Consider the following 48,528-nt stretch of genomic DNA (forward strand, 5'->3'; position numbering starts at 1 on the left):
CGAGGAGCCCGCCGCGGCTTGACTCGGTGGTGGAGGAGCGAGCTCTGCGAGACGGACCCGTGGGGCCCTCCTCAACCACCGGTGCTGTGCGGTAGCAAGGCCTTGTGCAGTTCACCCACGACTGGCTCCCGCAGCGGGTCCGGTTCGCGTCCGGCGGGGCGGCGGAGGCGGTCGCCGAGGAGGTACGGCGCCTCGGCGCGGCCCGGGTGATGGCGATCGCAGCCGAGGCGACCCGGGCCGAGCCGGTGCTCACCGGCGTACCGGTCGCCGTGCTCCACACCGACGTCGTGATGCACGTGCCGCTCGAGGTGGCCGAGCGGGCGCGCGCCGTCGCCGCCGACCACGACGCCGACGCCCTCGTCTGCGTGGGCGGTGGCTCCACCACCGGGCTCGCCAAGGCCGTCGCACTCAACACGGGGCTGCCGATCGTCGCCGTCCCCACGACGTACGCCGGCTCCGAGGCCACCGACGTCTGGGGGCTGACCGACGACGGCCGCAAGACGACCGGTGTCGACCGGGTCGTGCTGCCGCGCGCGGTCGTGTACGACGCGAGCCTGATGCTCGGCCTGCCGGTGCCGACCAGCGTCGCGTCCGGACTGAACGCGCTGGCCCACTGCGTCGACTCGATGTGGGGACCGCGCACCGACCCGATCGACCAGTCCCTGGCCCTGGAAGGCATCCGAGCCCTGCGTACCGGCCTCCCAGGCGTCGTCGAGGATCCGATGGAGCTGGCCGGCCGCGAGCAGACCCTGTACGGCGCCTATCTCTCGGCCCTCGCGTTCGCCTCGGCCGGCTCGGGGCTGCACCACAAGATCTGCCACGTGCTCGGCGGGATGTTCAACCTGCCTCACGCCGAGACGCACGCGGTCGTGCTGCCCTACGTGCTCGCCCTCAACGCCCCGGCCGTCCCCGTCCTCGACCAGCGCATGGCCGAGGCGTTCGCTGCCGACTCGGCGCTGGCCGGACTCCTCGCCCTTCGCGACGAGACCGGCGCCCCGCGCAGCCTGCGCGACCTCGGCCTGAGCGAGGACGACGTACCCAAGGCCGTTCAGCCGATCCTCGATGCGTCGCCGGAGAGCAACCCGACGCCGGTCACGGCCGAGAGCATCGCGGCCCTGCTGCGCGCGGCCTGGGAAGGGAAGGAGCCGGGATGAGCGAGATCTCCGCCGAGCAGCGGGAGCGCGAGGCCGCCCTGGTCGAGCGTGTGGTGGCGTCGTTCGCCGGCACGCCCGACCCGCGTACGAGGGAGCTGGTCGAGGCGCTGACGCGGCACCTGCACGCGTTCCTCCGCGAGACGCGACTGACCGAAAATGAGTGGAAGCGCGCGATCGACTTCCTCACCGCCGTCGGCCACATCACCGACGACCGGCGGCAGGAGTTCATCCTGCTGTCCGATGTGCTCGGCGCCTCGATGCAGACGATCACGATCAACAACGAGGCGTACGCGAACGCCACCGAGGCCACGGTCTTCGGGCCTTTCTTCGTCGAGGGCTCGCCGCACGTCGGCCTCGGTGGCGACGTCGCGGGCGGCGCGCCAGGGGAGCCACTCTGGGTCGAGGGCACGGTCACCGACACCGACGGGACTCCGGTCGTGGGAGCCAGGATCGAGGTCTGGGAGGCCGACGCCGACGGGTTGTACGACGTGCAGTACGGCGACGACCGGGTCACCGGTCGCGGCCACCTCCACACCGATGACCAGGGCCGCTACCACTTCTGGGCGGTGACCCCTACGCCGTACCCGATCCCGGACGACGGGCCCGTTGGCGAGCTCCTCCGGGCCACCGCCCGCTCCCCGATGCGTGCCTCACACCTCCACCTCATGGTCGAGGCGGAGGGCTGCCGCACCCTGGTCACCCACGTCTTCCCGAGTGGCGACGCCCATCTCGACTCCGACAGCGTCTTCGGGGTCCGCGACTCGCTGATCGTCGACGTCGACCAGCAGATCCCGACGACGCCGACCCCCGACGGGCGCGTGGTCACCGGCCCCTGGGCCCGGATCGACGTCGACCTGGTGCTCGCCCCCGCTCCCTGACTCACCGGCCGACGCCCCGCCCGAGGACCGCCGACGATGCGAGTATTCAGCCAGCACTCCGGTAGCCTGGCTGCATCAGCCCGTCGAGCTCTCACCGCGGACTGTCCGCACGTTGTAGCAGCTGACGCTGCTCCGTGCGAAGCCGCCCGAAAACCTCGGATCCCGGCTGTCGGCGAGACACCGCACAGATGGCACTCACTTGACTTCCTTCAGCAACCTCGGCGTGCCCGCACGCCTGTCCGACGTCCTGGCCCGCCAGGGCATCGAGACCCCGACCCCGATCCAGGCCGCGACGCTGCCGGACTCCCTCGCCGGGCGCGACGTGCTCGGCCGCGGACGCACCGGCTCCGGCAAGACCTACGCCTTCCTGCTCCCGCTCGTCGCGCGCCTGGCCGACGGTCGGCGCCCACGACGTGGCGCCCCTCGCGCATTGATCCTCGCCCCGACCCGCGAGCTCGTCGGCCAGATCGACGCCGCCCTGGCCCCGCTCGCGCGGGCCGCCGGCCTGACCACCCGGACCGTCTTCGGCGGTGTCGGCCAGGGGCCGCAGGTCGCCGCTCTCAAGCGCGGCGTCGACATCGTCGTCGCCTGCCCCGGCCGACTCGAGGACCTGATCGGTCAGGGTCACTGCACCCTCGACGACATCCAGGTCACCGTCCTCGACGAGGCCGACCACATGGCCGACCTCGGCTTCCTCCCGTCCGTACGCCGGATCCTCGGCCGGACGCCGAAGGGCACGCAGCGCCTGCTGTTCTCCGCCACCCTCGACAAGGCGATCGACACCCTGGTCCGTCAGTTCCTGGACAACCCGGTGACGCACGAGGCCGACTCGGTGCAGTCGCCGATCGCCGAGATGTCCCACCACGTGCTGCACGTCGACCGCGAGCACCGCCTGCCGGTGCTCGTCGACCTCGCCAGCGCCCCGGGCCGCACCCTGTTCTTCACGCGCACCAAGTACGGCGCCAAGGCGCTCGCGCGCCAGCTCAACAAGAGCGGCGTCCCGACCGTGGAGCTGCACGGCAACCTCGGCCAGGGCGCCCGCACGCGCAACCTCGACGCCTTCCACGCCGGCAAGGCCGCCGCTCTCGTGGCCACCGACATCGCCGCCCGCGGCATCCACGTCGACGACGTCACGCTCGTCGTGCACGCCGACCCGCCGGCCGAGCACAAGGCCTACCTCCATCGCTCCGGTCGTACGGCGCGCGCCGGCAACGCCGGCACCGTCGTCACCCTGATGACCACCGAGCAGGTGCGCGACGTCCGTGACCTGACGCGAGCCGCCGGCATCAAGCCGACCACGACTCGCATCCAGGGCTCCACCCACCCGGTCCTGCTCGAGCTCGCCCCGGGCGAGCGCAGGCTGACCGCGGGCCTGGTGACAGCTGCCGCGTCGTCGCCCCAGACACGCTCTGGTGGCGGCGGCGGAGGCGGCGGGCGCAACCGACGCCGACGCTCCGGCGGGGGTGGCCAGCGAAACGGCGCGGCGTCGGGGGGCGCCGCGCGGTCGAAGTCGTCCGGTCGGCGACGCCCGCGTCACGACTCGTCCCGGACCTCCTCGCGCGGCAACCACAGCGCCGCCACCTTCAGCTCCGGCCGTCGCTGACGAGAGCCCGCTAGAGCTCTTCCCGGAGGATGCCCGCGGCACCGGCCATGGCGCGCATCTTGCCCTCGGCGCTGGCGCGCGGCAGGTACTTCATGCCGCAGTCGGTGGCGATGGTGATCCTTTCGGGCGTGGTGTGGTCGAACGCGCGACGTACCCGGTCGGCGACGGTGTCCACAGACTCGACCGCGTGGTCGGACAGGTCGATCACCCCGAGGATGATCGTCTTCTCGCTGAGGTCCTTCAGGACCCCGAGGTCGAGGCCCGACTGCGCGGTCTCGATCGAGATCTGATCGGCCGAGCAGCCGGCCAGCTCGGGGAGGAACGAGTAGCCCTCCGGGCGTTCATGGATGATCGCGGCGTACCCGAAGCAGAGGTGGACCGCGGTGGTGCCGGTGACCCCCTCGAGGGCTCGTTGGACAGCGGCGAGCCCGTAGGCACGGGCGGCGTCGGGCCGTGCCTGCAGGTAGGGCTCGTCGATCTGGACGATGTCGGCGCCGGCGGAATGCAGGTCCTTGATCTCTGCGTTGACCGCCGCGGCGTACGCCATCGCGGCCGACTCCGCGTCGGGGTAGTGGTCGTTCTGGGCCTGCTGCGACATCGTGAACGGCCCGGGCACCGTCATCTTGATCGTGTGGTCGGTGTGCTGCCGGAGGAACGTGAGGTCGCCGACCTCGATCGGCCGCGGCCTCTCGATCGGCCCGACGATGCGCGGCACCGGGTTGGGGTGTCCGCTGCGGTCGAGCGCCGTGCCGGGGTTGTCGATGTCGATGCCGTCGAGGGCGGTCGCGAAGTGGTTGGAGTAGGACTCTCGCCGCATCTCGCCGTCGGTGACGATGTCGAGCCCGGCCTGCTCCTGGGCCCGGATGGCCAGCAGGGTCGCGTCGTCCTGCGCCTGCTCGAGGTACGCCGGGTCGACCCGCCAGAGCTCCTGGGCCCGGACTCGCGGTGGGAACCGGCCGGCCAGCTTGGCCCGGTCGATCAGCCACTCGGGCTGGGCGTAGCTGCCGACCAACGAGGTCGGGAGCAGGGTCGGGCGGGACGACGTCGTGGTCACGTTCGCGACTCTAGGCCCGCGTCACCGGCCCGTGCATCGGTCCAGCCACTCCACCACCAGCCCGCCGAGGAGCGCCGGCTGCTCGTGGGGAAGGGCGTGCCCGGCGGCGTCGAGGATCGCGAGGGTGGCGGCGGAGTAGTGGTCGTGCAGGTCCGCGGTCGCGGCGTACCCGACCGTCGAGTCCAGCCGGCCGGCGACGAGGAGCGTGGGACCGGGGTACGTCGGGAGGTCCGCCGGGGGATCGGTGAGCCGCCAGCGCTCGCCGATGCGCTCCATCGCCTCGTGGTCGGCCATCTCGGCGCCGGGCGCGACGTACTGCTGGTACCGGTCGAGCATCTCCTGGGTCTGCACGACGAAGTAGGAGCGGAAGTCGTCGTCGCCGAGGTCGCCGTTCCCGATGATCACGCGGTGTGGCGGTACGTCGCGCGTCTGAGGCAGGAGCGGGCAGATCAGCGCCAGCCCGGCCACCTGTGCCGGTCGTCGCGCGGCGATGGCCTGGGCGTAGTACGCACCGGCCGAGTGACCCGCGACCAGGCCCGGCCCGTCACCGGCGACGTCGTCGACGAGACCGAGCAGGACACCGAGGACGTCGTCCGCGCCCCGGACCGACTCGGGTGCCCGCGTCTGACCCATCCCCGGTAGGTCCGGGTAGATCCGCCGGAGCCCGCCGTACCGATCGAGGGTGGGCTCGAAGCACGCCTCCGGCTCGCGATGGTCGACACCGGCTCCGTGCAGCACGACCACCGGAGTGCCCGAGCCGTGCTCGACGTAGCGCAGGTCCACGTCCGCGACCCGACAGGACTGCATCGGCCGAACCTACGCTCGGGCCTCGGCGGGGTCCACGACGTGGCGGCCCCGACCGCCGCGGGTGACCTGTGCTCGAGCCGGCGCCAGATCACGATGCCGGTCACGCTGACCTCGCGACTGAAGGCTCGCGACCCGCCCGTCGGCTGGACGGGCGAGGACTCAGAGGTCGGTCGGGTCCGTCAGCGCCTCGGTGAGGATCGCCATCAGGGTCTCGACCTGGACGTCGACCGTCGACGACGACTCCTCGTCGGCTCCGTCGAGGGCCCGCGCCGCGAGCCCGGCCTTGCTGTCGATCAGCTCGGCGATCTTCGCGTCGATGGTCTGGGCGGCGATGATCCGCCACGCGGTCACCGGCTCGGTCTGGCCGATCCGGTGGACGCGGTCGATCGCCTGCGTCTGCTCGGCGTTGGTCCAGGAGAGCTCGGCGAGCACGACGTTGGAAGCGACCTGGAGGTTGATGCCGACACCGGCGGCGGTCAGCGAGCAGACGATGACGTGGACGTCGGGGTCGTTCACGAACGAGTCGATCGCCTCGTCGCGCGCCTTGCGGGTCTGGTCACCGCGGATGGACGTCGCGCCGACGCCGCGGCGGGCGAAGATCTCCTCCGCGGTGTCCATGACGTCGAGGTGCTTGGCGAAGAACACGACCTTGCCCGCGCTCCGCGCCAGCTGTACGGCGTAGTCGGTGGCGAGCTCGGCCTTGGCCTGGCCGATCTTCCGTACCATCGTGAACACGTTGTCGCCGGTCTTCGACTCGGACCCCTCGGCGACCTCGCGCTCGGCCACGCGGCGTACCAGCTCGCGGTCGATGCCGTTCTCGTCCAGGATGGAGGCGCCGGCCCGGCGATGCTCCAGTGCGGCCTCGTAGCGACCGACGAGTCGCTTGGCCAGCTGCTGCTCGGCCTCGCGGATCGACCGGCCCATCGCGCCCTCGAGCTCGACCGGCAGGTCGGCGATCCGACGCGCCGGGATGTCGGCGGCGACGTCGACCTTGCGTCGGCGGACGATGCCCATGTCGACGACGGCCTGCCGCGCGGCCGGGTAGAACGCGTGGTCGGCCGGCGTGAATCCGTTCTGCTCCAGCGCGGCCATCAGGCTGATGCCGGGCTTCTTGTCCTCGATCCAGCCGAGCATCTGCCAGATCGCGCGGAAGTCGTCGATGTCGTTGATCAGCGGCGTACCGGTCAGCGCCATCAGCAGGGGCCTCGCGACCCGCTGCCGGACGCGGTCGGAGACCTCGAGGACGTTCTGCGAGCGCTGCGACTTCTTGTTCTTGATGTAGTGCGCCTCGTCGACGACCAGGCCGCGGAAGCCGTGCTCGCCCATCCACCCGACGTGCCGGTCGAGCACCTCGTAGTTCACGACCACGATGTCGGCGAACCCGTCGACGTCGAGCCCGTCACCGTGCACGACGGTGACCGAGCGGCTCGGCGTCCACATCTGCGCCTCGCGTGCCCAGTTGGTCTTCACCACGTTCGGCACGATCGCCAGCAGCGGGAAGGCGTCGACGGCCTGCGCGGCGAGCAGCGCCTGCGCGGTCTTGCCGAGGCCGGGCTCGTCGGCCAGCAGGAACGTCCGGTGTCCTTCGGCCACCGCGGCCAGCACCCGTGCCTGGTGAGGCATCAGGTCGAGGCCCTCCGGCAGCAGGATCGGCCGCGGCTCGGGCAGCGCCATGCTCGCCGGCGCACCGGGTGCCGCTTGCTCGAAGGAGTTCAGCAGAGGCTCGATCAGCTCCCACCCGGCGAGGTACCCGTGCACCTTCGGGGCGCTCTGGCTGAAGTCGGGCACCAGGAACGGGTTGGCCAGCTGCGCCTGTACGACGGACTGCGGCAGCGCCGTGCGGTCGCGTACGACGTTCGAGAACGTCTGCTCGGGCTCCGGCTCCTCCTCGACCTCGAGCCCGGCCTGCCGCTGCATCTCGCGCTCGAGCCGACGCGTCGCCTCCGAGACCTCGGCGTCCTCCTGCAGCAGCGTGAAGAGCGACGGCTCACGCGTGGCGATCTGAGCGAGGATCGTGGCCAGGCCCTCGAGCCGCTTGAGCTGCGTGTCGCGCTGCGCCGGCGTGAGCGACACGTCGTTGCGGACGTTGGCCCGCTCGGCGCGCGCCAGCAGGGCCGCGGCCTGGAACCTGGCGCGCTGGCCGGAGGTCAGCTGCCGTCCCGCGACGGCGCGCTCGACCTCGCGTACCGCCATCGCGAGCACCGGGATGATGCCCTCGTTGTCGCGGTTCCGGACGCGGTTCCCCGATCGCTGACCCGTCCGGGTGCCCCCGGATCGGCCTCGACGCTGTGTGGCCAACCAGCCGCTCTCTTCCTCAAGCGCGAATCCCTGCCGCTGGCGGGCCGGTGCCCTCCTCGCGGCGTCCCGCCGTCCCAAGGCGGGGTCTGATCTCGACAGCCCCATCCGTTCCCGGATCGAGCCCCCTCGGCCGTGTCGCGCCTGGACGGCGGACACCCGGCTGCTGAGTGGGGGACCGGATCGGTCGGCCACCCGCCGGTGCCGATGGGACCAGTGTACGAGGTCGGACGGCGATTCGCCGCCTCGGGAGGAAACCAGACGATCCGCGGCAGGATGTTGCTCATGCAGCCGCTGGACCTCGCCACTCTGCCCACGCCGGTCGAGCCCGCGCCACGGCTGGCGCGGATGCTCGGGCTCGAGCCCGACGATCTCTGGGTCAAGCACGACGACCTGCTCGGTCTCGGCGGCGGCGGCAACAAGGTCCGCAAGCTTCGGCACACCTGTGCCGAGGCGCTCGATCGCGGGGCACGCGTCCTGGTGACGACCGGGGCTGCGCAGAGCAACCATGCACGGCTCACTGCGGCCGCCGGTGCGCGGCTCGGGTTGGAGGTCGAGCTCGTGCTGGCCGGGAACGACGCGGCGCCGACGACCGGCAACCTCATGCTGGATCGGATGCTCGGCGCCCGCCTGATCTGGGCCGGAGACGTGCCGCACGAGGCCCTCGAGCAGGTCGCGGCGGACCGAGTGGCGGACCTCGAGGACAGCGGCACCCCGGCGTACCAAGTCCCCTACGGCGGGTCGAGTGTGGTCGGTGCACGGGGCTATGTGGAGGCCGGCCTGGAGCTCCTCGAGCAGGTCCCGGGGGTGCGCCACGTGGTGGTTGCGCTCGGCTCGGGCGGTACGGCGGCCGGGTTGGTGGCGGCCCTCGGGACGGAGCGAGTCCTCGCCGTCGACACCGGTGCCACCGCCGACCCGCGGGAGCGCACCGCCCGCCTGATCGACGGTCTGGGTGGCGACCCCAGCGGTCTCCGGATCCGCGAAGACATGGTCGGCGCCGGCTACAGCACGCTGCCGGAGCCGGTGGCCGAGGCGCTGCTGCTGGCTGCCCGGACGGAGGGGATCGTGCTCGACCCGGTCTACACGGGGCGCGCGCTCGCGGGTCTCATCGCCGCGGTTCGCGACGGCGACGTGCGCACGGGTGAGCGGACCGTGTTCCTGCACACCGGCGGGCTGCCTGGCGTCTTCGGATCCGTCCCCCTCGCCGAGCGGTTGGGCTGACTCTGCACACCCACCGAACGGGCCGGGCCCCTTTCGACAACGTCCGCAGTCGATTCCGGTCGTGCTCGCGCGTCATCCGGATAGGAGGCCGGCCCGCCCGGGTGGCCACAGAGCAGGAGGCCCGTCATGGCCCACCCCGTCGTGCATGCAGAGATCCGTTCCAGCGACCCGGACGGCACGCGCTCGTTCTTCGGCGAGCTGTTCGGCTGGACCTACCCCGCCGAGGGCGCCTACCCCGGCTACACGTTCGTCGACACCGGCGTGCCGGATGCGCTCTACACCGCGATCAGCCCGCTCCAGGGCGACGGTGACCTGGTCACGTTCTTCGTCGGCGTCGACGACATGGCGACGAGCATCGCGGACGCGACCCGCCTCGGCGGCCGCCTCGTCCAGGAGCCGGTCACGGTGCCGGGCGTCCAGTTCGCACTGATCGCCGACCCGCAGGGTCACGTGGTCGGGCTCGCACAGCAGCTCTGACGCACTCACGGAGGTTTGCGCGCGGCGTACCGTGGCAGGCGTGACCCGCCCCATGCTGCTGGCGATCGGCGCCGTCCTGGTGATCTTCGGTGTCGTGTTCTTCCTGCAGGGCATCGACGTGCTCGGCGGATCGGGCATGAGCGGCAAGACGCTGTGGGCGATCCTCGGGCCGATCATCGCCCTGGTCGGGGTGGCCGTCCTCGTCGCGGCCAACCGGAGGGGACCGGCGAACCGCGGCGGGTGATGCGGTCAGGCTGTCGGCATCAGGCAGACGACGGTCGCGCGTCGCGCCCAGTTCGTCAGCTCCTCCTCGGCGCCCGTCCCGTGGTACCGGACATCCATCCGGCGCCGCAGGTCGGCGGGAGCATCCACGATCGAGGCGGCGTACGCCCGTGCCGGACGGCCGGGTAGCTCGAGCGACACCCGCGGCTCCTGGCGCAGGTTGCGGACCCAGTCGCTGGCCTCACCGCCGCCCGAGAACAGATACACCGCGCCGTCGGCCTGGAGGAACCAGATCTCGATGCGGTGCGGGCGACCCGTCCGCCGGCCGGTGGTGGTGAGGTAGCAGACCTCGTGGCTTGGCACGGCGACCAGTCCACAACCTCGAGTGGGCTTCGTGTCAACGGCTGCTGATCGGTTCGCACGGGCCGGACGACATGGTCGGGCGGCAGATGGGCACGGGGAGGGTGTGAGCGGTACCCCCCGCGGAGCCCGGCCGACGGTCGTCCTGGTGGACGACTCGAAGGAGGTCCGCGCGGTCGTACGTCGTCTGCTCCAGTCCTCCGGGTTCGACGTCGTCGGAGAGGGCGGGGACGGCGACGAGGCGATCGTCCTGGCGTTCCGCCACGAGCCGGCGCTCCTGCTCCTCGACACGTCGATGCCGAAGGTGGACGGGATCGAGGCATTACCCGCCATCCTCGCCCTCAGTCCCGAGACCAAGGTGGTGATGTTCACCGGGTTCGAGGAACCGGGGCTGGCCGCGAGGGCCCGCGAGCTGGGCGCGGTCGACTTCGTCGAGAAGTCGCTCCGCCTGGAGGACCTGGCGGGGCGCCTGATGCGGAGCCTCGGCGTGGATGAGCAGGGAGCATCGGCACCAGCTGGATCCACCCCCGGCGACACGTCGTACGGCGAGCGTCCCGGCGTCGCGCGCGGGCCGGCCCCACCCGCTCGGGAGCAGGCGGTCCTGAGCGAGCACGTCCAGCAGTTCCGCGAGCTGTTCGACCGCGCGGAGCTGGGGATGGCCACGCTGACCTCCAGCGGCACCATCGTCCGCGCCAACCGCGCGCTCGCCGCGCTGATGTCGTGCAGCCCCGACGACCTCGTGGGCGTGGACTACGGCCGGCTGACCCTCGGGCAGGGGGACGACCTGGACCGCCGACTCGAGGACATCTCGTCCCTGGGCGAGGACCTCACGTCGTTCGAGCACGACCTCCCGGCGCCCCTGGGGCAGCAGAGCTCCCGGGTCGTCCGGGTCACCCTCGCCCCGATCCGTGACTCCCGACAGCACGTGCTCTACGTGTTTGCGCAGGTCCAGGACGTCACCGCCCAGCGCGCGATCGAGAGCGACCTGCGACGCAGCGAGGGGAACTTCCGGCGCCTGGTGACGGCCGTCAGGGAGTACGCCATCTTCATGCTGGACGTCGACGGCGTCGTGGTCAGCTGGAACTCCGGGGCGCAGCGGATCAAGGGGTACCTCGCGAGCGAAATCGTGGGCCGACACTTCCGGGTCTTCTACGTGCCCGAGGACCAGGAGTCCGGGCACCCCGAGGAGAACCTGGAGATCGCCCTCTTCCAGGGCAGCTTCGCCGAAGAGGGGTGGCGGGTGCGCAAGGACGGGAGCCGCTTCTGGGCGAGCGTCGTGATCACCCCGGTGTACGACGACGCCGGACACCATGTCGGGTACGCCAAGGTCACCCGTGACCAGACCCAGCAACGGGACCACGAGGAGGAACGCAGGAGGTTCATCGAGCAGCGGGTCCACCTGCTCGCCGTGACCGCGCACGAGCTGCGCAACCCGACGGCCGTGATCGACGGGTCCGCGGGCGCGCTGCTGGCGGCTCAGGACGCGATGGCCGTCGATGACCGTGACGAGCTGCTGTACGGCATCCGGAGCAGCGCGGATCGCCTCCGCCGGCTGGCCGCCGACCTGTCCCTGGCCTCGCGGTCGACCGGCGACACGCTCCCGCAACGGCTGGAGGAGGTGTCGCTCACCGACGTGCTGCGAAGTGCCGCTGCCCGGGTCCAGGCTGCCGGGACCGACGTCGAGATCGTGATCGAGGTGCCGCACGAGACCGTGTTCCTCGCCGATCCCGGGCGCCTGGCGCAGGCGCTCGACAACCTGCTCGACAACGCGGTGCGCCACGGCAGACCTCCGATCGGTCTCATCGGTACGGCGAGCGACCACGTGTGCCTCCGGGTCACCGACGCCGGCCCCGGGGTGTCGTTCGAGCTGGCCCCGCGACTGTTCGAGCGGTTCGCCGTCTCCGGGGACTCCGACGGGACCGGCCTCGGGCTCTACCTCGTCCGGGAGATCGTGCGGCGACACGGCGGAGACGTCACCTACCACCCGCCCTCGGACGACGGGCCGGCCGCGTTCGAGATGGCTCTGCCGAGGCGGCCCGGGCCGGGAACTTGAACCGCTCCGGGGCCTACGATCCCGGCATGACGAACCTGGACCAGGTGTCGGAGTGGATCGCCACGCACCTACCCGCCCTGATCGAGCAGTACGACGTACCCGCCGCGGCGGTGGGCGTGCTCGCCGACGGTGAGGTCGTCGAGCACGCGGCCGGCGTGCTGAGCACGGCGACGGGGGTCGAGGCGACGACCGACTCGGTCTTCCAGATCGGGTCGATCACCAAGCTCTGGACAAGCTCCCTTGTCCTTCAGCTGGTCGACGAGGGTGCGGTCGACCTCGACGCCGCGGTCCGTACCTACCTGCCCGAGTTCCGGATCGCCGATGAGGAGGCCGCGAGCCGGATCACGGTGCGCCAGCTGCTCACCCACACGGCCGGTTTCGAGGGCGACATCTTCACCGACACCGGCATGGGCGACGACTGCGTCGAGAAGTACCTCGGTGTGCTCCACGACGTACCGCAGCTCTTCCCGCCCGGCTCGATGTGGTCCTACAACAACGCCGGCTTCTGCGTCCTCGGCCGACTGGTCGAGGTGCTGCGTGGCGCGCCGTACGACGTGTGCCTGCGGGAGCGCCTGATCAAGCCGCTCGGCATCACCCACGCCGCCACCAGCCCCTACGAGGCGGTCCTGTTCCGAGCGGCCGTCGGTCACCTCGAGACCGAGCCGGGTGCCGGGTTCCACCCGGCCCCGGTCTGGGCGCTGGTCCGCTCGAACATCTCGGCCGGGTCGATGCTCGCGATGAGCCCGTGCGCCCTCCTCGCCTTTGCCCGCATGCACCTCGAGGACGGCAAGGCCGCCGACGGCACCCAGGTGCTCGGCCCCGGCACCGCGGCGCAGATGCAAGGCCGCCAGGTCGAGCTGCCCTATCTCGGCCACCTCGGCACGTCGTGGGGCCTCGGCTTCGAGCGGTTCGACACCCTTGACGGCGACCTCGTCGGTCACGACGGGAACACGATCGGCCAGGCGGCGTTCCTCCGCACCGTGCCGGAGGCGGGCGTGGCGGTCACCCTGCTCACGAACGGCGGCAACGCCGGCCCGCTGTTCCGCGACGTCGTGGGCCACGCCCTCGAGGAGCTGACCGGGATCCCGCTCCCCGCCGAGCCGGTGCCGCCGACCGACGCCACGCACCTCGACGCCGGTCGGTTCGTCGGCACCTACGCCTGCTCCTCGGCCACGGTGATCATCAGCGAGGAGGACGACGGAAGCGTCTGGATGGACGCGATTCCCACCGACGCGCTCTCCGAGGAGCTCGGCGAGCAACCCGAACGCTGGGAGCTCGTCCACTACGCGGGCGACACCCTGACCACCCGCGAGCGCGACCGCGGCCTCCACCGCCTCTACGCGTTCATCGACGACGACGGCGCCGGCCACGCGCAGTACCTCCACACCGGACGCGCGCTGCTCCGCTCACCGGGCTGAGCGCCACACCCGCCTCCGGCGAGGCTGTGTCGGTCGAGGCAGACCCGAACCTCTCCCGAGGTGAGAGAGTTGAGGTCATGCTCGAGTTCGACGAGGAGAATGCCCGCCGCCTCGTCGCCGTCTACACGACGCCCGACGTGGTCGACCAGCGACGCGCGATCCGCGCCGTGCTCGCGCTCCAGCCCGGCGAGCACGTGCTCGACATCGGCTCCGGGCCCGGGCTCCTGGCCACCGAGATGGCCGAGGAGGTGGGCGCCGACGGCCGCGTCCACGGGATCGACCCGAGCGACAGCATGCTCGAGATCGCCCGCCACAGCGAGACGCCGGTCGACTACGGCCTCGGCGACGCGCTGACGCTGCCGTTCGCTGACGAAGAGTTCGACGTCGCGGTCTCCACCCAGGTCTACGAGTACGTCGACGACATCGAGGGGGCCCTGGCCGAGGCGCGGCGTGTGCTGCGCCCCGGCGGCCGGTTGCTCGTGCTGGACACCGATTGGGACTCGATCGTCTGGCACTCGAGCGACCGTGAGCGGATGGCGCGCGTGCTCTCGGCCTGGAACGAGCACCTCGCCGACCCCTACCTGCCGCGGCGGCTCCCGGCACTGATGCGCGCCGCCGGCCTCGAGCCGGCCGATGCGGCGATCATCCCGATCCTGAACGTGGGCGCCGACCGCAACACGTACAGCGCCGGCATGCTCGGGCTCCTGGCGGAGTACGTCGCCGGCCGGGGCGGCATCACGGCCGACGAGGCCACAGCATGGGCGGACGACCTGCGCAGCCTCGGCGACGACTACTTCTTCAGCATCAACCGCTACGTGTTCGTGGCGACGCGCAGCTGACACCGTCGCGTTCTCGCGGTGCTGACCGCGCTCCGTCACGTCGGGTGAGGGGCCTCTGCGTCGTTCCGGCCGAGGAGCCAATGCGTGAGCGCCGCGGTGACTGCCTCGGGCTGATCGAGCTGGATCAGGTGCCCCGCTTGCTCGATGACCGTCAGCCGCGCGCCGGGAATCAGCTCGTGCAGGCGATGGGCGCGGGCGATCGGGATCCAGGCGTCCTCCCGGCCCCACACCACGAGAACCGGTACGTCGATCGCCGGGTACAACGGCTCGACCTGGTCGGTGTAGACCTCATCGGCTTCCGCGATCTGCCGGTAGAACGCGGCCTGCCCTGCGGCGTCGAGCCACGGGCGGATCAACGCGTCGAGGGCGCTCGGCGTCAGTCCCCGGTGGCTGGCACCGCTGACGTAGGCCCGCAACGCTCCTTCGTGGACGGCCGGCGGGAGCGCGGCGAACACCTCGGCGTGATCGCGCACGAGACGGAAGAAGTCCGAACCCCACGGTCGCAGCGCGACCACGTCGACCAGCGCCAACGACGCACACGCACTCCCGTGCAACAGATGCCCGCGGAGAGCCACGGCGCCGCCGTAGTCGTGCGCCACCACGTGCGGCGACCGCAACCCCCAGAACGTCAGCAGATCGCCGAACAGCTCACCCTGCACGTCGAGGGAGACCCGATGCTCGGGGTGCTTCGACGACTCGCCGTACCCGGGCATGTCCCAGAGGTAGACGGTGAAGTGCGGAGCAAGAGCCTCCGCGACCGGCCGCCAGAGCTCGGACGACCACGGCGTGCCGTGACAGAAGACCACCGGAGGCCCGGACCCAGCGCGTCCCCACCGCACCGAACGGCCACGCCACGCGAACTCCTCGGACAACACCCGCTCGATGCTGCCAGACCCACCGCCCGCGGCTGTCGAGTCAGGGCGCGACGGCGACCCCCAGGGAGTCGGCGGCCAGGGGCTTGGGGGCACCCTTCTCGTAGAACACGTCGACGTCCTCGACTGCGAAGCCTGCGGTCTCGAGCAGGTGGACGATGGGGCGGGTCAGGTGACAGCCCCCGACCACGCGCTTCTGGAGCGGCTCGAGCCGGCGCTGCCAGCGCTCGACGTTCGCGTCAGGCGCCAGCCCGTGCTCGAGGAAGTGGAGGGTGCCGCCCGGTCGGAGCACACGACGGACCTCGGTCAGGGCGAGGACCGGGTCCGGGATCGTGCACAGCGTCCAGGACGACAGGGCCGTGTCGAACGTGTGGTCCGCGAAGGGCAACGACTGACCGTCCAGCCCGGACCGCTCGACCGCGATGGATGACGCCGACACCCGGTCCTGTGCGAGCTTCCAGCTGAGCTCGGACGGCTCGATCGCGGCGAGCCGCTCGACTGTGTCGGGATAGAACGGAACGTTGTGCCCGGAGCCGAACCCGATCTCGACCACCTGGCCGTGCAGTCCGGCACACACGCGTTCGCGCAGCGGGCGCGACTGCTTTGCCCCGCAGGCGACGTTCATGATCCGCGGGAGCACGCGTTCGGCGTACACACCCATGCCATCCCCCTGGTCAGGCTGATGCCGGCCACAGTGCACCCTGGGCACACGCGTTGTCACCCATCGGGTGGCCCGGCATCCGAGGACCTGTGAGGCGGATCTCGTGGCCGCCGTAGTTAGTTACCAGTAACTTACAAGCATGGCCAGTGCGACACCGACCCGCATGAGCTCCACTGATCGCCGCACCCAGGTCCTGGCCGTCGCGGCCCGGGAGTTCGCCGACGGTGGCCTTCGGGGCGCGTCGATCGAGGCGATCGCTCGCGCGGCCGGCATCACCCAGCCCTACGTGTTCCGCATCTTCGGAAGCAAGAAGGCGCTCTTCCTCGAGGTGGTGGCGGACTCGTTCGACCAGCTCGTCGGCAGCATGCAGGCGGCCGCCGAGGGCGCCACCGGTCTGGACGCGTTGTCCGCGATGGGTGCGCGGTACAACGCCCTGCTCGCGGACCGTACGGCACTGCAGCTGCAGCTGCAGGCGTACGCCGCGTGCGGCGACCCCGAGGTCCGCGAGGCGGTGCGGGACCACCTGGCGCACCTGTGGAACACCGTGGCGGGGACCACCGGTCTGGACGCGGTCACCGTCAAGACGTTCCTCGCCTACGGCATGCTCCTGAACACGAACGCCGCGCTGGGGCTGGCCGAGGTCGACACCCGGTGGGCCCGTGGCATCCGCACCCGGATCAAGGCGGGCCTGTTCCGCCACATCACCAGCCGCACGAACCGATGAGCCGGCCCGACCTCACCCATCGCCTCGACCCGGCGTCATCGGTGCAGCGGTCGCTGCCGATGGCGTTGATCGTGATCGCGCTGCTCGTGGCCGCGGTCGGCAGCCTGGGCGCTCCCCTGATCACCAGCGTCGCCGCGAGCTACCACGTGTCGCTGGCCGCGGCGCAGTGGACTCTCACCGTCACGTTGCTCTCCGGTGCGGTGACCACCCCGCTGATCGGCCGGCTCGGCGCCGGACCCCGGCGACGTACCGCCACGCTCGCCACCATGACAGTGGTGACCGCGGGCAGCGTGTGCACGGTGCTCCCCGGCCCCTTCGCGCTCCTGATCGTGGGTCGCGCCGCACAGGGTGTCGGCCTGGGGCTCGGCCCGCTGCTGATGGCCACTGCCCGGGACGTGTTCGACCGACGTCGCGCAGCGAGTGTCATCGCGATGCTGTCGGTCGCCACCACCGCCGCGATCGGCGTCGGCTACCCACTGTCCGGACTGCTGGCCGACCTGGGCGGCGTCCGGGCGGCGTACGTCGCGGGCCTGGTCGCCACGGCCGCTGCCCTGCTCATCGCCGCGCGAGCGCTGCCGCACCCGAGAGTGGGGTCGAGGCGCACTCACGGTCTGGACTGGGTAGGCGCGGTACTGCTCGGCGGTGCCCTCGTCGCCGTACTGATCCCGCTGGGCGACGACGACCTCTGGGCACGGCATGCGCCGGTCGCGGGACTCCTTCTGGGCGCAGGGCTGGTCCTGTTGCTGACCTGGGTGCTCGTCGAACGGCGCGCAGCATCGCCGCTGGTGGATCTGCAGGCACTGCGCCACCCGATGGTCGCGCGGGCCGACCTCGCGATGTTCGTCGGCGGCGCGGCGATGTACCTGCTGCTGACCCTGGCCACGCGCTACCTGCAGACACCTCGGACCGCGGGCTACGGGTTCGGGCTGGACACCTTCCAGGCTGGTCTCGTCCTGGTCCCCTTCTCGATCGCCGGGTTCGTCGCGGGTCGGATGACACCGCCCCTGGTACGTCGCTTGAGTGCGGCACGAACGGTGGCGGCCAGCCTGGGCCTGGTCGCGTTCGGCTTCCTCGTCTTCTGCATCGGCCGCTCGACCTTGGCCGGGCCGGTGATCGCCGTGGCCGTGCTGGGTGTCGGCGTGGGCGCGGCGTCCGCGGCGATGCCGGCGATGATCCTCGCCGCGACCCCGGCCGACGAGACCGCAAGCGCCATGAGCGTCAACCAGGTCGTGCGCAGCGTCGGGTTCTCCGTGGGCAGTGCTCTCGGCGGTCTCATCCTCTCCGCCCACACCCTGCGCGGCGGCTTCCCGACACAGGGCGGCTACACCACGGCCAGCATCCTCGGCGCCGTCCTGGCGGTCGCCGCCGCGACTCTCGTCGTCCTCCGCGGAAGCCGCATCTCCGAGAGCGGACGGTGAGCGACCCGCGAATGAATCGCGTTGCCGAAGGTTCCGGTGGCGCCTAGCGTTGCCGAGCGCGTGCCGTGAGGCGTGTGGAGCGCCGGTCGACTGGCAGATGGGAGATGCGCGGAGGGATGACGTTGCAGCTGATCGCGCTCTGCTTCGATGCCAACGGCCCGCCCGGTCTCGCCCGCTTCTGGTCCGGCGTCCTGGGGTGGCCGACCGCCGACCTTCCCGACGACGGCGTCGCGATCCTGCCGGGCGATGACACCGGGTTCCGGATCGAGTTCTTCCCGACCCAGGAACCGAAGGCCGGCCCGAACCAGATGCACTTCGACCTCACCAGCACGTCGTTGGAGGACCAGCAGGAGACCGTGGCGCGGGCGCTCGGGCTGGGCGCCCGGCACATCGACGTCGGTCAGCTCCCCGAGGAGGAGCACGTGGTGCTCGCCGACCCCGAGGGCAACGAGTTCTGCGTCATCGAGCCGGGCAACAACTTCCTGGCCGAGTGTGGACTCATCGGCGCGCTGGCGAGCGACGGCTCGCAGGAGGTCGGGTACTTCTGGAGCGAGGCGCTGGGGTGGCCGCTGGTGTGGGACCAGGACCAGGAGACCGCGATCCGCTCGCCGTACGGCGGTCCGAAGATCACGTGGGGCGGTCCGCCACTGATGCCTAAGACCGGCAAGTACCGGCTGCACTTCGACCTCGCTCCGCCCGCCGACGGTGACCAAGAGGCCGAGGTCGACCGTCTCGTCTCCCTCGGTGCGACTCGCGTCGACATCGGCCAGGGCGACGTCAGCTGGGTGGTGATGGCCGACCCCGACGGCCATGAGTTCTGCGTGTTGACCCCTCGATAGAGCGGGGTGAGTAGGGTCCCCGGCATGCGGTTGTCTCGCGCCCTCGTCGTCGGGCTCGGGGGACTCTTGGTCGCCGGGGCCGTCCCGGGCGCCGCGGCGGTCGAGCAGGGCATCGGCAGTGGAGCCGCATCCGGTGCGAGTCCCACCGACGCGTCGGCGAGCGGCCGGCTCCAAGCCGCCACCACGTCCTGCACCCACCAGGCCGGCACCCATGCGGTGCGGCGGCCGAAGTTCGTCCGCAGGATCGCCACGGGGGAGACCGGCTGGTTCTCCTCCCCCGGCCTGGTCGACCTGAACGGCGACGGCCGCAAGGAGATCGTGGCCCCGTTCTACTCGACGTTCGTGTTCGATGCGAAGGGACATCAGCTGGGGCGGGGCACGGCAACCGACGGCCGGGTCTATGCCCCGTCGGTGGTCGCCGACCTCGACCGCGACGGAAAGCCCGAGATCGCGGTCGGCGGCTCGGGCACCGTGGCGGCGTACGACCTCCGGCACGGCAAGCTGCGCGTCAAGAAGGGCTGGCCGGCGTCCGTCAGGAGCGGCGGCCAGACCCCGGAGGTGCGTGGGCTCGCCGCGGCGGACCTGAACGGCGACGGCCGGGTCGAGGTGGTGGCCACGACGACCAACACCTCACCCACGGGCTCGCAGGTCTTCGTGTTCAACGCCAAGGGCAGGCTGTTCAAGCCCAAGGGTGGTCACCGGCCCGCCTGGCCCCGCTACAACCGGCTCGGCGGAAAGGGCAACGACCGGCACTTCAACAAGGTCGGCAACCACGGCTACGGCGCGTACGGCGAGAACGTCGCCATCGGGAACATCGACAACGACCGCGCCCTGGAGATCATCACCACGTTCGACAACCACCAGATCAACGCCTTCAACCTCGACGGCACCTCGGTCCTGGCGTCCCAGTGGTTCACCAACCCGGAGTCCGGTGCTCTCGGCCGGAGGATGGGGTGGGGGCAGTTCATCAGGTGGGCCGACCCGCGCGTCGAGCGGCGGCACTACCACCTGCACAAGGGGACCTGGCCGAACCCGGCACACCAGGCCTGGCTGCAGTGGACCGCATCGCCGCCCGCAGTGGCCGACCTGGACGGTGACGGCCGCAACGAGGTGATCGGGATCCCCAACGTCGAACGGCACATCCCCTACCGCACCCAGGGTTACGCGTTCATGGTGCTCGACGGGGCGTACGGCGACGGGCACCGCTCGGCGCGGCGTCACCATGGCTTCGAGAAGCTCCCGATGTCCAACCATCCGGTCTACCGACCCGATGGTGACTGGTACCCGCCCAGCGGCATCCCCGCCCCGACCGTGGTCGACCTCGTCGGCGACGCTCGGCCCGAGATCGTCGCCGCACTTCCCGGCGGCAAGGTCTACGCGGTGGGGCCTGGCGGTCACCGGCTCTGGTCCACCCGGTACGCACCGCGGCGTGCCAAGACGTTCGCCTCGGAAGTGGTTGCCGCCGACCTGAACAAGGACGGCACTCCGGAGCTGGTCTTCGGCACCTACTCGCTGCATCGCAACGCCGGACGCCTGATCGTGCTCTCGGCCCATGGGAAGAAGCTCTCGGTCACCCGATTGCGCCACCAAGGTCGAGACGGCAACGGCATCGGTGTGGCCGCCGCTCCGTCGATCGGAGACCTGACCGGGAACGGCACTCTCGAGATCGTCCTCACCACCTTCGACCACGGCGTCGACGTCTACACCGTCCCGGGCTCCGGCACCGGGTGCCTGCCCTGGCCCACCGGACGCGGCAACCTCCTCCGCAACGGCATGAGCACCGCCACCGCCCGCTGATACGACGGTCGACGTGTCTCATCGGCGCTCGCCCGGACTTGACCTCCGTGCGGGATTGTGCATTTCGGCAACACGTCGGAGATTCAGCGCGCACACTGGCGGGCAGTGAAACGTCACTCCCATGGGGGAAACATGATGAACTTCGAAACCACGCTGGACGAGATCACCACGCCCACTCTGGACGAGCACACGCCCGTCGACGACGTGGAAGTCCCGTCAACGGAGCCGATCCCGGACCAGGAGAGCCCCACGACCGCCGCTGCACGGGTGCTCGAGCTCGCGGCCGTGACCGCAGACCGGCTGGTCGCCGACGCGGAGACCGAGGCCGAGTCGCTGGTCACCACGGCGCGAGAGAGTGCCGACGCGATCGGGGAGGCCAGCCGCACGGAGGCGCAGGAGGCCGCGGCCGAGCTGGCCCGGACCAAGGAGCGGCAGACCGCCGAGCTGGAACGGGAGCGCACCACCGCGCTGTCCGGGCTGGCCGACGAGAAGGCCGCTCTCGAAGCGCAGATCGCCACGCTTCGCCAGATCCAGCACGACCACCGCAGTCAGCTGCGAGACCACCTCAACGAGCAGCTCAGCTTGCTCGATGCAGCCGTGCTCGAGCCGCCCGCGGCCGTGGCCGGCTGACGCGTTTCAGGCAGCGCGCGAACAGCTCGGCTGATCGGCTCGCGAGGCCGTTTCCGACGCCGGGTTGGCCCTCGCAGCCATCGGAGGGGGATACTGGAGGCGATGACACCACCGACAGGGCCACGGCGGCATCTGGCCAGTAGCCCGTTCAAACCCGATCCCGAGCCAACGATCGAGATCTACGAGATCGACGACATGGTCTCCCACGACTCCTATGGGATGGGCCGGGTCATCCAGGTGGAAGCAGCCGCGGTGACCGTCGATTTCCGCTCCCAGACCGTTCGCATCCCGAGCCCGTTCTACAAGATGTCGAAGCTGTAGCGGACCGGGGAGTCGAGGACAACCGGCGCTTGATCGATCAGAGGTCGATGACGAGGTCGCCGGCGGGCCGCGAGGAGCAGATGCGCACCTCGTCCGAGCCACGCGGCGCGCCTTCATCCGGGTCGCGCAAACGGTCATCCGGCACCAGCCTGCCGTGCTCGCCTGCTCCGGTCGAGCAGGCAGGTCAGTCGTCGAGACCTCCCGGGCCGGCGCTCGCGACCAGCTCGGACTCGTCGCGTGGATGGGCAGGTCGTCCGATGCGGGAGGCGGCCGCGGGCACGTGCCGACCGGCCAGTGACGCGAACCCGGCGCCGGCGCCGCAGACCACCAGCAGCGGAAGCCAGGTGGCGGCCGCACCGATGGCCAGTAGGCCCGACAGGATCACGGGTGCGGCGGCGCCGACGCTCCCGCCCGAGAGCTGGAAGAGCGCCAGGTAGCGGCCGCGGACCTCGGCGGGCGCGGCCTCGGCCGCCAAGGCCGAGCTGACCGGCCAGCCGATCGTCTCGCCGAACGTGTAGACCGCGACGCCGAGCATCAGGACCACGATCGCGACGGCCCCGTGCACGAGGCTCGCCCCGAGCAGTACGACGTACCCCGCGGCGTACCCGACGTGGCTGGCCGCCATCACCCGGCTGCGTGCCCGTCCGTCGAGGCGCCGGACGACGCCGTTCTGCCCGAAGCCGATCATCAGCGTGTTCAGCGTGAACGCCGCTCCGGCGACCCACCCGGGCAGGCCGAGCACGACCGCAGCGTAGACGGGGATCGCGATGGTGAGCACGCTGCCCGAGAACGCGAAGGTCATCCAGTGCGCGACGACGATCCGGTACGGGCGGTCCCGCAGGACGGTCGCCCACGACTGCTGGACCTGCGCGGGTGCCCCGGCCTCACGGGCCGGGCGCGGGACCTTCGTCATGAACGGGACCGCGCCGAGGAACGAGGCGGCGGTCAGCACGATCAGCGTCGTGTACGCCGCATGGGTGCCGATGGCGAGGGCGGCACCGGCGACGAGACCGCCGGCCGCCTGCCCGAGGTTACGGATGCCGCCGATGCGGCCGAACCAGCGCTCGCGCTCACCGGGGCCCGCGATCGCGCTCACGGCCACCCCGAAGGTGCCGAAGAAGACGCCGCGTCCGGAGCTGGCGATCCACGCGCAGGCCACCACGCCCCAGAAGGAGTGCAGGACGAGGTAGCCGGCCACGCCGACGGTCTGGGCGACGTTGCTGAGCATGAGGACCGGCTTGGGTCCCACCTCGTCGACGACGCGGCCCGACCACAGCCCGACGGGGAGGGCGAGCAGGCCGGCGACGGTCAGCGACGTACCGATGGCGGGCAGGCCGAGGCGGGTGGTCGCGAGCAGGTAGATGATCGTGGCCGGCTGGAACACACCGGCCGCCACGGAGTCGATCGCCATCGCGGCGACGAACGAGCGATGCCGGTCAGAGGGAGGGGGCGTCATGGGAATGCCTTCGGGCCGTGACCGGCCCGGGCCGCCGCCGAGTCGGCGACCCGGGACGCGTCAGGGCCGCACCTCGTAGACCAGGTTGAACGGCGTCTCGGCGACGCGACGGAACGACGTGAACCCCGCCTTCTCGACGACCTGGCGGATCGCGCCCTCGCCGGCCTGTGCACCGAGGGTGTGCGCGCCGCCCTGCGAGACCGCGTTCGGGACGCACAGGAACGTGCTGAACCCGTAGAACACCCGGCCGACCGGGTTCAGGTTCCCGTCGACGGAGTCGGCCGCGGCCGGCTCGACGATCAGCCAGGTGCCGTCGTCGCCGAGCTGCTCGCGGATGTGGCTCGCGGCGGCGACCGGATCGCCCATGTCGTGCAGGCAGTCGAACGTCGTCACCAGGTCGTAGGGCCCGGCGTCGAACGTCGTCGCGCCCGCCACGTCGAACTCCACACGGGACCCGACGCCGAGCTCGGCGGCGTTCTTGCGCGCGAGGTCGATGGAGTGGGCGTGGTAGTCGGAGCCGGTGAAGGTGCTGTTCGGGTAGGCCTGCGCCATCAGGAGCGTCGATGCACCGAGGCCGCAACCGACGTCGGCCACCCTGCCGCCGGCCTCGAGCGTGGCGACGACCCCGTCCAGGGCGGGCAGCCACTCGGCGACCAGGTGGGCGGAGTAGCCGGGCCGGAAGAACCGCTCGCACCCGACGAAGACATCCTCGTCGTGCTCGTGCCAGCCGATGCCCTCGCCGGTGCGGAACGCCTCCGCCAGCTGCGGTACGGCGTGCAGGGCGCCGAGGGCGAGCTGGAAGGCGCCCGGCAGGAACACCGGGCCGTCCGGGTTGGTCAGCGCGAAGGCCTGCTCGTCGGTCAGGTGGTAGGTGCCGGCCGCTGCGTCGTACTCGACGTACCCGCCGGCGGCCTGGCCGCGCAGCCACTCCTCGACGTACCGGGCGGCGGTGCCGGTGCTCGCGGCGAGCACGTCGGGGGTCTGCGGGCCCTCGGCCAACGCGGCGTAGAGGCCGAGCTGGTCACCGAGGACCACTCCGCCGGCCGCCACGGTGGCTCCGAGATCGCCGACGAACCTGTTCAAGAACTCGTGGAACTTCTGCTCGTCCATCTGGGTGTTTCCTCCTTGGTCTGCAGGCAGGAGCGCCTGACCAAGCAGTTCTACGGACGGTGCGAGCCTCCCGACCTCGGTGCTGGATACCGAGTTCAGGCAGGCGGGGTGCCGAGATCTGCGAAGCCCCGGAACGCCTCGGCCGCGTCGCGCCGGGACCTCACGTCGAGCTTCGTCAGCACCGCGGCGACGTGGGTGTCCACCGTGCGTCGCGACAGCACCAGCCGGTCGGCGATCTCCGCGTTCGTGAGGCCCTCCGCGACCAGGGCGAGCACGGCCAGCTGGCGATCGGTGAGTCCGCTCGGGTTGCCGCGGGTGCGCGCCATCGGTCCGCGAGGCACGGAGGCGGCGCCCTCGTCGCGGAGCTGTCGCCGCACGCGCTGGGCGAGGCCCACGGCTCCCAGCTGGTCGAGCAGCTCCAGCGCCCGCAACCGGGTCGCCGCGTCCGGCGCGTCAGCCAGGGCCTGCGCCTCCTCGTAGCGGCGGCCGATCGCCCGCCACGCCTCCGCAGCCTCCTGCCACCGACCGGCGGCCTGCATCGCGAAGGGCGAGGGCGTCTGCTCCTGCAGCCCGGCGAGCTCGTCGTCCGGTCGTGGCTGTCCGACCGCGCGCAGGCGATAGGCCAGCTCCGACTGCACCCAGCGGTCGCCGAGCCGCTCGGCCTCCCGATAGACCGAGAGGGCTCGGGTGATCGGCGGCACCGTGCCGGCCAGGAACGCCGCCTCGAGGGCCGCGGCCACGGCCGGTCCTCGACGCTGGAGCTCGTCCGCGCGCTCGGCATCGGTCCACGCCGCCTCCAGCAGGTCGAAAGGGCTCGCCGTCGCCGTACGCGCGGCGACGAGGGCCCGGACCACCAGCGTCATGCCACGACTCGCGTACGCCGAGCCCGGGACAGCCGCAGCGAGCTCGCCGGCACGACGCCAGTCACAGTCGGCCATCGCGATCCGCGACCGGATCGCGGTCAGGTGGATCTCGTAGACCCGGTGCTCCGTCTCGACCGCCAGGGCGAGCCCGTCGGCCACGGCTGCGTCGGCGGCGGTCATGTCGTGGCGTGACACCAGTCCCCAGGCCAGGTTGAGGTAGCCGCGGCAGGCGGCCTCGGCGTCGCCCACGGAGAGCGCGAGCTCGATGGAGCGGCGGAGCTCCGGGACGCCGTTCGCACCGGACACCATCAGGCTCGAGCCGACGTTGTTGAGGGCGTGCGACATGATCCGCACGTCCCCGGCCTCGGCGGCGAAGGCGACCGCCTGCTCGCCGAGCTCGATGGCGGTCTGGTTCTGTCCGTGCAGCATCGCCAGCTGCGACCGGTTGCCGAGGGCCAGCGCCTGGATCTCGGGCTCGGCGAGGTGCGTCGCGCGGGTCACGGCCTCGTCGGCGGCCTCGAGGGCCAGTCCCGGGCGGCTGGCGACCCACGCGAGCCGGCTCAACCAGCACAGGCTCCGGACCAGGCGCCGTTCGTCGGGATCCGTACGCCGCAGGTCGACGGCGCGCTCGGCTGCCGTCACCCCACTCGCATCGCCGGACAAGTACTGCTCGAACGCCTGCTCGCCCCACAGGTCGGCCCGGTCCTCGACGCCGATCAGGGACTCGTGCTCGAGAACCGTCCGGTAGTGCGAGACCGCCTCCCGGTGCGACCCCGAGGAGGCCGCCTCGCGGGCCGCCCGCGGCCCCTCGCCGAGCACGGTCTCGAGGTCTCCGCACGCGACCGCGTGGTGCACGAGGCGGCCCGGGTCGGCGTCGCCGAGCGCGACGAGCGCATCCAGGACACGGCGGTGGAGGATCATCTGTCGTGCCCCGGGGACCGCCCCGAGCACGGCCATCCGGGTGAGCTCGTGCCGGAACGCGACCTCGGCGTTGACGACGTTCAGCAGCCCGGACTCCTCGGCCGCCGCCAGCCGGTCCCACGCATCGTTCACGAGAGCGGTCGCGAGCCGAGGCTCGACGGAGCCGGGGACCACCGCGAGCTGCTCGACGAGGTCGCGGGTGTCCGGAGAGAGGCGGGTGAGGCGCTCGACCGCGGCACCCATCACCGACGCCGGGGTCGTCATCGACGGGCTCGCCAGCATCTCGGTGACCAGGTAGGGGTTGCCGGTGGTGAGGTGGAAGACCGCGTCGGTGTCCACCTCGTGTCCGTCGCACAACGCCCGGACCGCCTCGGGCGACAGCGACGGCAGCGCGAGGGTGGTCGTGGTGGCGGACGCGGCCGCCACCAGGGCGCTGAGTCCCGCCGGGGCCGTCTCGTCGTCCCGGAACGTCACGACGAGGAGGGTGCGGATCGCGGCGAGCCGACGCGCGGCGTGCCGGAGCACGTCGAGGGTGCCCTCGTCGGCCCAGTGCAGGTCCTCGACGACCAGCACCGTGGTGGGTCCGTCGTCGAGGGCCGCGACCAGCGCCGACATGACCAGGTCGCGGTCGCCGGCCTGGACGGCGGTCCGGAACTCCGGACCGAGGCTCGGTGCGATGTCCTTCATCGGACCGAGTGCTCGCGGAGTGGACAGGGCGTCGCAGTAGCCGGTGAGCACGCGGGCCCCCGCAGGCACCCAGGAGTGGAACGCCCGTACCAACGACGTCTTGCCGACACCCGCCTCACCGGAGACGAGTACGACGGAGCCGCGCCCCTGGTCGGCCGCTCGAGCGGCCGCGGCCAGGACGCGCAGCTGCTCGCTGCGCTCCAAGAGCCGCCCGGTCATCCCCTCACCACGAGCCCAGCATCACGTTCCGGGCCGGTTTGAGGAAATGGCCGGCCGATCCCGGTCAGGAGCTCATCGGTGTCATCGAGGGCATCGGACCCTGACCTGGCTGCGTGAGACCGGGCACCGCGCCCGGCGCGACGAGGACGAGCACACCGAGCGAGAACAGGATGACGGTCGTGCCGTAGGTCGCCAGTCGGCGCCACGGGATGGTCTTCTCGAACGCGATGATCCCGGCCACGACCGCCATCCAGGTCACACTCATGACGCCCAACGCGAAGAGTGACGCCATCAGGGCCCAGCAACAACCCACGCACCACGCACCATTGCCCGCTCCCATCCGGAACGCGCCCGACCAGCCGTCGCGCCACGACCCGAGCAGAGTGCCGAGCGGGCTGCGGCACTTGCCCAGGCAGACGTCCTTGAGGGGCGTCAGCTCGTAGACAGCCGCGGCGATCAGTGTCGTGCCGGCGACGGCTCGCCCGGCGTTGTCCCACGCCAGGTTGTCTCCTGCTACCCGGCTCGCGGCCACTCCGATGATGAAGGCGATGACTCCGGCACCGGCCCACGTGGCGAGGTAGCCGGCGGTGAACACCGGCGGCAGCAGCCTCGTCCTGCTCATCCGCGAGTACAGCGCCACCGTCGGAGCGACCGACGGGAACATCATCGCCGCCATCATCACCACCCAGACACCGAGGAACCAGCCGAACGTCCCGAGACTGCTCCAGGGGCCGTCGTCCATGCCGCGCATCTGCCCGACCGTCCACCACCAACCGGCCGCGGCGAGCGCGAAGAGCACGGCGACAAGACCGAGCTGGGTGCGGGTGGCCGCGTAGGCGGGACGAAGACCTGAGTCGGCCGCCGACTCGACGTCGGTCATTCCGTCAGGCGGCCCACGAGAAGTCCGACTTCGACAGGCCCGTCTTTCCCTCGTACTCGATGCCGAAGGCGCTGATCCGCGACCGCTTCGCTTCGGCCATCGTCAGATCCGACCCGACCGGGTGGAACATCCCGGAGAACTTCACCGGCTCGCCGGTCTCCACACCGAACGGGACGATGTCCTCGATCTGGAAGTCGATCGAGTCGTCCACACGGACGCTGTGGAGCAGCCCGTCGTCCTCGAGGTCGATCGCGGCGCGTTGAACGCCCAGCATCTCGCCGATCAATGGAGCAAGCCCCGCCATCGGACCGCCCAGCTGGCCGCCGAAGACCTGGCCGAGCTTGTCGAACTGCGCGTCCGTGGCTCCGTCGTCGATGAACACACCGACCCGCCAGTTGCCGTCGGTCATCACCTTGGGCGTATCGGCGATCAGCACGACCTTGCGCCCGGCGATGTCGGTGTCGTCGACCGAACCCTGACGAATGTTGAAGGCGAGAACCACGCGACAGAAGTCGTAGGTGGCCCCGTGGTCGAAGGACATGTTGCACGGGCACATGAGCTCGCACGAGCAGGTTTCGCAGTAGCTTCCGGTCAAGTTCCAAGCCATTGAACTCCCCCTTGCGCTAGCCGCCAGTCTCCCGCCAGCCCGAGTAGGCGTCAACGGCTCGAAAGGTCCTCGGGATCGCCACCCATCATCGACAGCATCTCCCGGCCGCCGGTTCGGTAGAAGCGGACCAGGAACAGGGCCGCCAGGGCCAGGGCAACGATGTTCAGGATCGTCGTGTAGTTCCAGGTGATGCCCTGCTCCGCGACCTGCACCTGGCCGGCGTCGGGGATGAGACCGAGGCCGCCGAAGAGGATCTCGACGATGTAGCCACCGAGCACCATCGTCACGTAGAAGCCGGCGAGCAGGGTCAGCATCATCCGGGTGCCGTAGTACTTCCGGTAGATGATCAGGATCGGGACGATGATCAGGTCCGCGAACAGGAACGACACCACGCCGCCGAAGCTGATGCCCCCGCTGTAGAGCACCGCCGCGAGCGGGACATTTCCGATCGAGCAGACGAAGCTCAAGATCGCGATGATCGGGCCCACCAGTGGCCCCCACACCTTCGACCAACCGGCGTGGTCGGTCAGGAACAGCGTCTGCCAGAACGAGTCCGGCACCCAGGCGGCCACGGCGCCGGCGATCAGCAGACCGATCACGATGTCGCGGATCACGGCTGCCCACTCCATGACGAAGATGTGGCTGACCGACGTCAGACCTCGGTCGCTGAGCAGACGCTGCGCGAAGCTGCCCTCACCCTGGACCGACATGTCCATGGCGGCGTGGCCCTCCATCGACCCGGCCACGCCCTTGAGCGCCTGCTCCCGGGCTGCGTCGATCAGCTTCGCACGGACGAAGAGCCGGAAGAACAACGCCATCAGGACGATGATGATCGGGCCGCCCACGAACTCCGCGAGGGTGAACTGCCAGCCGAGCAACAGCGCCAGGATGATGCCCAGCTCGATGACCAGGTTGGTGCTCGCGATCTCGAAGACGATGGCCGCGACGAAGCTCGAGCCCTTGCGGAACAGCGAGCGCGCCATCGCCACCGCGGCGTACGAGCAGGACGAGCTGGCGATGCCGAGCCCGGTGGCCTTGGTGAGCGTCGCCGGCCGATCGTCGCCCAGCATCCGCGAGATGGTCTCGCGGCGTACGACGGCCTGGATGATGGCCGACAGGGTGAACCCGAGGATCAGCGACCAGGTGATCTGCCAGGTCATCGACCCCGCCATCGTGAAGGCGTCGCCGAGCGCAGAGAGGGCGGACGTGATCGGCTCGCTCCCTTCTCGATGGGAGTTGAGAGTCAACAGCAGACGGGCGAAGCGACACAGCATCCTGCGCGTCCGGTTGGATGTCGTCCAGGGGCTCGCGCGTGACCGGGCGACGTGTCGGTCGCCGGCAGCGCGACGGAGGGGGAGAGGTGAGCGAGCCGCACCGAGTGCTCGTGGTCGGCCTCGGCACGATCGCGCAGACACACCTGCACGTCCTTGAACGACGACCTGATGTGGTGCTGGTGGGTGGAGTCGACCCGGTCGGGGAGGCCGATGCCCTACCGGTGTTCCGAAGCGTGGATGACGCCCTCGCGGCCGACCTGGCGCCCACGCTGGTGGTGGTGGCGACGCCGACGGACACGCACGTGCGGATCGCGCGAGAGGTGGTCGAGCGCACCGACGCCCTGGTGCTCTCGGAGAAGGCCTTGGCCACCACCCGCGCCGAGATCGACAGCCTCGCCGACGTCGCCGACCGGGTGCGGGTCGCGCACCACTTCGCGTTCTCTCCCGAGGTCGAGTGGGCGCTCCGGTACATCCGCGACGCCGGGTGGACCCGGCCGACCCGGGTGCTCAGCGTCTTCAACGACGCCTATGCCGGCCCGTCGGAGGCGCGTCTGGCAAGCCTCGTCTCCTCCTGGGTCGACTCCGGACCCAACCAGCTCAGCCTGCTGGGGCCGTTCGTCGGATCCTGCGAGGTGGTGGGCCACTCCGACGAGCGGGACCGCGCCGTCACGGTGCTCGACCACGAGGGTGGCCGCAGCGTGCTCACGTCGAACTGGCGGGCCGCCGACACCTCCAAGCAGACGACCCTGGAGTACGCCGGAGACCGACAGGTACGGATGGACCACACGTCCCTGACGGCCACGGTGATCGTGGACGGCGTCGTCACCGAGCACATCGGGTACACCGGCGCGGCGGGCCGCAAGGAGGCGCACTACCGAGGGCTGTACGACGTACTGCTCGCCGACCCCGCGGACGCCCGGCTCGGCGTACCGCTGGCTGGCGAGATCGCGCGACTGTTCGAGTCAGCCGCCTCGGCTCCGCCGGCCGGTGTCCGATGGTCGACGATGGAAGCGCCCTGACGGCCGGGCCTGTCAGCGACGCGGAGAGCCCGCTGTCACCTCGGGACGCCGCCCAGTCCGGCGAGGCGTCGACGCATGGCGAGCTCGTCGCGCATGCGGTACGGCACGGGGTGGCCCGCCGAGGCGAGCCCGGCGGCGTAGGCCTCCAGGGCCGACAACAGCGTGGCCTGGGCCAGCGTCCATTCGGTGATCTGGCGGCCCGCACCTCTCTCCCGGGCCACCGACTGCCGTGCGACCCGCAGCTCTGCCAGGAGGCGATCGAGTGGCACGGTCGGGGACTCGGCGTACTCCATGTCGCACCCACTCTCGCGACTCGCTGCCTGTACGGGAGCACCAAGACGCCGGATCGGCGTCCGTGACCGGCACATCGCAGTCTTTGACCCCACCCTACGCGTCCGAAGCCTCGGCCCGCATGGCTCTAGTTGGGTACGACGGACCCGATCCGAGGGCAATCCGAGGGCACTGCTCGCCGGCGGATGACCGGCCAGCAGTGCCCCGTTCGCTCAGGTCGCGGGCGAGGGGTCGGTCCCGACGTGGGTGACCGTCTCGGCCGAGGGCATCAGGATCCACAGGATCGGGTAGATCAGGAACTGACTGCCCGGGAGGACCAGGAGAAGCAGCACGAAGAGGAGTCGGGTGGTCCACGGCCCGAGGCCGAACCGCCGGCCCAGGCCGGCGAGCACGCCGCCGAGCACGCGCCCCTCGCGCGACCGGACCAGTCCGTGTCGGGCGAAGCTGTTTCGGATGTCGTCCATGGTTGTTGCACGTCCTTCTGATGGGTTGACCAGGGCGTTTCCCTGATGCCACCACAGTGCCTCGCCCGCGGCTCAGCCACATCGGGTGCACCCCTGAGCAACCCCCCGAAGCAGGCTCAGGAGAGTCAGGGGTTCGACAGGGGTGTGACGCCGGTTAGCGTGCGAGGGTGTCGCTCCGCTGGTCGCAGGCCCTCTCCTGGCGCATGCGGCGACACCTCCTCGACCCGATCGGCAGCGAGTCGGTCGCGGGTGTGGTCGGGCGTCTCACGGCCGTCCCGACGATGGACACGGCGGCCGCGGAGCTCGCGGTGCGCACGCGGCGACAACGGTCCCACCCCGGTGAGGTCGCCCGGGCGCTCGCCGAGGGTCGGATCATCCAGACCTTCGCCTTCCGCGGTGCGGTGCACCTGATGACGCCCGCGGACGGCGGCGCCTACCTCGCCCTCCGGGCCGCGGGCCGGCAGTGGGAGCTGTCGAGCTGGCAGAGCTACTACGAGCTCACGCCGTCGGACTGGCCCCGGCTACGGGAGACGGTCCGCGATGCACTCGCGGACGGGCCGCTGACCCGGGACGAGCTGGGAGCGGCCGTGACCCGCAAGGCGGCGTACCGGCACCTCCGCCCGGTCTTCGACGACGGCGCCGGCACGCTGCTCAAGCCCTTCGCGTGGCAGGGCGACCTGTCGTTCGGGCCGCCGCGCGAGGGGCGGGCCACCTTCCAGCGGCTGGACGACAACCCGCGGTGGGCAGGGATCTGGGACCTCGACGAGGCAGGACCGCACGCGATCGCGTCGTACTTCCGCGCGTACGGGCCGGCCACACCTGACCACGTCCACTACTGGCTGGGCAACGGGCTCAGCGCCGGGCGCAAGCGCCTGCAGTCGTGGCTCGCCGGTCTCGAGGACCGGTTGGTGGCGGTCGACGTCGAGGGCGAGAGGGCCTATGTCCTGAGTGAGGACGTCGACGAGCTGACGTCGACGCAGGCAACCGTGGCCGTGCGCCTCCTGCCGGGTCACGACCAGTGGGTCATCGGTCCGGGAACCAAGGACGCGCACGTGGTGCCGCCCGCTCGTCGTACGCCGGTCACCCGCAAGGCGAACCTCGTGGTCAGGGGCGGTGTCGTGACCGGCACGTGGTCGACCGGGCGCGACGAGGCCGTCGTGAGGTGGTTCGAGGAGAACGGGAAGCCGCCTCGGGGAGCGCTGGAGGAGGAGGTCGCCAGGCTCTCCACCATCCTCGGTCGACCTCTCCGGACGACGCTCGCGATCGAGTGAGTCCGCAGATTTCTCGCGCCTCAGCCGACGTTCGTGGCGACCCACCAGGCCGCGACCTGGGCGCGGGACCGGACGCCCAGGCGGAGGCGGATGCGTTCGAGGTGACCCTCGGCGGAGCGTTCGTCGATCCCGAGCCGCTCGCCGATCTCGCGGTTGGTGAGCCCTTCGGCCACCGACGCGGCGACCTCTCGTTGCCGCTCGGTCAGTCTCGGCGGAGTCGGACCGCGCCGGGCGGGGAGACCGAGGAACGTCCTGATCGCTCCGACCAGCGACGGGGTGTCGCCGACGTACGGCATGTGGGAGCGACCGGGCAGCACCTCCAGCCGGGCACCGGGGATCTCGGCGGCGATCAGCCGGGCCTGCTCGAGCGGGGCGGCCCGGTCCTGCTCGCGGTGTACGACGAGCGTGGGCGCGTGGATCCGGGCCAGGGATGACGTCACGTCGATCCGGTAGCACAGCCTCAGCAGCGCGGACGCGGTCTCCGGCGACGCTGCTTCTCGTTGGTACGTGCTGAGGGCCGCGCGGGTCCCGGCCGACGCGTCCGGCGCGAAGATGTCGGTCAGCACACCGGCCCCGAGGCCCCAGTGTCCGGCCACGAGGCCGACGACGTGGTCGCGGACGTCCGGCGTCCCGATGTCGGCTCCCCGCGCCCATCCGCCGTACAGCACCAGGCGATCGACCGTCTCGGGATGCCGGGCCGCCCACTCGATCATGAGGGGGACGCCGAGCGAGCTGGCGACGATGTCCGCGCGCTCCACACCGGTGGCGGCGAAGACAGCGGTGACGACGTCCAGCTCGGTGTCGACGGAAGGCTCGGTCGTTGACCGGTCGGAGAGCCCGCAGCCCGGCCGGTCGTAGCGCAGCAGCGTGCGTCCCTGCGCCAGGCTCTCCAGCAGCTGACGCTCGGCCGGGAGGGCCCAGCTGAGCTCCAGGTGGCTCAGCCAGCCGCCCACGAAGAGCAGCGGCGGCCCGCTGCCGGCAGCTGCGTAGGCCACGGATACCCCGTCGGGCGTGTCGGTCGAGCCCAGCCGCTGTTCCACCCCGCGACTCCACCGCATCCGGTCGCCGAGCGGCAAGTGGGGTAGTTCCACGCCTGACGCCGGCCGGTCATCCCATCGAGGCTGGACGCATGGTCGCAACCCGACAGTTCAACGTCCGGACCCGCCCCGGGGTGGGCGCCGTCGCGGCCGTCGTTCACGGCGCCGTCAGCTACCTCGCCTTCCTGGCGGTCTTCCTGTACGCCGTCGCGTTCCTCGCCGACACCATCGTCCCGAGGACGGTCGACCGCGGTGGCCCATACTCAGGAACGCCGATCGCGGTTGCGATCGACGCTCTCCTCCTGGGAGTCTTCGCGGTCCAGCACAGCGTGATGGCACGGCCCGCGTTCAAGCGCCGATGGACGACGCTGGTCCCCCCGTACGTCGAGCGCTCGACGTACGTGCTGGCGGCGTCGGCGTCTCTGGCGCTGGCCTTCTGGCAGTGGCGCCCGATCCCGGCGGTGGTCTGGGACGTGCCGGGTGCGGCCGGGCAATCGCTGCTGTGGATGCTCTTCACGCTGGGGTGGGTGTGGGTCCTGGCGATGTCGTTCGCGATCGACCACCTCGACCTGTTCGGGCTCCGCCAGGTCGCCCGTCATCTGCGCGGCCTCGCCGACCAGGCACCGTCGTTCGCCGTTCCGCTGCCGCACCGGCTGGTCCGGCACCCGATGACGCTCGGCTTCTTCCCCGCCTTCCTCGCCACACCGACGATGACCGTCGGTCACCTGCTCTTCGCGGGTCTCGGGATCGCCTACATCCTGGTCGGCGTCCGCCTGGAGGAGCGCGACCTTGCCGAGGAGCTGCCCGAGTACACCGCCTACGCGGCCGTCACGCCCCGGTTCATCCCCGGCCTGGCCCGTCATCGGCGGTGACCCCGGTGGATACGCATCCGTGCTCGCCACGATGGGCATCGCGTCGTCGCGAACTAGGTAGTCGTCACCGATGTGGCGGGGGCCTCCTCGGCGGCACCGTTTCTCTCGCGGGCGAACCTCGTGCACGTCCACGTCGTATCGCCAATGGCGGCGCGGAACAGCGTCGCCGGAGCTGCACCGATCGGGCGGGACTCGGGTGGCTCCCTGCTTGTCACACCCATCACCACGACCAAGGAGAGATCCGCATGCAGCCCGCCGCCGTCCGCGCAGACGAGGTCCACCGCGACGCCGCGAACCGTGTGCGCGCCCGCAAGGCGCTCCGCTCGGAGCAGACCTCGCCCCGCCACGTGTCGACCCGGTCGACGCAAGCACGGGTGACGTCATGAGCGCGAGCTGCCTGACCCGTCCGTGCGAGCCCGACTGGTCGTTCGACCGCTCGACGGTGGAGCTGCGACCCCTCGTGTCCGGTGACAGGGGAACGGTGCTGGAGATCTTCGCCGGCCTCGGCCCGCGCTCGCGTGAGCTCCGCTTCCTGGCCCCGAAGCCGCGGCTGACCTCGGCGGACCTGCGTCAGCTGACGGAGGTCGACCAGTACGACCACGTGGCGATCCTCGCGATCTCGGCACCGCACGATCGCCCGATCGGGATCGCCCGCTTCGTCCGTGAGCCGGAGCACCCGGACTCCGCCGACGTGGCCGTCGCGGTCGTCGACGACTGGCAGGACCGAGGCATCGGCACGATGCTCACGTCCGCGCTGGTACGACGAGCGCTCGAGGTCGGCGTACGACGCTTCACCATGGCGATGGCGCCGCACAACGAAGGCGCGGTGCGGCTGCTCCACCGCGCCCCCGGTGAGATCGAGCGGCTCGCCATCGACCAGGAGACCGCGGAGTTCGCGATCACCCTCGGCGATCCCACACCGACGCCGTGGCTGCGAAGAGTCCTGACGGGAACGCGCAGATGAGTGCCTCCGACGTCGGACACCTGCCGCGCATCGGCACCCTGCTCGGCGTGTGGGCGCATCCCGATGACGAGGCGTACCTCTCCAGCGGCCTGATGTCCCGGGCCCGCAACCACGGTGGTCGCGTCGTCGTCGTGACCGCGACCCGCGGCGAGCACGGCACCGACGACCCTGCCCGCTGGCCACCTGCGCGGCTCAGCGTCGTACGTGAGCAGGAGCTCCGGGCGAGCCTGGCCGAGGTCGGTGTGCACGAGCACCACTGGCTGCACCACGGCGACGGCGAGCTCGACGGGGTACCCGTCTCCCAGGGCGCTGCCGAGCTGGTGCCGCTGATCGAGGACGTGTCCCCGGACGTCATCGTCACGTTCGGCCCGGAAGGGATGACCGGGCACGCCGACCATCGTGCGATCTCGGCCTGGACCACCGAGGCGTGGCGTCGTACCGGCCGGCGGGCCGAGCTCTGGTACGCCACCCTGACCCATGAGTACCACCGCGACTGGGGCGAGCTCAGCCAGCGGGTGGGCCTGTGGATGGACGACGCCGAGCCTCCGGTCAGCCACCCGTCCGAGCTCTCGGTGACCGTCCGGTTGACCGGCTCGATGCTCGCCCGCAAGCACCGAGCGCTGCGAGCCCATGCCTCCCAGACCCGGGCGCTGGAGGACCTGGTCGGCCCGGCGCGCTATCGGGAGTGGTGGTCGACCGAGAGCTTCGTCTCCGCCGAGCGGGTCCGCCTCGAGAGTGCCTGACACGTCTGCGGACCGACGTATTCCTCGGTGCATACCCGCCCCCGCGATTCCATGATCATGGGTCACCCGCCGAGGTCGAGCTCCACCATCGGGAGCGAGTAGACGGGGTGACCGACGGCCCGCTCGATCGCGTGGCGCAGGTGTCGCCACGCCCGTGGATGAGCCCGTTGGTAGTCCGTGAGGGCCTCGGCGCTCTCCGCGTCGGTCAGGAAGCGCGCCGCCGCGCTCACGTCGCGTCGGCGGCCGATGCTGACCCGGCACGTCGGACGAGCCTGGAGGTTCTGGTACCACTGCGACCCGGTGCCGAAGCCGCTGACGACGACCAGGCGATCGCGCCGCGGTCGACTCACCACCTCCAGACAGACGTACCGTGGCCGGCCGGACCGCCGGCCGACGTGCTCGAGCATCAGCATCCGTCCACCGAACACCGGGCCGAGGCCGTGCCGGTAGAGCCAGATCGGAGTCCGCGCGATGCTCCGGGTCGTCAATGCCTTCTCCGCGAGCCAGCCCGAGACGTCCATGCTGACACCGTACGGCGGAGGCTCAACCCCCCGGACCCCTCGTCTAGGCTCGCGTGGTGCGTAGCTCGTCCCCGAGCGTCCACTCGCTTCCTCCCGGTAGGGACGCCGCCGTTGTGCTCCTCGGGCGCCACGAGCTCGACGCCTGGGCCGACTGACCATGGCAGTCATCTCGACCCGCGTGGCGAACGACCGTGACCTCGAGCTTCTTCGCGACCTCTACCGACGCTCGTCGTTGAGCAATGCCGGCGACCGCGCCAACCTGCTCGCCTCATCCGAGGCACTGCACTGGACCGGGGCCGGCATCGCGGGTGGGCGGACACGCGTGGCGACCGACGAAGGCGGTCGGATCCTGGGCTTCGCGACCGTCGTCAGCATCGACGGCGGCCTGGAGCTCGAGGATCTGTTCGTCGATCCCGACGCCATGCGGCAGGGAGTGGCGACCCGACTGATGCTCGAGGCGGTCACCCAGGCCGCCCGCGAGGGAGAACCCTGGATCGAGGTGACGGCGAACCCGCATGCTGCCGAGTTCTACGCCTCGGCGGGGTTCGTCCGGGTAGCCGAGGAGCAGACATTGTTCGGACCTGCCCCCCGTCTCCGTCGCGACGTGGCGTCCCCGGACTAGCCTTCCTCGCTCTGTCACCGAACCGGAGCCCTACCGCCGGCGTCTGTCTCCGTGAACTCAACGCCGCACGTCACGGCGCACCACGACGAGACAGGAACCTCATGACCGGACGCAGACTGCGAACCGTGCTGGCGCACAGCTGCGCCGCCGCGATGTCCCTCGCGCTCCTCGCGGCACTCTCGTCGCCCGCGCTCGCCGTACGCAGGCTCCCGTCGGAGAAGCACTGGCGTCACGACGTCGCCAGGGCCATGGCGGGCTCCCACGCCTACCTCGACCAGGCGACCGCCGACACGACCAAGAAGTACGCGATCAACTTCGACATCGACAACTCCACCCTCGCCACGCATTACCGGCCGGGGACCGCCATCCCGGCGGTCCTCTCCTTCGCGACGTACGCCGAGGAGCACGGCGTCGCCCTCCTGTTCAACACCGCTCGCGCCGGTGCCCCGCTCGCGAAGACCCGCTCGGAGCTCACCAGGGCCGGCTACGCAGTCGCGGAAGTCTGCGGCCGCACGAGCCGCAAGGAGGCGGTGGCCCACGGAAAGCAACGCTGCCGCGCTCGCTTCGTCGCCGAGGGCTACACGATCATCGCGAACGTCGGCAACCGTCGCACCGACTTCTCCGGCCCGAAGGACTACGGCCGCGCCTTCAAGCTGCCGAACTACCGCCATCGACTCGCGTAGGCAACTCGATCCCGGTCGACAGGTCAGGCCGCGTCGATGAACGCGTTGACGCGAGCCAGGGCCTCGGTCCGGCTCTGCACGTCGAGGCGGAGGAAGACGTTCTCGAGGTGCTTGCGCACGGTCGCATCGGAGAGTCCCAGCGTGCGCGCGATCTGCGTGTTGCTGGCTCCCGTGGCCACCTGGCGCAGGACCTCCCACTGTCGAGGCGTCAGGTGCGGTTCGCCCCGAAGCTCCCGGTCGCGGCGGGTGTGCAGCTCGGCGATGTGCGGGCGGGCCAACGCGAGCATCGCCATCTCTCGTTCGGAGAAGTCGGGTGCACCCTCATCGCGGAAGAGCAGGAGGCGTCGGTCGGTGCCGCCGAGCGGTGTCATCGGTACCAGGATCTCGTCCTTCACGCCGAGGGCGGCGAACGCCGAACCCAGCGGGCTGTTGGCGTAGGCACGGGTGCGGGATACCTCCGCATGATGGAGCAGCGTGGAGTAGTCGCCGTTCGTCAGCGGGCCGGCACAGCCGTCCTCCTCCCAGCACTCCTGCCAGAACAGCTGAACGAACTCGTCGGTCGCGCCGACGGTCTCCTCGCGTTGCACTCCGTCGTCGTTCACGAACAGCAGCCTGATTCGTTGTTCGGCGACGTCCATCAGCTGGAACGTGATGTCGTCGCACGGAATCAGCTCGCGCAGGCCGGTGAGCACGTCGGCGTAGAAGATGTCGTCGTCGGCGGCGGGCTGGCACCGATCGAACACGCCGAGCAAGGCGCGGATGTCGGTATCGGTCATGACCCAGTTTCCGGTCACGGCGTTACCTCCGTTCTGTCAGTACCGCCAGGCTACGGCGACCGTGCGCTGTGCGACATACGCGTTAACGCGTACGTCGATCCTCCACCGCCGAACGTCGCATTCCGTTCTGTCGACGGGCCGATCACAGTCGAATGACCAACGAAATCTACGGAGGTCACCATGACCAGCTTGTCGATCCACCACCGTCCGGCCCCCTTCGTCGCCGCGGCTGCCGCCGTGGCCGCCATCGCGGCCGGCTCCGTGGCCCTGGCCGTCTCTCACGACTCCAACGAACCCAGTGCGCCCGCACAGCAGTCGTCGGTCCAGCAGGACGCCCCGCACCTCCACCACTTCCACTACACGACCAGCGGCGGACGCGTGATGGTCGGCCCGTGAGTCGCACACCGGGTCGGGTGGCTCGAGCAGATGCCGAGCCACCCGACCCCGTGCTCGGCGGTCTGCGCGGAGACCGCAACGCGCGCCGTCTGAAGGGCATACTGACGAGATGGCGATCATGGTCGTCTGCGGTGTCGCTGTGGTGGTGGCGCTCGCGCTCACGGTGCGATGGCGCAACTACGCGTTCGTGCCCGACTCGATGACCGACGCATCCATGGTCGTCCGACTCCGCGGCCTGGCCCGCATCCTGGCGGTCGGCGCTCTGACCGGGCTGGCCGTCGGAACCCTGTTCATCGGTCCAGCGGGGAGACTCGCGATGCGGCTGCTGGCAGCGACCTCTCCGGACGCTCAGGGGCGCATCACGGAGGCTGACGAGGTGGTCGGCAGGATCACTGTCGGCGGCACGATCGGGTTCTGGCTCTTCGTCGGGCTGCCCGTAGGGATGGTCGTCGGCCTGGTCTACGTATTCGTGGCCCGCGCGCTCCCGCGTGGCTTGCTCGGTGGGGCGATCTACGGCGCGACGCTGCTGGTGCTGTTCTCTTGGTGGCTGGACCCGCTGCGCGCCGAGAATCCCGACTTCGACCTGGTCGGTCCAGGCTGGTTGGCGTTGACCACCTTCGCGATCCTTGCGGTGGGCGCCGGTGCGGTAACGGCCTCGGTCGCCGGACGACTCGAATCCAGCCTGCGCGAGCCGAGTCGGGCGTGGCTGTGGTGGATGGTGCCGATCGGACTGCTCGCGGTGCCGTCGTTGCTCTTCATCTGGCCGGCGCTGGTGATCGTTTCCCTCGGCTGCGTGGTGTGCCTGGGGCTCCCTGCTGCCGCAGGGTTTCTTCGGCGTAGGGGGCGGTTGGTACTTCAGGCGGCCTTGGGTGCCGCGGTCCTGGTCGCCCTTCCCGGCTTCATCTCGGCCGTCGCGCGCATCGCCTAGCGTCGGCACCCGGGACGACTGACGAGACCCCTCGGAATGGTGGGGTCACTGGCAGGCTCTGACGCATGGCCCTCCCGGGCGATGCGGGCTGGTGCTTCCCCCACGCGTCGGTATGGCTGATGCCGCTGCTCGGGACGCAGATCGCATCGTTGAAGTGCTGCACGCGGTGGATGGAGGGGCTGGAGCAAGGGGGCTCGTCCGTGGCGGTTGACCCGTGACGACTCTCAGGTTCGTCCGCCCGGTGGGCCCCCAAGACTGGTAATCCTCCCGATGTCCGGGCCGGTTCTTAGCGCGAACGTGGGCTCTACGGGCCGCATCTACCGGCCACCGAACAAGGAAACCCCACGAACGCGTTGCCGGGCACTCAGACGAACCGGAGGGTCCACCAACGCGTTGCCGGGTTGAACAGACGCACAGGGGGACCGATGAGCACGGACGAGGACTTCGCCGAGTTCGTCGGCGCTCGATGGGGCTCGCTGTACCGGCTGGCATACCTGCTCGCGGCGTCGCCGGCCGGTGCGGAGGACCTCTTGCAGACCACGTTGGAGAAGGCGTACGTCACCTGGGGGCGCATCAGCCGGATGCACTACGCCGAGGCGTACGTGCGCCGGATGCTCGCCAACACACTGGTGTCGAGCGCTCGTCGGGCCCGGAACCGCGAGCAGCCGTGGGACGAGCTGCCCGAGGCCGCGGGCGACCCCGCCGAGTTGTCGGTCGTCGATCGCGACTTGCTCTGGCCACTGGTGTGCGCACTCCCAGATCGGCAACGAGCGGTGATCGTCCTTCGCTCCTACGAAGACCTGAGCGAGGCCCAGATCGCGGAGGTCCTCGGTTGCGCACAGGGCACCGTGAAGTCACAGTCTTGGGCCGCGATCGGTGCGCTACGACGGGCGTTGGCCGCGTCGGGCATCGGAGAGGGGGTGCGCGAGTCATGAGTCTCGACGACCAGCTCCGAACAGCACTCAACCAACAGGCGGACGTGCGGTACGCCCCGCCACCCGACGTACAGGGCCTGATCAGCGGAGGGCGCGCCCGTCGGCGCCGCCGTCACGCGACACGGGCCGGCTTCGGCGTCATGGCGGTCGTGCTCGCCGTCGGGGGCGTGTACGGCGCCAGGCAGATCGATCCCGGGAGGGCTCGCACCGAGTCCGGGCCGGCCGCCGCCGCGACGCTGATGACCCTGCCGTCCTTCCAGAACACCGAATTCGTCCCGATCAAGCCTGGCACGTACCGCATGGCCGTCGGCGCCGATGCCAGCGGCGCGAGGATCGACGCCGCGCTGACAGTCAGGGGCCCGGGGTGGCTCAGCGGGAGCCAGCCGGTGCTGTCCGAGGTGACCGGCGCTGGGGGCGGGCCGATCATGGCCGGGGTGGGTGTCTACCAGCCGACGCTCCTGGCCGGCGGATCCGGTTGCACCAGCTCGTCGCGCGGGCGTGCCCCGGGGACGACGGCGCTGGAGATGGCGCGACGGCTCATCCGCCTCCCGCGGAGCGAGGTCGTCCAGCGACCCACGGAGACCAGGGCATTCGGCCACGACGCTCTTCACCTGCGGCTGCGGATCGACGACCAGTGCCCGATGGACGAGTACTACCGCCTCGCCGAGACGCCCTCTGGAGATCGTGGCATCAGCTACGGCAACCAGCCCGAGGTGGTCATCATCGACTTGTGGGTCGTGGACGTGGACGGGACGGCGGTCGTGGTCGACACGTGGCGTCACAGTGACACGCCGACCGCGCAGCTGGAGACGACCAGGCTGACCCGCAGCTCGATCCGTTTCGAGACGCTCGGGTAGGGCACCTGATGCACACCCCGGCCCCAGAGCAAGGGTGTCCCCAGGAGGTTCCGCAAGCCGAGCACCACACAGACGATCGGGAGCGCGACTTCGAACCTGGCCACCAGGTCGAAGCTCCCTCCCCGAGGCGCCGAATACTCTACGGAACTCATACGGCCCGAGGCTGTCGAAGGGGGCAGCCGCCGATCGTGGAGAGGGTGAAGGCGGCCGCAGCGGCCACCGCGACAAAGGAGGAGACGTGACCGATTACCTCATCGCGTTCAACGACGCGTGGACGCCCGGCCGATCGATTCGGGAGGCATGGTGAAGCTTCTGCTCACCTCCGGGGGCGTCACGAACACGAGCATCCGCGATGCGCTGGTCGACCTGCTGGGCAAGCCGATCGCCGACTCCAACGCCCTGTGCATCCCTACCGCGGAGTGGGGCCACTCCATGTGTACGCCGGCCTCGGCCTGGCAGTTCGTCGCCGGCCGGTCTCCCTCGGAGATCACCGGTCTGGGCTGGAAGTCGGTGGGCCTGCTCGAGCTCACCGCGCTGCCCAGTATCGGCGAGGAGCGCTGGGTGCCCTGGGTCCGGGAGGTCGACGTGCTGCTGGTCGACGGCGGCGATGCGACGTACCTGTGCCACTGGATGCGGCTCTCCGGGCTGGCCGAGTTCCTGCCGTCGCTGCCCGAAACGGTCTGGGTGGGTGTCAGCGCCGGAAGCATGGTGATGACCCCCCGGATCGGTGACGACTTCGTCAGCTGGAGCCCGCCCACCGGGGGAGACCGCACCTTGGGCGTCGTCGACTTCTCGATCTTCCCGCACCTGGGCCACGAGCAGATGCCGGACAACACCCTGGCCCAGGCCGAGCGATGGGCCGCGGACCTGGGAGGCCCGGCGTACGCCATCGACGACCAGACCGCCATCAAGGTGAACGACGGCACCATCGAGGTCGTCTCCGAGGGGAAATGGACGCAGTTCCCCGCATAGCCTGGCGTCCTTCGGCGGCCGACTCGTCGAGTGGTCAGTCCTTCTCGCCGATGCCGCGCCGGCGTCGGCGGTAGGCGCGCGCGGCGTACCGGTCGTTGCAGACGGTGCAGCAGTACCGCCGCGTGCCGGCCCGGGTCCGATCCACGAACGCACACCGGCACGGGTCGCTCGAGCAGATGCCGAGCCGCCCGACCCCGTTGTCGGCGACGTGCGTGGCGAGGGCGGCCGGCAGTCTGGCCGCGAGCGCGGCGTACCCGGTGCGGTCCGGCGTCGCGACGAACCGGGCGCCGGCTCCCCTCGGTCGTGAGGGCAGGTCGATGAGGAACACGGCCCGGGCCTTGACCAGCTGCGGGTTGAGCACGGCTGCCGCGGTCTTCAGGTCGGGAGCCTCGAAGGCGGCCCGGAGCACGGTGCGCAGCGACCGGAGCCGGGGCACGTCCGACCGGGTCAAGGCGCCGGCCACGTCGGCGTGCCCGACTCGTCTGAGCGCGCTGGTCAGCCAGGTCAGGTCGCCCAGCCGGTCCGCCGGGTCCTCGAGCAGGTCGTGGGTGTTGACCAGCAGCACCGCCAGGTCGAGGTCGCCGGCCGGGCGGCCATCGCCGCGCTCGAGCCAGTCGAGTGGGAAGGACGCCGCGGTCGAACCCATCAGCGGCTCCTCCTCCCGGACACGATCCGGTATCGATCTGCCGTCAGTACCTTGACGCTTGATACTACTGACCCCAGAGTCACGTCAGGTGTAAACCGTTGTGAGCAACTGACGAGGGAGCTGGACATGGGTCGGGTACGCGCGTGGGCGGCAGTGGTGGCGTCGAGTGCTCTGCTGGCGGCAGCCGGCGGCACCGCATCGGCGTACGGTGATCACCAGCGAGGGGTCCCGCGCTCGGGATCGGGCGTCGTGATCCAGGACGTCCGGCTGCACGTGCCGGGCCAGCACCGCACCGTCTCGGCGTACGTCGTGAAGCCGGCCGGGCAGCTGTCGCACGACTCGGCCGCCGGCGTGCTGTTCCTGCACTGGCTCGGGCAGATCCACAACGACCGCACGGAGTACCTCGGCGAGGCCGTGGGTCTGGCGCGACGCGGCGTGGTGTCGGTGCTTCCGCAGGGCTACTTCCCGTGGGTACCGAACCCCGACGGCACGAGGCACGACGTCACGCTGATCCACCAGCAGGTCGCCGCGATGGAGCGTGCCCTGAACAAGCTCGCCCACATCCGCGGAGTCGACCCGACGCGCATCGCGGTGGTCGGCCACGACTACGGGGCGATGTACGGCAGCCTCCTCGCCGACCAGGACCTCCGTGTCTCCGCCCTTGTCCTGGAGACCCCCGACTCGCTGTGGGGGAACTGGTTCGCGACGTTCTGGCTGGGCCTCACTGGACAGCCGCGCGCGGACTACTACGCGCTCTTCGACGGCCTGGACCCGATCCAGCACACCTCACGCCTCGGCCGGCACGTGCTCTTCCAGTGGGCGGGCGACGACTTCTTCATCCCCGGCGACGTGCGCGACGCGTTCGCGCAGGCGAGCCCCAGGGCGAAGGTGGAGCTGTACGACGGCGCCGACCACCAGCTGACCGATGCCGCCCTCGTCGACCGCGACAGGTTCCTCGCCCACCAGCTCCACCTGAACTGAGGGTCGGGCGGCCTCCCCGTCGGTGATCGGTCGGTCGTCGGCGTTCATCCCGGAATGGTGGCACCGTCGTCGATGACGCGACTGTGATGTGATCGTCCAGGAGAGCGTTTGCGTCGCGGCGTGCGGCGAGGTTGTGAGGAGTCCGTCATGGCTAGCTTCACCGGTTCCGACGACCTCCAGGGTGCGGAGTTCGTCGACGCGGACCTCAGTCGTGCCCGGTTCGTCGGGGCGGACCTGAGCGGGGTCGTGATGCGCGGCGTCCAGGTGGACGGGGCGGACATCGATGCGCCGTGGCTGCTCAGCGACGGTGGCTCCTTGTTGGTCAACGGCGTCGACGTGACTCCCTTCGTCGACGCCGAGCTCAACCGCCGCTTCCCCGGCCGCGCCGAGCAACGGGCCGACAACCCGGACGGTCTGCGCGCAGCCTGGGCCGCGCTCGAACGCACGTGGGCGGCCACGCTCGAACGCGTCGCGGCGATGCCGCACGGCACGGTCGACGTCTCGGTCGACGGGGAGTGGTCGTTCGCGCAGACCTTGCGCCACCTGGTGCTGGCCACGGACACGTGGCTGGGCAAGGCGGTCTTGGCCGTCGAGCAGCCTTTCCATCCGCTCGGACTGCGCGATGCGGCCACGGAGGCCGACGGCACGGATGCCCCGATGGCCGCGGCGGCCGCTCCGTCGTACGACGAGGTGCTGGACGCCCGGGCCGGCCGGGTCGCGATGGTGCGCGACTTCCTGGCCACCGTCACACCGGATCAGCTGGCCGAAGAGCGGCCTAACCCGCACGACCCCGCCTACCCCGAGACCGTCCGCTCGTGCCTGCACACGATCCTCGAGGAGGAGTGGGAGCACCACCGGTACGCCGTCCGCGACCTGGCGGCGATCGAGGCGAGGTCCACCGAGTGAGCCCGACCGGGTTCACGCCTGCTGGGCGGCGGCGTACTCCTCCTCGGTGACGGCCTCGAGCCAGGTGGTCGGGTCGGCCTCGCCGCTGGCGGTCACGATCGCGAGATGGCTCATGCACGTGGTCGCGGTGCCGCCGTGCCAGTGCTCCTCGCCGGCGCCGATGGTCACCGTGTCGCCGGGCTTGATGCGCGTGACCGAGCCGCCGCGGCTGGCGACCAGGCCGACGCCCTCGGTGACGTAGAGCGTCTGGCCGCGCTCGTGGCTGTGCCAGAACGTGCGGGCGCCGGGCGTGAAGCGCACCAGCGCGCCGGTGAGCCTGGCCGGCTCGACGGCCGGCGCCAACGGGGTGATGTGGACGTCGCCGGTGAACGTGGCCGCGGGGCCCTTGGCCGTGTCGCGGGTCGGTGTGATCTCCATGTGGGTCTCCTGGCTTCTGTGAGTGGGCTCGAGCTCCGTGGCCCCTCCGACCCGGTCCAGATCGGTTGCGTCCCAGGCGCTCACGGCCGCACCAGCACCTTCAGCGCCTCGCGGTCGGCCATGGCCCGGTACCCGTCGGCGATGTCCTCGAGGTCGACGGTCCGGTCGAAGACGCGCCCCGGGTCGACGGTGCCGTCGAGGACCGACGGCATCAGCGTCTCGACGTACGCACGGGCGGGGGCCGGCCCGCCGGTGAGCGTGATGTTGCCGCCGAAGAGGCTGCCGAAGCCGATCGGTGCCTCTTCGTACTGCGGGGCGCCGACCCGGCTGATGGTGCCGCCAGGCCGGACCACGCCGTACGCCTGCTGGTACGCCGGCAGGTGGCCGACCGCCTCGAGGACGACGTGGCTGCCCTGGCCGCCGGTGAGCTCGCGGACCTTCTCGACGCCTTCGTCGCCGCGCTCGGCGACGACGTCGGTGGCGCCGAACTCGCGGCCGAGGTCGGTGCGAGTCTGGTGGCGCCCCATCAGGATGATCCGCTCGGCGCCGAGCTCGCGGGCGGAGAGGACGGAGAGGAGGCCGACGGCTCCGTCGCCGATCACGGTGACGGTGGTGCCCTCGTTGACGCCGCCCTTGGTCGCGGCGTGCCAGCCGGTGCCGTAGACGTCTGAGAGTGTGAGCAGTGAGGGGATCAGGGGCGAGCTCTCCTCCACGGGGAGCTTCACGAGGGTGCCGTCGGCGAGGGGCACCCGCACGGCCTCCCCCTGCCCGCCGTCGATCCCGTTCCGAGCCCAGAAGCCGCCGTGCTCGCACGCGGTCTGTAGGCCCTCGCGGCAGAAGTCGCAGGTGCCGTCGGACCAGGCGAACGGCGCGACGACGAGGTCGCCCTTCTTGAAGGTGGTCACCTCGGACCCGGTGTCTTCGACGATGCCGATGAACTCGTGCCCGATGCGCGACGGGCCGTCGGCGGGTGACATCGAGTGGTAGGGGTGCAGGTCGCTTCCGCAGATGCAGGCCGTTGTCACGCGCACCAGCGCGTCGGTGGTCTCTTTGAGGCTCGGGTCCGGGGCGTCCTCGACGCGGATGTCGCCGGCTCCGTAGATCAGGGTTGCTCGCATGGCTCCAGTCAACTCGCTGGTCGTAGGGCGTGGGAGTGACGGCTCTTCCGGGTACTGGCAGTACCTCCCGCACCCCTTCCCGTACCACGTACCGTCGATGGCATGCCGGACTCGACGGACGTCTCCGCCCAGGTGCGCGACTTCCTGGTCACGCGCCGCAACCGGCTGACCCCCGAGGCCTCGGGGCTGCCGATGTACGGCGGCAACCGGCGGGTCCCCGGGCTGCGCCGCGAGGAGGTCGCGCTGCTCGCGGGAATGAGCGTCGACTACTACGTGCGCCTCGAGCGCGGGAACCTCAGCGGCGCCTCCGAGTCGGTCCTCGAGTCCCTGGCCTCCGCGCTGCAGCTCGACGACGCCGAGCGCGCGCATCTGTATGACCTCGCCCGCGCCTCGTCCGGCTCGTCTCGTCGGACGACGGCCGCGAGTACGACGCGCGTCCGGCCGACCCTGCTGCGGATCCTCGACGCGATGCCCGGCACCCCGGCGTACCTGCGCAACGGCCGCTTCGACATCCTTGCCGCCAACCAGCTCGGCCGCGCCCTCTACGCCCCGGTCTTCGACTCCCCGCTCTTCGCCCAGCGCGGCCCGATCAACACCGCGCGGTTCCTCTTTCTCGATCCCGCCGCCCAGGACTTCTGGGTCGACTGGAACAAGGGCGCCGACGACTCCGTCGCGTTCCTTCGCTCCGAAGCCGGCCGCTCTCCCCACGACCGCGTCCTCACCGAGCTCATCGGTGAGCTCAGCACCCGCAGCCAGGAGTTCGCCACCCGCTGGGCCAAGCACGACGTGAAGTTCCACCGCTCCGGCGTCAAGCGCCTCCGCCACCCCGTTGTCGGTGAGCTCGCTCTTCCCTACGAGGCCATGGACCTCCCCGCCGACCCCGGCCTCCGCCTCAACATCTACACCCCGCAGCCAGACTCACCCGAGCACGAAGCCCTCGCCCTCCTCGCCAGCTGGACCCAGATCCCCGACTCGGTCGGTTGAACGGAGCATGGGTGCTCCCTTCGCCCAGTTCGACGCAACCCTAGCCAGACAGCGGTACGCCGAGGGGCCAGTAGGCTGCGCGAATCCGGAGCTCTGAGTTGGTCGAACGACGTCGGTTCGAGCCGCACGCGCGAAGGACGGTCCTCGAGGCCATGTCAAAACGTCAGACTTGTACGTGCGTCATACCACCGCGAGAAGGCGAGCGACGCTGCCGAGATCACGGCGCTGACCCTGACCGGCGAACGGACGCGTTCGCGCACACGACTCGAGACCGACCCGCTGAGGCAGACTGACCGCATGAGCGAGCATGGCGCAGCCCACCAACCCCACTCTGCTCAGGAGTGGGATGAGCGCTATTCGGGCGAGCGGATCTGGAGCGGCAATCCGAATGGGGCACTCGTTGCCGAGGTCGCGGAGCTCAGCCCGGGTCGCGCCCTTGACGTGGGGTGTGGCGAGGGCGCGGAC

General features: G+C 70.9%; 51 protein-coding genes. 31 read left to right on the plus strand and 20 right to left on the minus strand.

The window, feature by feature from the left end:
• Window positions 1-104 precede the first annotated feature (104 nt).
• The 3 genes from VGJ24_RS02770 to VGJ24_RS02780 all read left to right on the plus strand — a co-directional run bounded on the left by VGJ24_RS02770 (window position 105) and on the right by VGJ24_RS02780 (window position 3,635).
• Window positions 105-1,154, plus strand: coding sequence for a maleylacetate reductase (locus tag VGJ24_RS02770; protein ID WP_331498961.1), 1,050 nt, complete (start codon window positions 105-107; stop codon window positions 1,152-1,154).
• Window positions 1,151-2,032, plus strand: coding sequence for a dioxygenase (locus VGJ24_RS02775; protein WP_331498962.1), 882 nt, complete (start codon window positions 1,151-1,153; stop codon window positions 2,030-2,032). Before VGJ24_RS02770 ends, VGJ24_RS02775 begins: the two co-directional genes overlap by 4 nt.
• Window positions 2,033-2,255: 223 nt before the next feature.
• Complete coding sequence (locus VGJ24_RS02780; RefSeq protein ID WP_331498963.1) at window positions 2,256-3,635, plus strand: DEAD/DEAH box helicase; 1,380 nt, start codon at window positions 2,256-2,258, stop codon at window positions 3,633-3,635.
• A 10-nt stretch (window positions 3,636-3,645) separates the two neighbouring features.
• Here VGJ24_RS02780 and VGJ24_RS02785 read toward each other — a convergent pair whose 3' ends face one another.
• The 3 genes from VGJ24_RS02785 to VGJ24_RS02795 form a co-directional block, all read right to left on the minus strand.
• Window positions 3,646-4,689: a hypothetical protein gene (locus tag VGJ24_RS02785; RefSeq protein ID WP_331498964.1), complete on the minus strand. Its 1,044-nt coding sequence runs from the start codon at window positions 4,687-4,689 to the stop codon at window positions 3,646-3,648.
• 21 nt (window positions 4,690-4,710) lie between these two features.
• A complete protein-coding gene (locus tag VGJ24_RS02790; RefSeq protein WP_331498965.1) occupies window positions 4,711-5,496 on the minus strand; it encodes an alpha/beta hydrolase in 786 nt (261 codons plus the stop codon).
• A 159-nt stretch (window positions 5,497-5,655) separates the two neighbouring features.
• Window positions 5,656-7,689, minus strand: coding sequence for a DEAD/DEAH box helicase (locus tag VGJ24_RS02795; RefSeq protein ID WP_331499011.1), 2,034 nt, complete (start codon window positions 7,687-7,689; stop codon window positions 5,656-5,658).
• A 387-nt stretch (window positions 7,690-8,076) separates the two neighbouring features.
• Between VGJ24_RS02795 and VGJ24_RS02800 the strand changes: the two genes are divergently transcribed.
• The 3 genes from VGJ24_RS02800 (at window position 8,077) to VGJ24_RS02810 (ending at window position 9,733) form a co-directional block, all read left to right on the plus strand.
• Complete coding sequence (locus VGJ24_RS02800) at window positions 8,077-9,012, plus strand: pyridoxal-phosphate dependent enzyme (protein WP_331498966.1); 936 nt, start codon at window positions 8,077-8,079, stop codon at window positions 9,010-9,012.
• 126 nt (window positions 9,013-9,138) lie between these two features.
• The gene (locus VGJ24_RS02805) at window positions 9,139-9,489 is read left to right on the plus strand and encodes a VOC family protein (protein WP_331498967.1); all 351 of its coding nucleotides are present in this window, start codon (window positions 9,139-9,141) and stop codon (window positions 9,487-9,489) included.
• A gap of 40 nt (window positions 9,490-9,529) precedes the next feature.
• Entirely contained in the window at window positions 9,530-9,733 is a 204-nt protein-coding gene (locus tag VGJ24_RS02810; RefSeq protein WP_331498968.1) for a hypothetical protein, read from the plus strand.
• Between the two features lie 5 nt (window positions 9,734-9,738).
• Here VGJ24_RS02810 and VGJ24_RS02815 read toward each other — a convergent pair whose 3' ends face one another.
• Window positions 9,739-10,074: a nitroreductase family deazaflavin-dependent oxidoreductase gene (locus VGJ24_RS02815; protein ID WP_331498969.1), complete on the minus strand. Its 336-nt coding sequence runs from the start codon at window positions 10,072-10,074 to the stop codon at window positions 9,739-9,741.
• A gap of 103 nt (window positions 10,075-10,177) precedes the next feature.
• On the opposite strand from VGJ24_RS02815, the gene VGJ24_RS02820 reads away from it, so the two are divergent.
• The 3 genes from VGJ24_RS02820 to VGJ24_RS02830 all read left to right on the plus strand — a co-directional run bounded on the left by VGJ24_RS02820 (window position 10,178) and on the right by VGJ24_RS02830 (window position 14,381).
• The gene (locus VGJ24_RS02820; protein ID WP_331498970.1) at window positions 10,178-12,124 is read left to right on the plus strand and encodes a PAS domain S-box protein; all 1,947 of its coding nucleotides are present in this window, start codon (window positions 10,178-10,180) and stop codon (window positions 12,122-12,124) included.
• Window positions 12,125-12,150: 26 nt separating this feature from the next.
• Window positions 12,151-13,542 carry a serine hydrolase domain-containing protein gene (locus VGJ24_RS02825; protein WP_331498971.1) on the plus strand — a complete coding sequence of 464 codons (1,392 nt, stop codon included), beginning with the start codon at window positions 12,151-12,153 and terminating at the stop codon, window positions 13,540-13,542.
• Between the two features lie 77 nt (window positions 13,543-13,619).
• Complete coding sequence (locus VGJ24_RS02830; protein WP_331498972.1) at window positions 13,620-14,381, plus strand: methyltransferase domain-containing protein; 762 nt, start codon at window positions 13,620-13,622, stop codon at window positions 14,379-14,381.
• A gap of 35 nt (window positions 14,382-14,416) precedes the next feature.
• Here VGJ24_RS02830 and VGJ24_RS02835 read toward each other — a convergent pair whose 3' ends face one another.
• Together VGJ24_RS02835 and VGJ24_RS02840 are read right to left on the minus strand one after the other, a co-directional pair.
• Window positions 14,417-15,256 (minus strand): alpha/beta fold hydrolase, encoded by an 840-nt coding sequence (locus tag VGJ24_RS02835; protein WP_331498973.1) that lies wholly within the window; start codon window positions 15,254-15,256, stop codon window positions 14,417-14,419.
• Window positions 15,257-15,296: 40 nt separating this feature from the next.
• Window positions 15,297-15,914 carry a class I SAM-dependent methyltransferase gene (locus tag VGJ24_RS02840; RefSeq protein WP_331498974.1) on the minus strand — a complete coding sequence of 206 codons (618 nt, stop codon included), beginning with the start codon at window positions 15,912-15,914 and terminating at the stop codon, window positions 15,297-15,299.
• A 163-nt stretch (window positions 15,915-16,077) separates the two neighbouring features.
• On the opposite strand from VGJ24_RS02840, the gene VGJ24_RS02845 reads away from it, so the two are divergent.
• The 6 genes from VGJ24_RS02845 (at window position 16,078) to VGJ24_RS02870 (ending at window position 21,643) form a co-directional block, all read left to right on the plus strand.
• Window positions 16,078-16,638 carry a helix-turn-helix domain-containing protein gene (locus VGJ24_RS02845; protein WP_331498975.1) on the plus strand — a complete coding sequence of 187 codons (561 nt, stop codon included), beginning with the start codon at window positions 16,078-16,080 and terminating at the stop codon, window positions 16,636-16,638.
• A complete protein-coding gene (locus VGJ24_RS02850) occupies window positions 16,635-18,056 on the plus strand; it encodes an MFS transporter (RefSeq protein ID WP_331498976.1) in 1,422 nt (473 codons plus the stop codon). Before VGJ24_RS02845 ends, VGJ24_RS02850 begins: the two co-directional genes overlap by 4 nt.
• Before the next feature lie 116 nt (window positions 18,057-18,172).
• A complete protein-coding gene (locus VGJ24_RS02855) occupies window positions 18,173-18,895 on the plus strand; it encodes a VOC family protein (protein WP_331498977.1) in 723 nt (240 codons plus the stop codon).
• 24 nt (window positions 18,896-18,919) lie between these two features.
• On the plus strand, window positions 18,920-20,692 hold the full coding sequence (locus VGJ24_RS02860; protein WP_331498978.1) for a VCBS repeat-containing protein: 1,773 nt from the start codon (window positions 18,920-18,922) through the stop codon (window positions 20,690-20,692).
• Window positions 20,693-20,824: 132 nt separating this feature from the next.
• Complete coding sequence (locus tag VGJ24_RS02865) at window positions 20,825-21,322, plus strand: hypothetical protein (protein WP_331498979.1); 498 nt, start codon at window positions 20,825-20,827, stop codon at window positions 21,320-21,322.
• Window positions 21,323-21,424: 102 nt separating this feature from the next.
• On the plus strand, window positions 21,425-21,643 hold the full coding sequence (locus VGJ24_RS02870) for a hypothetical protein (protein WP_331498980.1): 219 nt from the start codon (window positions 21,425-21,427) through the stop codon (window positions 21,641-21,643).
• A gap of 184 nt (window positions 21,644-21,827) precedes the next feature.
• Here VGJ24_RS02870 and VGJ24_RS02875 read toward each other — a convergent pair whose 3' ends face one another.
• From VGJ24_RS02875 to VGJ24_RS02900, 6 genes are all read right to left on the minus strand, one after another.
• Window positions 21,828-23,099: an MFS transporter gene (locus tag VGJ24_RS02875; protein ID WP_331498981.1), complete on the minus strand. Its 1,272-nt coding sequence runs from the start codon at window positions 23,097-23,099 to the stop codon at window positions 21,828-21,830.
• 60 nt (window positions 23,100-23,159) lie between these two features.
• Window positions 23,160-24,209, minus strand: a complete 1,050-nt coding sequence (locus tag VGJ24_RS02880) for a class I SAM-dependent methyltransferase (protein ID WP_331498982.1) — start codon at window positions 24,207-24,209, stop codon at window positions 23,160-23,162.
• 95 nt (window positions 24,210-24,304) lie between these two features.
• Entirely contained in the window at window positions 24,305-26,899 is a 2,595-nt protein-coding gene (locus VGJ24_RS02885; RefSeq protein ID WP_331498983.1) for an ATP-binding protein, read from the minus strand.
• 64 nt (window positions 26,900-26,963) lie between these two features.
• Window positions 26,964-27,779 carry a DUF2182 domain-containing protein gene (locus tag VGJ24_RS02890; RefSeq protein WP_331498984.1) on the minus strand — a complete coding sequence of 272 codons (816 nt, stop codon included), beginning with the start codon at window positions 27,777-27,779 and terminating at the stop codon, window positions 26,964-26,966.
• A gap of 4 nt (window positions 27,780-27,783) precedes the next feature.
• Window positions 27,784-28,386 carry a DUF1326 domain-containing protein gene (locus VGJ24_RS02895; protein WP_331498985.1) on the minus strand — a complete coding sequence of 201 codons (603 nt, stop codon included), beginning with the start codon at window positions 28,384-28,386 and terminating at the stop codon, window positions 27,784-27,786.
• A 50-nt stretch (window positions 28,387-28,436) separates the two neighbouring features.
• On the minus strand, window positions 28,437-29,660 hold the full coding sequence (locus tag VGJ24_RS02900) for a permease (protein ID WP_331498986.1): 1,224 nt from the start codon (window positions 29,658-29,660) through the stop codon (window positions 28,437-28,439).
• Between the two features lie 86 nt (window positions 29,661-29,746).
• On the opposite strand from VGJ24_RS02900, the gene VGJ24_RS02905 reads away from it, so the two are divergent.
• Window positions 29,747-30,679, plus strand: coding sequence for a Gfo/Idh/MocA family protein (locus VGJ24_RS02905; protein ID WP_331498987.1), 933 nt, complete (start codon window positions 29,747-29,749; stop codon window positions 30,677-30,679).
• Window positions 30,680-30,714: 35 nt separating this feature from the next.
• Here VGJ24_RS02905 and VGJ24_RS02910 read toward each other — a convergent pair whose 3' ends face one another.
• Window positions 30,715-30,972 (minus strand): hypothetical protein, encoded by a 258-nt coding sequence (locus tag VGJ24_RS02910; RefSeq protein WP_331498988.1) that lies wholly within the window; start codon window positions 30,970-30,972, stop codon window positions 30,715-30,717.
• Between the two features lie 210 nt (window positions 30,973-31,182).
• Window positions 31,183-31,434 (minus strand): PspC domain-containing protein, encoded by a 252-nt coding sequence (locus VGJ24_RS02915; protein ID WP_331498989.1) that lies wholly within the window; start codon window positions 31,432-31,434, stop codon window positions 31,183-31,185.
• 167 nt (window positions 31,435-31,601) lie between these two features.
• Between VGJ24_RS02915 and VGJ24_RS02920 the strand changes: the two genes are divergently transcribed.
• The gene (locus VGJ24_RS02920; RefSeq protein WP_331498990.1) at window positions 31,602-32,705 is read left to right on the plus strand and encodes a DNA glycosylase AlkZ-like family protein; all 1,104 of its coding nucleotides are present in this window, start codon (window positions 31,602-31,604) and stop codon (window positions 32,703-32,705) included.
• A gap of 20 nt (window positions 32,706-32,725) precedes the next feature.
• Here the strand turns inward: VGJ24_RS02920 and VGJ24_RS02925 are convergent, their stop codons facing one another.
• A complete protein-coding gene (locus VGJ24_RS02925) occupies window positions 32,726-33,745 on the minus strand; it encodes an alpha/beta fold hydrolase (RefSeq protein WP_331498991.1) in 1,020 nt (339 codons plus the stop codon).
• An 89-nt stretch (window positions 33,746-33,834) separates the two neighbouring features.
• Between VGJ24_RS02925 and mddA the strand changes: the two genes are divergently transcribed.
• The 4 genes from mddA to VGJ24_RS02945 all read left to right on the plus strand — a co-directional run bounded on the left by mddA (window position 33,835) and on the right by VGJ24_RS02945 (window position 36,321).
• On the plus strand, window positions 33,835-34,614 hold the full coding sequence (gene mddA / locus VGJ24_RS02930) for a methanethiol S-methyltransferase (protein ID WP_331498992.1): 780 nt from the start codon (window positions 33,835-33,837) through the stop codon (window positions 34,612-34,614).
• A gap of 245 nt (window positions 34,615-34,859) precedes the next feature.
• Entirely contained in the window at window positions 34,860-35,000 is a 141-nt protein-coding gene (locus VGJ24_RS02935; protein ID WP_331498993.1) for a hypothetical protein, read from the plus strand.
• On the plus strand, window positions 34,997-35,578 hold the full coding sequence (locus tag VGJ24_RS02940; protein WP_331498994.1) for a GNAT family N-acetyltransferase: 582 nt from the start codon (window positions 34,997-34,999) through the stop codon (window positions 35,576-35,578). Before VGJ24_RS02935 ends, VGJ24_RS02940 begins: the two co-directional genes overlap by 4 nt.
• The gene (locus VGJ24_RS02945) at window positions 35,575-36,321 is read left to right on the plus strand and encodes a PIG-L family deacetylase (RefSeq protein ID WP_331498995.1); all 747 of its coding nucleotides are present in this window, start codon (window positions 35,575-35,577) and stop codon (window positions 36,319-36,321) included. Before VGJ24_RS02940 ends, VGJ24_RS02945 begins: the two co-directional genes overlap by 4 nt.
• Window positions 36,322-36,383: 62 nt before the next feature.
• On the opposite strand, the gene VGJ24_RS02950 is transcribed toward VGJ24_RS02945, so the two are convergent.
• Window positions 36,384-36,842 (minus strand): nitroreductase family deazaflavin-dependent oxidoreductase, encoded by a 459-nt coding sequence (locus VGJ24_RS02950; protein WP_331498996.1) that lies wholly within the window; start codon window positions 36,840-36,842, stop codon window positions 36,384-36,386.
• Between the two features lie 157 nt (window positions 36,843-36,999).
• On the opposite strand from VGJ24_RS02950, the gene VGJ24_RS02955 reads away from it, so the two are divergent.
• Together VGJ24_RS02955 and VGJ24_RS02960 are read left to right on the plus strand one after the other, a co-directional pair.
• Window positions 37,000-37,464, plus strand: a complete 465-nt coding sequence (locus tag VGJ24_RS02955; protein ID WP_331498997.1) for a GNAT family N-acetyltransferase — start codon at window positions 37,000-37,002, stop codon at window positions 37,462-37,464.
• Between the two features lie 101 nt (window positions 37,465-37,565).
• Window positions 37,566-38,147, plus strand: coding sequence for an HAD family acid phosphatase (locus VGJ24_RS02960; RefSeq protein ID WP_331498998.1), 582 nt, complete (start codon window positions 37,566-37,568; stop codon window positions 38,145-38,147).
• Between the two features lie 23 nt (window positions 38,148-38,170).
• Here VGJ24_RS02960 and VGJ24_RS02965 read toward each other — a convergent pair whose 3' ends face one another.
• A complete protein-coding gene (locus tag VGJ24_RS02965; protein ID WP_331498999.1) occupies window positions 38,171-38,923 on the minus strand; it encodes a helix-turn-helix transcriptional regulator in 753 nt (250 codons plus the stop codon).
• A 180-nt stretch (window positions 38,924-39,103) separates the two neighbouring features.
• Here VGJ24_RS02965 and VGJ24_RS02970 point away from each other — a divergent pair, with 180 nt between their 5' ends.
• From VGJ24_RS02970 to VGJ24_RS02990, 5 genes are all read left to right on the plus strand, one after another.
• Entirely contained in the window at window positions 39,104-39,319 is a 216-nt protein-coding gene (locus VGJ24_RS02970; RefSeq protein ID WP_331499000.1) for a hypothetical protein, read from the plus strand.
• Between the two features lie 109 nt (window positions 39,320-39,428).
• Window positions 39,429-40,247 carry a hypothetical protein gene (locus VGJ24_RS02975; RefSeq protein ID WP_331499001.1) on the plus strand — a complete coding sequence of 273 codons (819 nt, stop codon included), beginning with the start codon at window positions 39,429-39,431 and terminating at the stop codon, window positions 40,245-40,247.
• A 425-nt stretch (window positions 40,248-40,672) separates the two neighbouring features.
• Window positions 40,673-41,182 (plus strand): SigE family RNA polymerase sigma factor, encoded by a 510-nt coding sequence (locus tag VGJ24_RS02980; RefSeq protein WP_331499002.1) that lies wholly within the window; start codon window positions 40,673-40,675, stop codon window positions 41,180-41,182.
• Window positions 41,179-42,039 carry a hypothetical protein gene (locus tag VGJ24_RS02985; RefSeq protein WP_331499003.1) on the plus strand — a complete coding sequence of 287 codons (861 nt, stop codon included), beginning with the start codon at window positions 41,179-41,181 and terminating at the stop codon, window positions 42,037-42,039. Before VGJ24_RS02980 ends, VGJ24_RS02985 begins: the two co-directional genes overlap by 4 nt.
• A gap of 300 nt (window positions 42,040-42,339) precedes the next feature.
• On the plus strand, window positions 42,340-43,011 hold the full coding sequence (locus VGJ24_RS02990) for a Type 1 glutamine amidotransferase-like domain-containing protein (RefSeq protein ID WP_331499004.1): 672 nt from the start codon (window positions 42,340-42,342) through the stop codon (window positions 43,009-43,011).
• A gap of 34 nt (window positions 43,012-43,045) precedes the next feature.
• Here the strand turns inward: VGJ24_RS02990 and VGJ24_RS02995 are convergent, their stop codons facing one another.
• Window positions 43,046-43,657: a CGNR zinc finger domain-containing protein gene (locus VGJ24_RS02995; RefSeq protein WP_331499005.1), complete on the minus strand. Its 612-nt coding sequence runs from the start codon at window positions 43,655-43,657 to the stop codon at window positions 43,046-43,048.
• A 126-nt stretch (window positions 43,658-43,783) separates the two neighbouring features.
• Between VGJ24_RS02995 and VGJ24_RS03000 the strand changes: the two genes are divergently transcribed.
• Both VGJ24_RS03000 and VGJ24_RS03005 read left to right on the plus strand, forming a co-directional pair.
• On the plus strand, window positions 43,784-44,638 hold the full coding sequence (locus VGJ24_RS03000) for a dienelactone hydrolase family protein (protein WP_331499006.1): 855 nt from the start codon (window positions 43,784-43,786) through the stop codon (window positions 44,636-44,638).
• 147 nt (window positions 44,639-44,785) lie between these two features.
• A complete protein-coding gene (locus tag VGJ24_RS03005; protein WP_331499007.1) occupies window positions 44,786-45,544 on the plus strand; it encodes a DinB family protein in 759 nt (252 codons plus the stop codon).
• Window positions 45,545-45,556: 12 nt separating this feature from the next.
• On the opposite strand, the gene VGJ24_RS03010 is transcribed toward VGJ24_RS03005, so the two are convergent.
• Window positions 45,557-45,961: a (R)-mandelonitrile lyase gene (locus VGJ24_RS03010; protein WP_331499008.1), complete on the minus strand. Its 405-nt coding sequence runs from the start codon at window positions 45,959-45,961 to the stop codon at window positions 45,557-45,559.
• Window positions 45,962-46,041: 80 nt separating this feature from the next.
• Window positions 46,042-47,079 (minus strand): zinc-dependent alcohol dehydrogenase family protein, encoded by a 1,038-nt coding sequence (locus VGJ24_RS03015; RefSeq protein WP_331499009.1) that lies wholly within the window; start codon window positions 47,077-47,079, stop codon window positions 46,042-46,044.
• Between the two features lie 102 nt (window positions 47,080-47,181).
• On the opposite strand from VGJ24_RS03015, the gene VGJ24_RS03020 reads away from it, so the two are divergent.
• The gene (locus VGJ24_RS03020) at window positions 47,182-48,063 is read left to right on the plus strand and encodes a helix-turn-helix transcriptional regulator (RefSeq protein ID WP_331499010.1); all 882 of its coding nucleotides are present in this window, start codon (window positions 47,182-47,184) and stop codon (window positions 48,061-48,063) included.
• Window positions 48,064-48,528: the final 465 nt, after the last annotated feature.

Origin of the sequence: Nocardioides sp. (assembly GCF_036493135.1) — a bacterium.
Classification (GTDB): Bacteria; Actinomycetota; Actinomycetes; order Propionibacteriales; family Nocardioidaceae; genus Nocardioides.

Excerpts from the sequence above, each read along its gene's own strand:
- VGJ24_RS02775 (WP_331498962.1), top strand. The coding sequence starts at position 1,151 with ATGAGCGAGATCTCCGCCGAGCAGCGGGAGCGCGAGGCCGCCCTGGTC.
- VGJ24_RS02790 (WP_331498965.1), bottom strand. The coding sequence starts at position 5,496 with ATGCAGTCCTGTCGGGTCGCGGACGTGGACCTGCGCTACGTCGAGCAC.
- VGJ24_RS02795 (WP_331499011.1), bottom strand. The coding sequence starts at position 7,689 with ATGGCGGTACGCGAGGTCGAGCGCGCCGTCGCGGGACGGCAGCTGACC.
- VGJ24_RS02800 (WP_331498966.1), top strand. The coding sequence starts at position 8,077 with ATGCAGCCGCTGGACCTCGCCACTCTGCCCACGCCGGTCGAGCCCGCG.
- VGJ24_RS02805 (WP_331498967.1), top strand. The coding sequence starts at position 9,139 with ATGGCCCACCCCGTCGTGCATGCAGAGATCCGTTCCAGCGACCCGGAC.
- VGJ24_RS02825 (WP_331498971.1), top strand. The coding sequence starts at position 12,151 with ATGACGAACCTGGACCAGGTGTCGGAGTGGATCGCCACGCACCTACCC.
- VGJ24_RS02830 (WP_331498972.1), top strand. The coding sequence starts at position 13,620 with ATGCTCGAGTTCGACGAGGAGAATGCCCGCCGCCTCGTCGCCGTCTAC.
- VGJ24_RS02840 (WP_331498974.1), bottom strand. The coding sequence starts at position 15,914 with ATGGGTGTGTACGCCGAACGCGTGCTCCCGCGGATCATGAACGTCGCC.
- VGJ24_RS02845 (WP_331498975.1), top strand. The coding sequence starts at position 16,078 with ATGAGCTCCACTGATCGCCGCACCCAGGTCCTGGCCGTCGCGGCCCGG.
- VGJ24_RS02850 (WP_331498976.1), top strand. The coding sequence starts at position 16,635 with ATGAGCCGGCCCGACCTCACCCATCGCCTCGACCCGGCGTCATCGGTG.
- VGJ24_RS02855 (WP_331498977.1), top strand. The coding sequence starts at position 18,173 with ATGACGTTGCAGCTGATCGCGCTCTGCTTCGATGCCAACGGCCCGCCC.
- VGJ24_RS02860 (WP_331498978.1), top strand. The coding sequence starts at position 18,920 with ATGCGGTTGTCTCGCGCCCTCGTCGTCGGGCTCGGGGGACTCTTGGTC.
- VGJ24_RS02865 (WP_331498979.1), top strand. The coding sequence starts at position 20,825 with ATGATGAACTTCGAAACCACGCTGGACGAGATCACCACGCCCACTCTG.
- VGJ24_RS02870 (WP_331498980.1), top strand. The coding sequence starts at position 21,425 with ATGACACCACCGACAGGGCCACGGCGGCATCTGGCCAGTAGCCCGTTC.
- VGJ24_RS02875 (WP_331498981.1), bottom strand. The coding sequence starts at position 23,099 with ATGACGCCCCCTCCCTCTGACCGGCATCGCTCGTTCGTCGCCGCGATG.
- VGJ24_RS02880 (WP_331498982.1), bottom strand. The coding sequence starts at position 24,209 with ATGGACGAGCAGAAGTTCCACGAGTTCTTGAACAGGTTCGTCGGCGAT.
- VGJ24_RS02885 (WP_331498983.1), bottom strand. The coding sequence starts at position 26,899 with ATGACCGGGCGGCTCTTGGAGCGCAGCGAGCAGCTGCGCGTCCTGGCC.
- VGJ24_RS02890 (WP_331498984.1), bottom strand. The coding sequence starts at position 27,779 with ATGACCGACGTCGAGTCGGCGGCCGACTCAGGTCTTCGTCCCGCCTAC.
- VGJ24_RS02895 (WP_331498985.1), bottom strand. The coding sequence starts at position 28,386 with ATGGCTTGGAACTTGACCGGAAGCTACTGCGAAACCTGCTCGTGCGAG.
- VGJ24_RS02900 (WP_331498986.1), bottom strand. The coding sequence starts at position 29,660 with ATGCTGTGTCGCTTCGCCCGTCTGCTGTTGACTCTCAACTCCCATCGA.
- VGJ24_RS02910 (WP_331498988.1), bottom strand. The coding sequence starts at position 30,972 with ATGGAGTACGCCGAGTCCCCGACCGTGCCACTCGATCGCCTCCTGGCA.
- VGJ24_RS02915 (WP_331498989.1), bottom strand. The coding sequence starts at position 31,434 with ATGGACGACATCCGAAACAGCTTCGCCCGACACGGACTGGTCCGGTCG.
- mddA (WP_331498992.1), top strand. The coding sequence starts at position 33,835 with ATGGTCGCAACCCGACAGTTCAACGTCCGGACCCGCCCCGGGGTGGGC.
- VGJ24_RS02935 (WP_331498993.1), top strand. The coding sequence starts at position 34,860 with ATGCAGCCCGCCGCCGTCCGCGCAGACGAGGTCCACCGCGACGCCGCG.
- VGJ24_RS02940 (WP_331498994.1), top strand. The coding sequence starts at position 34,997 with ATGAGCGCGAGCTGCCTGACCCGTCCGTGCGAGCCCGACTGGTCGTTC.
- VGJ24_RS02945 (WP_331498995.1), top strand. The coding sequence starts at position 35,575 with ATGAGTGCCTCCGACGTCGGACACCTGCCGCGCATCGGCACCCTGCTC.
- VGJ24_RS02950 (WP_331498996.1), bottom strand. The coding sequence starts at position 36,842 with ATGGACGTCTCGGGCTGGCTCGCGGAGAAGGCATTGACGACCCGGAGC.
- VGJ24_RS02955 (WP_331498997.1), top strand. The coding sequence starts at position 37,000 with ATGGCAGTCATCTCGACCCGCGTGGCGAACGACCGTGACCTCGAGCTT.
- VGJ24_RS02960 (WP_331498998.1), top strand. The coding sequence starts at position 37,566 with ATGACCGGACGCAGACTGCGAACCGTGCTGGCGCACAGCTGCGCCGCC.
- VGJ24_RS02965 (WP_331498999.1), bottom strand. The coding sequence starts at position 38,923 with ATGACCGATACCGACATCCGCGCCTTGCTCGGCGTGTTCGATCGGTGC.
- VGJ24_RS02970 (WP_331499000.1), top strand. The coding sequence starts at position 39,104 with ATGACCAGCTTGTCGATCCACCACCGTCCGGCCCCCTTCGTCGCCGCG.
- VGJ24_RS02975 (WP_331499001.1), top strand. The coding sequence starts at position 39,429 with ATGGCGATCATGGTCGTCTGCGGTGTCGCTGTGGTGGTGGCGCTCGCG.
- VGJ24_RS02980 (WP_331499002.1), top strand. The coding sequence starts at position 40,673 with ATGAGCACGGACGAGGACTTCGCCGAGTTCGTCGGCGCTCGATGGGGC.
- VGJ24_RS02985 (WP_331499003.1), top strand. The coding sequence starts at position 41,179 with ATGAGTCTCGACGACCAGCTCCGAACAGCACTCAACCAACAGGCGGAC.
- VGJ24_RS02990 (WP_331499004.1), top strand. The coding sequence starts at position 42,340 with ATGGTGAAGCTTCTGCTCACCTCCGGGGGCGTCACGAACACGAGCATC.
- VGJ24_RS02995 (WP_331499005.1), bottom strand. The coding sequence starts at position 43,657 with ATGGGTTCGACCGCGGCGTCCTTCCCACTCGACTGGCTCGAGCGCGGC.
- VGJ24_RS03000 (WP_331499006.1), top strand. The coding sequence starts at position 43,784 with ATGGGTCGGGTACGCGCGTGGGCGGCAGTGGTGGCGTCGAGTGCTCTG.
- VGJ24_RS03005 (WP_331499007.1), top strand. The coding sequence starts at position 44,786 with ATGGCTAGCTTCACCGGTTCCGACGACCTCCAGGGTGCGGAGTTCGTC.
- VGJ24_RS03010 (WP_331499008.1), bottom strand. The coding sequence starts at position 45,961 with ATGGAGATCACACCGACCCGCGACACGGCCAAGGGCCCCGCGGCCACG.
- VGJ24_RS03015 (WP_331499009.1), bottom strand. The coding sequence starts at position 47,079 with ATGCGAGCAACCCTGATCTACGGAGCCGGCGACATCCGCGTCGAGGAC.
- VGJ24_RS03020 (WP_331499010.1), top strand. The coding sequence starts at position 47,182 with ATGCCGGACTCGACGGACGTCTCCGCCCAGGTGCGCGACTTCCTGGTC.